Origin of the sequence: Rothia sp. CCM 9419 (genome assembly GCF_048512815.1) — a bacterium.
GTDB lineage: Bacteria > Actinomycetota > Actinomycetes > Actinomycetales > Micrococcaceae > Rothia.
In genome coordinates, this window is sequence record NZ_JBLXXY010000008.1 from 57,672 (window position 1) to 115,342 (window position 57,671).

General features: G+C 46.3%; 52 protein-coding genes (2 of these 52 cut by a window edge). 42 read left to right on the forward strand and 10 right to left on the reverse strand.

What is annotated here, in order from left to right; all coding sequences use genetic code 11:
• On the forward strand, positions 1–898 hold the 3' portion of the coding sequence (gene ruvB, locus ACN08W_RS07455) for a Holliday junction branch migration DNA helicase RuvB (RefSeq protein ID WP_419101636.1). It extends 65 nt beyond the left edge of the window; 898 of the gene's 963 nt are visible here — the last part of the coding sequence; its start codon lies off the left edge, out of view; the stop codon is at positions 896–898.
• A 9-nt stretch (positions 899–907) separates the two neighbouring features.
• Positions 908–1,000 carry a LysM peptidoglycan-binding domain-containing protein gene (locus ACN08W_RS07460; RefSeq protein ID WP_419105888.1) on the forward strand — a complete coding sequence of 31 codons (93 nt, stop codon included), beginning with the start codon at positions 908–910 and terminating at the stop codon, positions 998–1,000.
• Positions 1,001–1,055: 55 nt separating this feature from the next.
• Here the strand turns inward: ACN08W_RS07460 and ACN08W_RS07465 are convergent, their stop codons facing one another.
• Together ACN08W_RS07465 and ACN08W_RS07470 are read right to left on the reverse strand one after the other, a co-directional pair.
• Positions 1,056–1,202, reverse strand: a complete 147-nt coding sequence (locus ACN08W_RS07465) for a hypothetical protein (protein ID WP_419103735.1) — start codon at positions 1,200–1,202, stop codon at positions 1,056–1,058.
• Positions 1,203–1,338: 136 nt separating this feature from the next.
• On the reverse strand, positions 1,339–1,554 hold the full coding sequence (locus tag ACN08W_RS07470) for a hypothetical protein (protein WP_419109161.1): 216 nt from the start codon (positions 1,552–1,554) through the stop codon (positions 1,339–1,341).
• A gap of 456 nt (positions 1,555–2,010) precedes the next feature.
• On the opposite strand from ACN08W_RS07470, the gene secD reads away from it, so the two are divergent.
• The 3 genes from secD (at position 2,011) to ACN08W_RS07485 (ending at position 7,341) form a co-directional block, all read left to right on the forward strand.
• Complete coding sequence (gene secD, locus ACN08W_RS07475) at positions 2,011–3,708, forward strand: protein translocase subunit SecD (protein WP_419107311.1); 1,698 nt, start codon at positions 2,011–2,013, stop codon at positions 3,706–3,708.
• Positions 3,709–3,710: 2 nt separating this feature from the next.
• On the forward strand, positions 3,711–4,787 hold the full coding sequence (secF, locus tag ACN08W_RS07480) for a protein translocase subunit SecF (protein WP_419101311.1): 1,077 nt from the start codon (positions 3,711–3,713) through the stop codon (positions 4,785–4,787).
• A 139-nt stretch (positions 4,788–4,926) separates the two neighbouring features.
• Entirely contained in the window at positions 4,927–7,341 is a 2,415-nt protein-coding gene (locus ACN08W_RS07485; RefSeq protein ID WP_419109162.1) for a RelA/SpoT family protein, read from the forward strand.
• Here the strand turns inward: ACN08W_RS07485 and ACN08W_RS07490 are convergent.
• Complete coding sequence (locus ACN08W_RS07490) at positions 7,338–7,949, reverse strand: hypothetical protein (protein WP_419109163.1); 612 nt, start codon at positions 7,947–7,949, stop codon at positions 7,338–7,340. The two genes, ACN08W_RS07485 and ACN08W_RS07490, sit on opposite strands and share 4 nt — an antisense overlap.
• A 469-nt stretch (positions 7,950–8,418) precedes the next feature.
• A complete protein-coding gene (locus tag ACN08W_RS07495; RefSeq protein ID WP_419107314.1) occupies positions 8,419–9,705 on the reverse strand; it encodes a DUF349 domain-containing protein in 1,287 nt (428 codons plus the stop codon).
• A 305-nt stretch (positions 9,706–10,010) separates the two neighbouring features.
• Here ACN08W_RS07495 and hisS point away from each other — a divergent pair, with 305 nt between their 5' ends.
• The 3 genes from hisS to ACN08W_RS07510 all read left to right on the forward strand — a co-directional run bounded on the left by hisS (position 10,011) and on the right by ACN08W_RS07510 (position 14,241).
• Entirely contained in the window at positions 10,011–11,375 is a 1,365-nt protein-coding gene (gene hisS / locus ACN08W_RS07500; RefSeq protein ID WP_419109164.1) for a histidine--tRNA ligase, read from the forward strand.
• Positions 11,376–11,534: 159 nt separating this feature from the next.
• On the forward strand, positions 11,535–13,304 hold the full coding sequence (gene aspS / locus ACN08W_RS07505) for an aspartate--tRNA ligase (RefSeq protein ID WP_419109186.1): 1,770 nt from the start codon (positions 11,535–11,537) through the stop codon (positions 13,302–13,304).
• 175 nt (positions 13,305–13,479) lie between these two features.
• Positions 13,480–14,241, forward strand: coding sequence for a siderophore-interacting protein (locus ACN08W_RS07510; protein WP_419109165.1), 762 nt, complete (start codon positions 13,480–13,482; stop codon positions 14,239–14,241).
• Positions 14,242–14,258: 17 nt separating this feature from the next.
• Here the strand turns inward: ACN08W_RS07510 and ACN08W_RS07515 are convergent, their stop codons facing one another.
• Positions 14,259–14,366 (reverse strand): DUF4357 domain-containing protein, encoded by a 108-nt coding sequence (locus ACN08W_RS07515; protein WP_419109187.1) that lies wholly within the window; start codon positions 14,364–14,366, stop codon positions 14,259–14,261.
• Positions 14,324–15,121, reverse strand: coding sequence for a GIY-YIG nuclease family protein (locus ACN08W_RS07520; RefSeq protein ID WP_419109166.1), 798 nt, complete (start codon positions 15,119–15,121; stop codon positions 14,324–14,326). The genes ACN08W_RS07515 and ACN08W_RS07520 overlap by 43 nt, the downstream gene beginning before the upstream one ends.
• A 109-nt stretch (positions 15,122–15,230) precedes the next feature.
• Between ACN08W_RS07520 and dtd the strand changes: the two genes are divergently transcribed.
• The 27 genes from dtd (at position 15,231) to ACN08W_RS07655 (ending at position 44,205) form a co-directional block, all read left to right on the forward strand.
• Positions 15,231–15,665, forward strand: coding sequence for a D-aminoacyl-tRNA deacylase (gene dtd, locus ACN08W_RS07525; RefSeq protein WP_419109167.1), 435 nt, complete (start codon positions 15,231–15,233; stop codon positions 15,663–15,665).
• A gap of 39 nt (positions 15,666–15,704) precedes the next feature.
• The gene (locus ACN08W_RS07530; protein ID WP_419109168.1) at positions 15,705–17,150 is read left to right on the forward strand and encodes a replication-associated recombination protein A; all 1,446 of its coding nucleotides are present in this window, start codon (positions 15,705–15,707) and stop codon (positions 17,148–17,150) included.
• 253 nt (positions 17,151–17,403) lie between these two features.
• Entirely contained in the window at positions 17,404–18,036 is a 633-nt protein-coding gene (gene rpsD, locus ACN08W_RS07535) for a 30S ribosomal protein S4 (protein WP_419103744.1), read from the forward strand.
• A gap of 249 nt (positions 18,037–18,285) precedes the next feature.
• Positions 18,286–18,669, forward strand: a complete 384-nt coding sequence (locus ACN08W_RS07540; RefSeq protein ID WP_419103745.1) for a DUF948 domain-containing protein — start codon at positions 18,286–18,288, stop codon at positions 18,667–18,669.
• Positions 18,669–19,130, forward strand: a complete 462-nt coding sequence (locus tag ACN08W_RS07545) for a hypothetical protein (protein WP_419103746.1) — start codon at positions 18,669–18,671, stop codon at positions 19,128–19,130. Before ACN08W_RS07540 ends, ACN08W_RS07545 begins: the two co-directional genes overlap by 1 nt.
• A 75-nt stretch (positions 19,131–19,205) precedes the next feature.
• Positions 19,206–21,890 (forward strand): alanine--tRNA ligase, encoded by a 2,685-nt coding sequence (gene alaS / locus ACN08W_RS07550; protein ID WP_419107319.1) that lies wholly within the window; start codon positions 19,206–19,208, stop codon positions 21,888–21,890.
• A gap of 3 nt (positions 21,891–21,893) precedes the next feature.
• Positions 21,894–22,448: a Holliday junction resolvase RuvX gene (gene ruvX / locus ACN08W_RS07555; RefSeq protein WP_419103748.1), complete on the forward strand. Its 555-nt coding sequence runs from the start codon at positions 21,894–21,896 to the stop codon at positions 22,446–22,448.
• Positions 22,438–23,661, forward strand: coding sequence for an endolytic transglycosylase MltG (mltG, locus tag ACN08W_RS07560; RefSeq protein ID WP_419103749.1), 1,224 nt, complete (start codon positions 22,438–22,440; stop codon positions 23,659–23,661). The genes ruvX and mltG overlap by 11 nt, the downstream gene beginning before the upstream one ends.
• Positions 23,642–24,595 (forward strand): shikimate dehydrogenase family protein, encoded by a 954-nt coding sequence (locus ACN08W_RS07565; RefSeq protein ID WP_419109169.1) that lies wholly within the window; start codon positions 23,642–23,644, stop codon positions 24,593–24,595. Before mltG ends, ACN08W_RS07565 begins: the two co-directional genes overlap by 20 nt.
• 114 nt (positions 24,596–24,709) lie before the next feature.
• Complete coding sequence (gene aroC, locus ACN08W_RS07570; protein ID WP_419107321.1) at positions 24,710–25,924, forward strand: chorismate synthase; 1,215 nt, start codon at positions 24,710–24,712, stop codon at positions 25,922–25,924.
• A gap of 6 nt (positions 25,925–25,930) precedes the next feature.
• Positions 25,931–26,554 carry a shikimate kinase gene (locus ACN08W_RS07575; RefSeq protein WP_419103752.1) on the forward strand — a complete coding sequence of 208 codons (624 nt, stop codon included), beginning with the start codon at positions 25,931–25,933 and terminating at the stop codon, positions 26,552–26,554.
• A complete protein-coding gene (gene aroB, locus ACN08W_RS07580) occupies positions 26,551–27,654 on the forward strand; it encodes a 3-dehydroquinate synthase (RefSeq protein WP_419103753.1) in 1,104 nt (367 codons plus the stop codon). The genes ACN08W_RS07575 and aroB overlap by 4 nt, the downstream gene beginning before the upstream one ends.
• Positions 27,655–27,821: 167 nt before the next feature.
• On the forward strand, positions 27,822–28,385 hold the full coding sequence (gene efp / locus ACN08W_RS07585; protein ID WP_419101667.1) for an elongation factor P: 564 nt from the start codon (positions 27,822–27,824) through the stop codon (positions 28,383–28,385).
• Positions 28,386–28,405: 20 nt separating this feature from the next.
• Positions 28,406–28,816: a transcription antitermination factor NusB gene (gene nusB / locus ACN08W_RS07590; protein WP_419103754.1), complete on the forward strand. Its 411-nt coding sequence runs from the start codon at positions 28,406–28,408 to the stop codon at positions 28,814–28,816.
• A gap of 217 nt (positions 28,817–29,033) precedes the next feature.
• Positions 29,034–29,609 (forward strand): bifunctional pyr operon transcriptional regulator/uracil phosphoribosyltransferase PyrR, encoded by a 576-nt coding sequence (gene pyrR / locus ACN08W_RS07595; protein WP_419103755.1) that lies wholly within the window; start codon positions 29,034–29,036, stop codon positions 29,607–29,609.
• 6 nt (positions 29,610–29,615) lie between these two features.
• Positions 29,616–30,617: an aspartate carbamoyltransferase catalytic subunit gene (locus ACN08W_RS07600; RefSeq protein ID WP_419109170.1), complete on the forward strand. Its 1,002-nt coding sequence runs from the start codon at positions 29,616–29,618 to the stop codon at positions 30,615–30,617.
• A 9-nt stretch (positions 30,618–30,626) separates the two neighbouring features.
• Positions 30,627–31,952: a dihydroorotase gene (locus tag ACN08W_RS07605; protein ID WP_419109171.1), complete on the forward strand. Its 1,326-nt coding sequence runs from the start codon at positions 30,627–30,629 to the stop codon at positions 31,950–31,952.
• A 3-nt stretch (positions 31,953–31,955) separates the two neighbouring features.
• Entirely contained in the window at positions 31,956–32,477 is a 522-nt protein-coding gene (locus tag ACN08W_RS07610) for a hypothetical protein (protein ID WP_419109172.1), read from the forward strand.
• Positions 32,478–32,530: 53 nt separating this feature from the next.
• Entirely contained in the window at positions 32,531–33,691 is a 1,161-nt protein-coding gene (gene carA / locus ACN08W_RS07615) for a glutamine-hydrolyzing carbamoyl-phosphate synthase small subunit (protein ID WP_419109173.1), read from the forward strand.
• 26 nt (positions 33,692–33,717) lie between these two features.
• Positions 33,718–37,050, forward strand: coding sequence for a carbamoyl-phosphate synthase large subunit (carB, locus tag ACN08W_RS07620; protein WP_419109174.1), 3,333 nt, complete (start codon positions 33,718–33,720; stop codon positions 37,048–37,050).
• The gene (gene pyrF, locus ACN08W_RS07625; protein WP_419109175.1) at positions 37,043–37,891 is read left to right on the forward strand and encodes an orotidine-5'-phosphate decarboxylase; all 849 of its coding nucleotides are present in this window, start codon (positions 37,043–37,045) and stop codon (positions 37,889–37,891) included. The genes carB and pyrF overlap by 8 nt, the downstream gene beginning before the upstream one ends.
• A 234-nt stretch (positions 37,892–38,125) precedes the next feature.
• Entirely contained in the window at positions 38,126–38,440 is a 315-nt protein-coding gene (gene mihF, locus ACN08W_RS07630) for an integration host factor, actinobacterial type (protein WP_419103762.1), read from the forward strand.
• A gap of 12 nt (positions 38,441–38,452) precedes the next feature.
• Positions 38,453–39,031, forward strand: a complete 579-nt coding sequence (gmk, locus tag ACN08W_RS07635) for a guanylate kinase (protein ID WP_419109176.1) — start codon at positions 38,453–38,455, stop codon at positions 39,029–39,031.
• A gap of 151 nt (positions 39,032–39,182) precedes the next feature.
• Positions 39,183–39,587, forward strand: a complete 405-nt coding sequence (gene rpoZ / locus ACN08W_RS07640) for a DNA-directed RNA polymerase subunit omega (RefSeq protein WP_419107328.1) — start codon at positions 39,183–39,185, stop codon at positions 39,585–39,587.
• Positions 39,588–39,618: 31 nt separating this feature from the next.
• A complete protein-coding gene (gene coaBC / locus ACN08W_RS07645) occupies positions 39,619–40,857 on the forward strand; it encodes a bifunctional phosphopantothenoylcysteine decarboxylase/phosphopantothenate--cysteine ligase CoaBC (RefSeq protein ID WP_419109177.1) in 1,239 nt (412 codons plus the stop codon).
• Between the two features lie 40 nt (positions 40,858–40,897).
• Positions 40,898–42,100, forward strand: coding sequence for a methionine adenosyltransferase (gene metK, locus ACN08W_RS07650; RefSeq protein ID WP_419103766.1), 1,203 nt, complete (start codon positions 40,898–40,900; stop codon positions 42,098–42,100).
• A 14-nt stretch (positions 42,101–42,114) separates the two neighbouring features.
• Complete coding sequence (locus ACN08W_RS07655; RefSeq protein WP_419109178.1) at positions 42,115–44,205, forward strand: primosomal protein N'; 2,091 nt, start codon at positions 42,115–42,117, stop codon at positions 44,203–44,205.
• Here ACN08W_RS07655 and ACN08W_RS07660 read toward each other — a convergent pair.
• Together ACN08W_RS07660 and ACN08W_RS07665 are read right to left on the reverse strand one after the other, a co-directional pair.
• On the reverse strand, positions 44,202–45,311 hold the full coding sequence (locus ACN08W_RS07660; protein ID WP_419109179.1) for a glycosyltransferase family 4 protein: 1,110 nt from the start codon (positions 45,309–45,311) through the stop codon (positions 44,202–44,204). The two genes, ACN08W_RS07655 and ACN08W_RS07660, sit on opposite strands and share 4 nt — an antisense overlap.
• On the reverse strand, positions 45,308–46,216 hold the full coding sequence (locus ACN08W_RS07665; protein ID WP_419109180.1) for an alpha/beta fold hydrolase: 909 nt from the start codon (positions 46,214–46,216) through the stop codon (positions 45,308–45,310). The genes ACN08W_RS07660 and ACN08W_RS07665 overlap by 4 nt, the downstream gene beginning before the upstream one ends.
• Positions 46,217–46,386: 170 nt before the next feature.
• Here ACN08W_RS07665 and leuS point away from each other — a divergent pair, with 170 nt between their 5' ends.
• From leuS to holA, 5 genes are all read left to right on the forward strand, one after another.
• A complete protein-coding gene (leuS, locus tag ACN08W_RS07670) occupies positions 46,387–48,930 on the forward strand; it encodes a leucine--tRNA ligase (RefSeq protein WP_419109188.1) in 2,544 nt (847 codons plus the stop codon).
• A 78-nt stretch (positions 48,931–49,008) separates the two neighbouring features.
• Positions 49,009–49,914, forward strand: coding sequence for a DegV family protein (locus tag ACN08W_RS07675; protein WP_419109181.1), 906 nt, complete (start codon positions 49,009–49,011; stop codon positions 49,912–49,914).
• 109 nt (positions 49,915–50,023) lie between these two features.
• Entirely contained in the window at positions 50,024–50,839 is an 816-nt protein-coding gene (locus tag ACN08W_RS07680; RefSeq protein WP_419109182.1) for a helix-hairpin-helix domain-containing protein, read from the forward strand.
• 257 nt (positions 50,840–51,096) lie between these two features.
• A complete protein-coding gene (locus ACN08W_RS07685; protein ID WP_419109183.1) occupies positions 51,097–52,338 on the forward strand; it encodes a ComEC/Rec2 family competence protein in 1,242 nt (413 codons plus the stop codon).
• Positions 52,339–52,373: 35 nt separating this feature from the next.
• Entirely contained in the window at positions 52,374–53,375 is a 1,002-nt protein-coding gene (holA, locus tag ACN08W_RS07690) for a DNA polymerase III subunit delta (protein ID WP_419109184.1), read from the forward strand.
• A 109-nt stretch (positions 53,376–53,484) separates the two neighbouring features.
• Here the strand turns inward: holA and rpsT are convergent, their stop codons facing one another.
• The gene (gene rpsT, locus ACN08W_RS07695) at positions 53,485–53,748 is read right to left on the reverse strand and encodes a 30S ribosomal protein S20 (protein ID WP_419101688.1); all 264 of its coding nucleotides are present in this window, start codon (positions 53,746–53,748) and stop codon (positions 53,485–53,487) included.
• Between the two features lie 198 nt (positions 53,749–53,946).
• A complete protein-coding gene (locus tag ACN08W_RS07700) occupies positions 53,947–54,489 on the reverse strand; it encodes a type II toxin-antitoxin system PemK/MazF family toxin (protein ID WP_419103774.1) in 543 nt (180 codons plus the stop codon).
• 170 nt (positions 54,490–54,659) lie between these two features.
• On the opposite strand from ACN08W_RS07700, the gene lepA reads away from it, so the two are divergent.
• Positions 54,660–56,516 carry a translation elongation factor 4 gene (gene lepA, locus ACN08W_RS07705; protein ID WP_419103775.1) on the forward strand — a complete coding sequence of 619 codons (1,857 nt, stop codon included), beginning with the start codon at positions 54,660–54,662 and terminating at the stop codon, positions 56,514–56,516.
• A gap of 44 nt (positions 56,517–56,560) precedes the next feature.
• Positions 56,561–57,671: the 5' portion of a radical SAM family heme chaperone HemW gene (gene hemW / locus ACN08W_RS07710; RefSeq protein WP_419109189.1), read on the forward strand. 89 nt of this gene lie beyond the right edge of the window; 1,111 of the gene's 1,200 nt are visible here — the first part of the coding sequence; it begins with the start codon at positions 56,561–56,563; its stop codon lies beyond the right edge, outside the window.

Genomic DNA, 57,671 nt, shown 5'->3' on the forward strand with positions numbered 1-57,671 from the left:
GCAGCTCTCACTACTTCTCGAAGCATCAAAACTGCGTGGTAAGTCAGCAGACCATGTGCTGTTATCTGGACCTCCCGGTTTAGGAAAGACAACCTTGTCGATGATTATTGCCGCAGAGATGGATGCGCCCTTGCGTATCACCTCAGGGCCAGCCATCCAACATTCCGGAGATTTGGCTGCTATTCTTTCTTCCTTGACTCCCGGTGAAGTTTTATTCTTAGATGAGATACACCGTATGTCTCGTCCAGCAGAAGAAATGCTGTATATGGCGATGGAAGATTTTCGTGTGGATATTGTGGTCGGGAAAGGTGCTGGCGCTACGTCTATTCCTCTGGAACTTCCACCGTTTACGTTAGTGGGGGCAACTACTCGGGCTGGTCTTTTGCCGGGGCCTCTACGAGACAGATTCGGTTTTACCGGACACTTAGAGTATTACTCAACAGAAGAACTGGAAAAAGTGTTGCGCCGTTCGGCAGGGCTGATGGATATGAATATTAGCGCTGAAGGTTTTGCGGAAATTGCAGGACGTTCTCGTGGCACTCCTCGTATTGCTAATCGTCTTCTGCGTCGTGTACGAGACTGGGCATTAGTGCACGACATCCCTCATATCAGCGCCGTAGAAGCTGGACGAGCTCTTGACATGTATGAAGTAGACTCGCGGGGGCTTGACCGCTTAGATCGTTCCGTCCTTGAATCTCTTATTCATAAGTTTGGTGGTGGTCCTGTTGGGCTGTCAACTCTTGCTATTGCCGTAGGCGAAGAAGTTGAAACAGTAGAGACGGTCGCAGAACCTTATCTTGTCCGTGAGGGGATGATTGGTCGTACACCCCGAGGCAGAGTAGCGCTTTCAGCTGCTTGGGAGCATCTGGGGATAGAACCTCCAGAACAACTCTCATAAGATAAATATGTGGTTTTACCCAATTGCCTTACTGAGCTTAACGGTATTGCTAACCCTGATGTAATTGATGTTGGTCAGGTTATTGTTATTCAGCTTGGCTAATATACAAGGCGGGGCTGAGCATCACTTTTGTGTGGTGCTCAGCCCCGCCTCTTTTTTATTTGTTGGTTTTTAGGGCGGTGTAGGCGACCCCTCCCATGACGGCTGATAGGAGGAAATACCAGGGGTGACCTAGTACGGCTGGGATGAGGAATGCTACTGCGCCGATGGTTGCAAATAATGCAATTTTTTGTTTATCTGTCATGATGTTTTTCCTTTGTGATAGAGTCGGGGATAACGCCCTCCCGCCCCTGAGTAGTAGATGTATTCAGGAGCGGGAGGGTTTTGTTACCTACTTTTCTCTTGAGTCTTCTTGATGGTAAAAGGGACAATAAAAAACATTATCGCCGATAGCTCCCACGTTTTGGCTGAGAATCAATCCACTTCTTCGCATTCTCAGGCAAATAAAGTGCTTTACCGTTAGGTAACACGAAATCAGCTTTCAACGGGCGAGCCTTCATATGAACACTCACATTCTTACGAGTAAAACCCGCATAATCAGCAATATCGGACATTTGCCACAGAACTGGTATGTTATCGCCTTCGTGATTTTCCATGATTCCTCCAAAATATCATGAGCTACAGTATGGCTGATTTTCTACGAGTATGGGTGCCTTGATCACTGTCGTGGCGGCTATCATTAGTCATTACTTTACCGTGGTAACTGTTGATATATTGTCAGCCTCGTTGCTACATGTTTGTATTCACCAGTAGTACAAAAGATGAATGAAGCCATATCTTCATAAATATGTCTGATTTTATGCTCTGCAAACTCATCAGCGTATGCGGATTATTCGTTCGTGAACTACGATAGAGCGTGGAAACTTTTCTGCCAAGAAGTATTTTCTGATAAATATTTCTTGGTTTCAGTGATGACATGCACCGTTATCAAACATTGTAGATACTCACCATTAGAAGAAAAGTTCCACTAAATACGAATAAAAATGTTGAGCACATCGTTTACTAAGTATCAAGAAGTTAACGCATGTAGGTCGGGAGAGTAAAGGGGCGGTATGGCTAAGCGAAGCCAACGAGCTAAAGCGAGTAGAGCGCTTATCGCCATGGCTGTGATAGTCGTGGCTTTATGTGCTGGAATCTTTGCTAGCACATCCTATGGAGGGTCATGGCGAGCTAAGTTCGCTTTAGACCTCTCTGGCGGAACACAAATGATTCTTGCGCCTAAAGTCAACGGGGCGCAAGACCAAACAGTTTCTGCCGAACAACTAGAGCAAGCTGTCGAAATTATTCGTCAACGTGTTGACGGTTCAGGTGTGTCCGAAGCAGAAGTGACGACCCAATCAGGGCGTAATGTTGTTGTCTCGGTGCCAGGAACTATCGATCAAAAAACACGTGAGCTGATTCAAGCCTCTGCACAAATGGACTTCCGCGCAGTAATTTACTCAACTTCTCCAGAACCTGTTGCTGATGATAAAAAACTGGCTGATGACCAACTTCCTCACCCCGATGGAGAAGCGACAGACGGTTCCGACGTGCGGTGGGTGACCCCAGAACTCTGGCGTGAATATGAAGCAACTGACTGCACAAGCGGGAAAAGCCCTAACGCAGAGCATCAAGACCCTCACCAAGCTATTGTGGCTTGTGCAGTATCTGGGCATGAAAAATATATCCTAGGACCTGTAGAGCTGAGTGGCTCCGATATATCTAACGCAACCGCCTCACAGGTTGCTAACAGTAATGGTGTCTCAACGGGACAATGGGGTGTAAACATCAATTTTGATGAGAAGGCCCGCGAAAAGTTTAAAGACATCACCACTCGCCTTTACGGAATCTACGGAAAAAACCAGCAAGATCCACGTGCTCGTTTTGCGATTATGCTCGATGGCGCAGTTCTTTCTTCTCCGGTAGCTCAAGCAGTGATTGCCGATGGTAACCCGCAAATTACCGGTAACTTTACGGAAGAAAGTGCACAGTCTCTTGCTCAGCAGCTCAAATACGGTGCTTTGCCCATCAGCTTTACCATTCAATCTGAACAGCAGATTTCTGCAACATTAGGTTCTGACCAGCTCAAGATGGGGCTACTTGCTGGTGTTATCGGTTTGCTATTGGTCTTCGTCTATTCACTTTTCCAATACCGCTTACTAGGGTTCGTGACGATTGCATCGCTGATTGTTGCTGGTGTTATCTCTTATCTGGCAATTATTTTGCTTGGGTGGTCTATTAACTATCGTCTTTCCCTTGCCGGTATTGCTGGTTTAATCGTCGCTGTTGGGCAGACTGCTGACTCCTTCATCGTGTACTTTGAACGTATCCGTGATGAAATTCGTGGGGGTCGCACTATCCCCGCTGCAGTAGATCATGGCTGGCGTCGTGCTCAACACACGATTCTTGCTTCTAAAGCAGTCAACCTCCTTGCAGCAGTAGTGTTGTACATCTTCTCCGTCGGCTCGGTTCGTGGATTTGCTTTCACCTTAGGTTTGACCGCTATCGCCGACCTCATCGTTGTGTTCCTCTTTACACATCCTGTTCTGACGCTTCTTGCTCGTACCCGATACTTTGGTGAGGGTGGACGATTCTCTGGTCTAGACCCTGTTGCCCTTGGTGCTACACCGTTATATCGAGGCGCTGGTCGTTTGCGCACTGCAGAAGAATCTGAGCAAATGAGTATCGCTGAACGTCGTCGAGCTGCTGCTCGCGCCCAAGAAAACGCTCAAGAAGTAGAGGCTTCTCAGAGCACACAGAAGGAGGGGTAATTGTGGCTAACGCACTTGCTCGTTTTGGTAACGACTTACATTCTGGACAGCGTTCATACCAGTTTGTTGGAAAACGTAGATTGTGGTTAAGCATTGCAATGGTTCTCGTTGTTTTGTCCCTTCTCATCCCCGTCGTCAAAGGAGGGTTCAATCTAGGTATTGAGTTCCGAGGCGGTTCAGAGTTTACGATTTCTGATACTTCAAATACCGATATTTCGGTAGGGCAAAAAATTATTGCAGAGCACGCCCCTGAAGCCTCTGACGTTCGAGTGACTCATATCGCTGCGAAAACTATCAGGGCGCAAATGAGCCAGCTTAACGATGAAGAGACTCTTGCGGTAAAAACTGCCCTTCAAGAGGGGTACGGTGTTTCTGCAGACGACGTCACCTCGTCCTTTGTCGGGCCAAGGTGGGGCGCCGATGTGACCAGACAAGCACTCTACGGACTTGTCGCGTTCGTCCTTCTTGCTCTTATCGGCATGGCTTTATACTTCCGTACGTGGAAGATGTCTCTATCTGCTATTGCGGGATTGCTTTTCACCGTAATCGTGACAATCGGAATTTACGCTTTAGTAGGCTTTGAAGTGACACCTAGCGCAATCATCGGTTTCTTAACCATTTTGAGCTATTCACTCTATGACTCTGTGGTAGTTTTCGATAAGATTCGTGAGAATACCGAAGGCATTGAAAAACGCCGTGACCTCACCTATGGTGAACAGATTAACCTTGCAACGAACCAAACTCTTGTTCGTTCCATTAACACTTCTGTTGTGGGCGCATTACCTGTTGGTGCAATTCTTTTCATCGGTGCGTTCATGCTTGGTGCTGGAACTCTACAAGACCTCTCGTTAGCTTTATTCGTCGGCATTATTGTGGGAACGATTGGAACACTCTATGTTTCTGCACCAATGTATGCGGCGTTGCGTCTAGGTGAGAAAGAAATTCGTGAGCATACACAGATGGTAGAAGATATTCGTTCTGGAAAAGTTATTGAACCAGAAGATGCTTCTGAGACTTCTGAGCAGAGCTCTCTCAACGAAATACGCATTGAAGTCAACACGATTTCGTTGGATCGTTAACGTTGATTAGACAATAACTATAGTTTTTGTTAAAAAATCGGTAGCTATGAAAAGAAATAGCTACCGATTTTTTATTTTTGTTATAGTGCGAACAATATAAGGCTAAAATAGCCATACTAGCCTTGGAAGGATGAACACTATGGCGGATTCAGCACACACAGCACAAGATATTGTTTCACAAAAGGTTGTTGGTAACCTTCTTCCTACGACTCTTGGCGGATCGCATCGGGTGATGTCTGCCTCAGAGCGTATTCCCACTCGTCATGTTTTCGGACGTTCCATTCAGACTTCACGAACAAGTCCTACACGTTATTCACCAGTACTTGCCCCAGTGATTCGAACTGTTAAAAAATTTCATCCCGAAGAGGATCTTGACGTAATACAACGGGCCTTTACCGTTGCCGATAAATATCACCAAGGGCAAAAACGTAAAAGCGGTGACCCCTACATTACTCACCCCGTTGCCGTCACCACGATTCTTGCAGAGATGGGAGCCACTGGCCCTGTTCTTGTGGCTGGGCTACTTCACGACACCGTAGAAGATACTCCGTATACGCAAGAACAACTCATCGAAGACTTTGGCGAAGAAGTTGCTTATCTTGTTGATGGCGTCACGAAATTAGATAAAGTAACTTACGGGGAATACGCCTCGATAGAGACGATTCGTAAATTAGTGCTTTCTATGAGCAAAGATATTCGCGTCTTATTGATCAAACTTGCTGATAGGTTGCATAATGCTCGCACGTGGCGTTTTGTTCCCTCTGGCTCTGCAGCTAAAAAAGCTGAAGAGACTCTAAAAATCTATGCTCCTTTAGCACACCGGCTTGGTTTGAGCGCTCTTAAATGGGAGCTAGAAGATCTTTCTTTTGCTGCGATGTCTCCAGAGATTTATCGTGAAATTGTGCGCATGGTGGGGGACCGTACACCTAAGCTTGAAAAATATTTGGATGAAGCCAAAACGACGATTGAACAGCGTCTTGCCAAAGTTGGTATTAAGGCTACTGTCCATGGGCGTCCTAAGCATTATTATTCTATTCATCAGAAAATGAAGTCGAAGAATAAGAGCTTTGACGAAATTCATGACATCTTAGCTGTTCGTATCCTTGTCGATGATGAAGACACTTGTTATGGCGTATTAGGGCACGTAATGTCCTTATGGACCTCGGATCAGGGACGCTTTAAGGACTATATTAAATCTCCTAAAAATAATCATTATCAATCGATACATCTAACATTTGTTGGTCCAGGAAATCTTCCTCTCGAGGTTCAAATACGAACCTATAAGATGCATGAAGAAGCAGAATATGGTGTTGCTGCACACTGGAGATACAAGGCTGCTTCTCGCGGTGAAGATCTTGGAAAAATTGATGCTTCTGGTCGTAAAAAATCAGAGAATAAATCTTCTACTTTTAATGCTGGAATTTTACAAAATATCGCAGAGATATCGAATTCAACACCAGAGCCTGTAGCGTTCTTTGAAGAGTTAGCTTATCACTTAGAGACTGACGAGATTGTGGTGATGACCCCCAATGGTGACGGCATCATCTTACCTGTTGGAGCCACACCGGTAGATTTCGCCTATGCTATCCATTCTGAGGTCGGCGAGAAAACTGTTGGAGCTATCGTGAATGGAAAGATAGCTTCCTTATATACGGGATTAAACTCTGGCGATGTTGTCGAGATTCGTACGTCAAAGAGCCCTCAGCAAGAACCTAGTGAAGACTGGCTAAAATTTGTGCGTTCTTCTAAAGCTCGCCAAAAGATTCGTCAGTATTTTGCTAAAGGTCGCCGATTAGAAGCTATTGATAAAGGCCGTGACGCACTAACTAAGGCAATGCGTCAGCATGAGTTGCCTCTGCAAAAGATGCTGACTGCAGATTTATTGATGCAAGTAGCCCATACTTTCCATCAAAATGATGGTGCTTCTTTGTACCATGCCATCGGCGAAGGAAATATCAAAGCTCAAGATGTCATCTCAAACCTTGTAAATATCTACTATGGCGATGAGGACGATAACCTTGACGTGTTGCCATCCGATTTTGATGAAGATATGTTCTCTTCTCGTCGCACAGTTAGCGATAACGGAATCGTTGTTCCCGGCGCAGATGGTATTTTGACGAAAATTTCTAAGTGCTGTAACCCTGTTCCACCGGATGAAATTCTTGGTGTCGTCACGCGTACTAGCGGAATATCGGTTCACCGAACAGACTGCCCTAATATGCGCAATATGGGGGACGAACCACGATTAACTGAGGTTCAATGGGCGTCAAGTTCTCAGGCTGTCTATCGAGTCAATATTCAGGTTGAATCAATAGACCGTAAATCTTTATTGATGGATCTGACCAGAGCCATCGGTGAGAACCATATTAATATTTGTCATGCTCGAGTACTGACTAGCGAAGATCGCTTCGCGATTAACCGTTTTTCGGTGGAAGTACGTGACCGGTATATGTTGGATCATGTTCTTAATGTTCTTAAGAATGTTGAAGGAGTCTATAAGGCGTATCGTCTCACAGGAGCAAAGCCCGTACACGAAAAATCTTCTACCAGTTAAACTTTCATAGGGTGTGAGGTCGGGATGTTCTGGGATATTTGTTGAAGGACCTGTTGAGCTTTTTGACGGTGGGGTACATACTTCTTGTGTTCAAGGTATGTGTGCATAGTGTCGACAGAACATCCTGAAAAGTTTGGAGTGTTGAGGAATCGTTCGACACTTTGACGAGCGATAGTTTCATCGTGGTGATAGATGAGCAAGTCTAAAGCGGTTCGTAGCGGAGTCGTAACGTGTACCTTGCCTAGGGCTAGGTAATCAGTAGAAGAAAACTGGTTTTGATGCGTAATGATGTTCTCTTGCCTAGTTTTACGAGTGTTAATTCTTGAATAGCGGTCAAAATCTATATAGAAATTCTCAAAGGCAGATGGAGTGCAACCCCATATCCATGCTGCACTATAACGAGAGATTCTACCTCTGGCAAAATATCGAGGAGGGAGGATAAGGCTTAAGGCGCTAGTTCTTAATAAAGGAGTGATACGTAAGGCTGAAGGAGCATAAATATGGGGGAGTACCTCCTGATATTGATACTCTTGGGCGAGAACACGTAGCTCTTGAAGAGTGCCGTTAAAAGTCTCTTTGCTCAGAAGCTGAGAACAATATAATTTCATTTGTTGCTCAGAACTTAGTGAAGAACACACTATAGGTGTTGTTGGAGGTCTAAGACTTTGTTGAGTCCTGACACCTAAAACATGTTGAGGATGGCTCTCGACGAACAAGGGGCAAGGTAGTGTCTGAAGAAGAGAGCTAGGGTGCTGAGAATAAGCTGGTGGTGTACTCATACGCCCATTATGCGGTAGTTCTGAGTGAAACTATGTGTAGTAAAAATATTTGTGGATATCTTCTTGTCTGCCTATATTAATCTGAATTCTTTCTACCCTCGGATTGCGGCTCGATCGATACACGGACTACGGTTCACTAAATTATTAATTTTGGTAGCTAAGCAACCAATACGTCCGAAACTTCGCACAGAAAAGGCTCCCCAGTAAAAACATCAGGGGAGCCTTTTCCGTGAGGGGTTTCAGTATAGGTTTTTTGAGCGTGCCAGTTGCTCATGATCTCCTTACCGAAAACAATTTTTTAGGCGTTAAAATCTGCAGAAGACGCCTGAAGCGTGCTCAACCATGTACGACGTGCATCGAGAGCTTCTTGAGCTTTTTTAATCTTCTGAGCATTGCCTGTTGCTTCCGCCTTCTTGAGGTCTTCTTCAAGGCCTGCTATGGAGTCCTCTAGCTGAGCAAGCATGGAGTTTGCGCGGGCTTTCTTCTCAGGGTCGCTCTTAGACCACTTAGCATGTTCTGCATTGTAGATAGCGTCCTGAACCTTCTTAAGTTCGCCTTCAACGCGACGTACTGCATGACGAGGTACACGACCGGCTGCATCCCAACGGTCTGCAATAGCTTCGAACTGAGCTTTTGCAGCTTTCACATCAGTGACTGGCAAAATGGCTCGTGCTTCTTCTAGAAGTTTTTCTTTGACTTCAAGGTTAGCTTCAAACTCTTTATCTAGCTCTGCATGAGCTACTTTACGAGCTTCAAAGAAACGATCTTGTGCGGCACGGAAACGAGTCCAAAGAGCGTCATCTTCACGACGTGAAGCACGAGGAGCGCTCTTCCAACGGTCCATGAGGTCACGGTATTTTGTTGCTGTTGCTGCCCAATCGGTAGAAGTAGAAAGTTCTTCTGCCTCTGCGATGAGCGCTTCTTTAATCCGTTTAGCTTTGGCATTCGCCTCATCGAGAGAGGAAAAATGTGCGCGACGGTGCTTATCAAAAGTTGTGCGAGCAGAACGGAAACGAGTCCACAAACTATCTTCTACACTCTTAGGTAGGTGGTGAGTGCGCTGAGTGGTTTTCCACGCGTCAAATAGTTCGTTCATTCGAGCATGAGAGTTTTTCCAGTGGGTTTTCTCAATGTCTTGAGAAGCAATGGACTCTGCTTCGCTCACGATTTCTTCACGAGCTTTAAGGGCTGCTTCGCGTGCTGCTGCTTGTTCTTCTTTTTCAATAACTGCACGTTCAGCAATTTTTCCGGTAATAGCAATAAGGCGCTGCTGTAGGTCTGCGTAATCGCCAACCATGTTGCGAATAGCAACCTGAGCACCGAGCTGTTCTACAGATTTCTGTAAATCAGCAACAGCCGCACCATGCTCAACGCGTGCTTCAAGAAGTGAAATCTGAGCTTGGATATTTTCAAACTTACGAGCAAAATATGCGAGAGCTTCGTCGGGGGTAGCTTCTGGAAGCTGGCCGACAGCGTATTCTTCTCCCTCGACAATGACAAAAACGTGTCCGTCGTCGGATACTCTGCCAAACTGGCGTGCTTTATCGAGGTCTACTGGGGTGTTGTCGTCGGATTGTGTGGTCACCGCTATAACTCTTTCACATGAGGCGCACAAGCGCGTTAAACAAACAAAAGCCGCATTCTTCGGCTAGTTCCTCTGCGTATCAGAGGCTCAATTCGCCGTGAATGCGTACATCTTTAGAATACCTTTAGCTTTAAAAACTAGCAACGCAACACGTGAGAAAACCTCTATGAGAATGAGTTTCAAACTACATTTTATGTAGATGACTCCTGTTGATGTTGGGTGATAGCAAAACAACCGAGTACCCTAGAGTAAAGAACTAATAAACACCATCCGGCTTCATCTAGTCGTATATATAGGAGTAACACATGGCTCGTAAGGCTTCGCTATCTGGTTTTCCCGAATTTCTTCCCGAGGAACGCCTGGTAGAGAATCACGTATTGGATACTCTCCGTACCACCTTCGAGCTTCATGGATTCTCACCTATTGAGACTCGTTCGGTGGAGACAGTAGAGCAGCTACTGCGTAAAGGCGAAATCGATAAAGAAGTTTATGGTATCTCTCGACTACTTGACGAAGACGCCGCACACAACAGCACCAAAAAAGACAAAGAAAAACTAGCTCTTCACTTTGATCTCACCGTACCTTTTGCACGATACGTTGTAGAGAACGCCGGATACCTCAACTTTCCTTTTATGCGCTACCAAATGCAGAAAGTATGGCGAGGAGAGCGACCTCAAGATGGTCGTTTCCGTGAATTTACCCAAGCTGACGTAGACGTTGTAGGCGATGGAACATTGCCTTTCCGCTACGACGTAGAACTTGCTCTAGTCGTCGTAGACGCACTTTCACAACTGAACATTGGTGACTTTAAGCTACGCGTCAATAATCGAAAACTCTCTGAAGGTTTCTACCGTGGAATTGGGCTCGACGACACGGCAGGGGTGCTCCGCTCCATCGATAAACTCGAAAAAATTGGGGCAGAGGCAGTAGCGCAACTTCTCAAAGATGAGCTCGGAGCCAGTGACGAACAAGCACAAGCAGCTCTATCATTAGCTCAAATCAGCGCCGAAGATACCTCGTTTGTTAAACAAGTACGCGCTTTAGGTGTTGAACATGAACTTCTTGAAGAAGGCCTTGCCGAACTAGAACAAGTTGTTGGTGAAGCAACTAAACGTGCCCCTGGGCGTGTTATTGCAGACCTGTCAATTGCTCGCGGTTTAGATTACTACACTGGAACCGTCTATGAGACAGTTCTTGTTGGACACGAAAAACTTGGTTCAATCTGCTCTGGAGGTCGCTACGAATCACTAGCTTCTAACGGTAAGAGAACCTTCCCCGGTGTGGGTCTTTCTATCGGGGTAACCCGCCTTGTCTCACGTATCATTGCAGAGCGCATGGCAGAACCAACTCGTAAAGTTCCTTCTGCCGTATTGATTGCTCTAACACATGAAGACATGTGGTCTGAAGCGCAAGACGTTGCCGTGGCATTACGCTCAAGAGGTATCGCTTGCGAAGTTTCTGCACAAGCAACCAAATTTGGTAAACAAATTAAATATGCAGAAAAACGTGGCATTCCTTTTGTCTGGTTTACATATGAGACAGAAGACGGTGGCTTGACTCATGAGGTAAAAGACATTCGTTCCGGAGAACAACTCCCAGTGAATCCTGCACAATGGGTGCCATCAGCCGAAGACCTCACTGTACGTGTAGTAGCCACAGAGAACTCCTAAAAGATGAAGAACCTCATATGAGTTCTTGAGTGAAACAACTCTTTGAATATTTTTCAGTTCTTCATTCGCTGAGGAATATTAAGATTATGATTAGAATGACTATCACATTTTCGTGAACATACCACCTGAAGATAGGTGGTACCCGTGGAAAGGAATCGAGTGCTACGCACACACACCCTCGGCGAACTAACCGCCGAACACATTGGACAGACTGTCACATTAACCGGATGGGTAGCCCGCCGTCGCGACCACGGCGGTGTCGCGTTCGTTGATTTACGTGACCGTGAGGGCGTCACACAGTGCGTTTTCCACGATGAACAAGACTTTGAGCACCTTCGCAATGAGTACGTTCTTAAAGTTGTTGGTGAAGTGACCCGCCGTCCAGAAGGTAACGAAAATCCCCAGCTAACAACCGGTGAGATTGAAGTTGAGGTTAAAGAAACTGAGGTGCTCAATACTGCTGCACCGCTACCATTCCAAATCGACGAACACGTAGAAGTCGGTGAAGAAGCTCGCCTCAAGTACCGTTACCTTGACTTGCGTCGTCCAGAACCAGCACGCCTAATGCGGCTACGTTCTGAAGCAAACCGTGTTGCACGTAATGTTCTTGCAGAAGATGGGTTCACTGAAGTTGAGACGCCTACTCTAACTCGCTCCACCCCCGAAGGTGCACGAGACTTCCTTGTTCCAGCTCGTCTAGCACCTGGCTCTTGGTATGCACTTCCTCAGTCTCCTCAGCTTTTCAAACAGCTCCTACAGGTAGGTGGCATTGAAAAGTATTACCAGATTGCTCGTTGCTACCGTGACGAGGACTTCCGTGCAGACCGTCAACCCGAGTTTACTCAGCTTGATATTGAAGCCTCTTTCGTTGATCAAGAAGATATTATCAATCTTGGTGAACGCATTGTTGAGGCGGTATGGAACCTTATCGACGTCAAAGTTCCACGCCCTATTGAACGTATTACGTTCAAAGACGCTATGGAAAAATACGGTTCAGATAAACCTGATTTACGTTTCGGTTTGGAGCTAACAGAACTAACAGACTACTTTAAAGACACAACTTTCCGGGTCTTTAAGGCTCCTTATGTTGGCGCTGTTGTTATGCCTGGTGGTGCTTCCCAGCCCCGCCGCACTCTTGACGCATGGCAAGAGTGGGCTAAACAGCGCGGTGCAAAAGGTCTAGCTTATGTCCTGATTCAAGAAGACGGTGAGCTTACTGGCCCTGTTGCAAAGAACATCACCGAAGCTGAACGTGCTGGTCTGGCAGAAGCTACCGGCGCTAATCCTGGCGATTGTATCTTCTTCGCTGCAGGTGAAGCTAAAGCTTCTCGCGCGTTGCTTGGTGCTGCGCGTGTTGAAATTGGGCATCGAACTGGTCTGATTAAAGATGGTGAATGGTCCTTTGTTTGGGTTGTTGATGCACCCATGTTCGAACCAGCCGCAGACGCTACAGCATCTGGCGATGTGGCATTGGGCAACTCTTCGTGGACTGCAGTGCACCACGCCTTTACCTCACCTAAACCTGAGTTCTTAGAAAACTTTGATCAGAATCCCGGTGAAGCTCTTGCCTACGCATACGACATCGTATGTAACGGTAACGAAATTGGTGGTGGATCTATCCGTATTCACCAGCGTGATGTTCAAGAACGCGTCTTTGCCGTGATGGGTATCGGGGAAGAAGAAGCCCGAGAAAAGTTTGGGTTCCTTCTTGATGCGTTCTCCTTCGGTGCCCCTCCGATGGGTGGTATCGCTTTTGGCTGGGATCGTGTGCTGCAGCTTTTGGGTGGTACCGATTCTATTCGTGATGTTATTGCGTTCCCGAAGACTGGCAATGGTTTTGACCCGCTAACGGCCGCGCCTGCACCAATTACTGCACAACAGCGTAAAGAAGCTGGTGTTGATGCAAAACCTAAAAAAGACGAAAAATAATCTTTGAGTCTTTACCTCTGAGATAAAAGGTTTGGGGTGCAACATATGTTGCACCCCAAACCTTTTTCGTATCTGATACCCATAGATAAAAATAAGGTTTACCTAACTTTTAGTCTTCTTCTCTGGCATACTGGACTCATTAGCTTTCGTTGATGATGAGAAGAAGGGGTATCTCATGGGACGCGGTATATGCGGTGCGCTTCTAAAAGTTTTGCGTGCAGGAGATTATTCATGTACGGTACGTCGCATCTGGCAGCACAGCCCAAGTATGCTCGCATTACGAGTTAGCTCCCCAGAATTTGTTCAAGAAGTTCACCCCGTACAGGGAGAGTATCTTCGGTGTTGGTTTCCCTCTTTAGAGAACCCGAATAGAGAGGAAATGCGAGGATATACCATTACTGAGGTGGATGAACAGACAGGGGAGTTTACCTTATTCGTTCTTCTCCACACACCATATGGTCCGGGTAGTTATTGGGCTACTCATGCCGAAGTTGGTGACACCTTTGAGTTTTCCTATTATGGGTCACACCCTTTTGAAGTGCCGTCTAAGATACCTCAAGGTTTTGTCTTTATTGGTGACGCTGCAGGTATTCCTTATATTAATTCGGTGATTGAGGTTTTAGAGGGACGTTTTCCAATACAGATTTGGTTATCTCGGTGGCATGAAAGCGATGAAAGCATCCCGTTATGCTCTGGAGAAAATATTACGGTACATTGGATTGAACCTACCCCAGAAGCAATGCTGGAGAAAACAAAAAGCTGGGATTGGGAAGGGTGGTTCCCTCATCTTGTCTGTGAGGCTAAAGTTCTTTTGCCCACCCGAAGATATCTTCTTAAAGAGACTTCAGTTTCTAAAACTTTTATGCATTCTCACGCCTATTGGGTCAAAGGTCGTGCGATGGGAACTACGCGAGATATTCGAGAAGTAGAAAATTAGCCTTTTTTATCTCGCCTTTACAGGTCTTTGAGAGGTGTGCCATCAACAGTTTTCCAAGCTCGGTTTCCACTGATGGACGCGCCTACGACAAATTCAGCAGCACCTGATGGGCTGGAGAAAAGAATATCTTCAGTAAGTTTTCCTTCACAGATATGTGCGCGGTGACGTTCACGTTGCTGAAAAACTCTTGGTGGGCAAGTTCGGGTAGTTTCAGAGCGAATTTGTGAATTACAAAGACTACAAAACCTTCAGACGTTTGCTGTCCGGTAGCAACAGCACCCCTTTCCTTCAGCTCAAGGACAGGTGCTTTCTGTTTTTGTGTCTCTTCTTGTGGAGTATCTCTCGGGCGAACAAGTGGTTCAAAAACAAAGAATCCTAAAGAGCCCATTACCAATTCTGCGTAACTAATGAATTCCTCCAGCTCAGCTTGCTTTTCTTCAGTGATGTTCCCTCGACTAGGAAGATTTCCGTTCTTTACATGGTATCGACGAGCGTCCTTTGCTATCTGTGTAAAACGATGTTCTAAATATGATATTTCCGTTGGTCCGAAAGAATTATTGGAAGTTGTCATCACAACAGCCTGATTAAAGTAGTCCTTATTAGCATCATGGCAGTGTTCTTCTATACGACCTAAAACACCTCTACCGTTTTGACGAGTTCCAGCCTGTCCTACGTATACAGAACCTTGCCCGTCCGATTCATCTATACCAAAAAGAAAATAAACACCAGTTTGTTCAAGTGCCGGAATATCTTGTGCACCGCGGATAAAAGTACGAGGTATTTTATAAACTAACCCTGTCCAATTTGCGAGGGTGCTTTTAACACGACCGTCAACGACCCCATCCATGAGGAATAGCTGGATTGTTTTCGGTGACGGCATATTGTTCATCCTTAGAATTTGAGTACGAAAGAATGCTTTAACGATAGTCTAAAAAGGTTTAAAATAACATGTAACAATTCAATACTCTCACAAGAGAGGATAAATCTTTATGAAAGTCGTGATTCAACGTGTACAGCAGGCTGAGGTCTGTGTAGGTGGACAACAAGTTGGTGCTATCGACCGTGCGGGGTTACTAGTTTTAGTTGGTATCACTCACACTGATACCCCTGAGATTGTCAAAAAACTTGCGGAGAAAACATGGAAATTGCGTCTTCTCGAGGGTGAAAAAAGCTGTTCAGATATTGGGGCACCCATTTTAGCTGTGTCGCAGTTTACCTTATATGCAGATTCTCGCCGTGGACGCCGTCCTTCGTGGTCAGCTGCTGCTAGACAAGAAGTGGCAGAGCCTCTATTTAATAGTTACGTTCAGTATCTTGAAGAATTAGGTGCAGAAGTCTCTCAAGGAATATTCGGTGCTGAGATGCAAGTTAGCCTCATCAATGATGGTCCTGTAACTATTATTCTTGATAGTGATGAGCTATAAAAGTCCTTCCGCAATGGTGGGGAAGGGTAGGATAGCAACGTGACAGATTCTCTTTTTACCCTTGATGATGGCAACGAAAAACCTGCTCCTGAAGCGAGTCGATCTTTTACTCAGGCACCTTTGGCAGTGCGGATGCGCCCACGTACCTTAGATGAGGTGATTGGACAGAAGCAACTTCTTCATCAGGGCGCACCTTTGAGGATTTTAGCGGGAGAGTCAGCTGGACCAGCTGGGCCCCAGTCTGTCATTTTATGGGGCCCTCCAGGTACGGGAAAAACTACTCTAGCGCATGTTATTGCTAGGGGTAGTGGTGGGCGAAAATTTGTTGAACTTTCTGCAATAACAGCTGGTGTTAAAGACGTTCGTCAGGTCATGGAACAAGCTCTATTAGATCGTGACATGTATGGAACAACTACCGTATTATTCTTAGACGAGATTCATCGGTTCTCTAAGGCCCAGCAAGATGCTTTACTTCCTGGCGTTGAGAACCGTTGGGTTGTTCTCGTTGCTGCAACTACGGAGAATCCGTCCTTTTCTATTATTTCTCCGCTGGTGTCACGGTCTTTAGTGCTCACTTTAGAATCTTTACAAGACGATGATATTCGTCAACTATTACTTCGAGCAGTTGAAGATTCTCGCGGTTTCGCTGGAAACGTCCAGATATCAGAACATGCACTTGAACATTTTGTCGCTTTGTCAAAAGGTGACGCTCGTAAAGCGTTAACTGCCTTAGAAGCAGCTGTAGCTACCGCTTATGGGCAAGAAAAACTATCTCTTAAAGAAGTGATAGAAGAATCTGAAAGTTCACGCCCTATCGTGGTTTCTTTAGAACATGCTGAAGAGGCGTTGAACCAAGCATCTATTCGATATGACCGTAACGGTGATCAACATTATGACGTCATTAGTGCCTTCATTAAGTCTATTCGTGGTTCAGATGTTGATGCCGCATTGCATTATCTTGCAAGGATGATTACGGCGGGGGAAGATCCTCGTTTTATTGCCCGTCGTTTAGTCGTACACGCTAGTGAAGATATTGGCATGGCAGATCCTACCGCTTTAACTACTGCAGTGAATGCCGCACAGGCTGTGCAACTAGTTGGTATGCCAGAGGCTCGTCTTAATCTTGCTCAAGCAACTATTCACCTTGCGACAGCACCTAAATCTAATGCTGTGATTGCTAGTATCTCTCAGGCACTAGGGGACGTGAAAGCCGGTAAAGGTGGAGCCGTTCCTGTGCACCTTCGTGACAGCCATTATCCTGGGGCAGCTGAAATGGGTCATGGGCGTGATTATATTTACCCTCATAGTGTTCCTTTTGCTGTAGCTGAACAACAATATCTGCCAGATGATTTAGTAGGTCGGAAATATTACCACCCCACTGAGTATGGTGAGGAAAAGAATATTGCTCGTCGTTTGAGAGCTATTGTAAAAATTTTACGAGGGTCTTCATCTGGTGAAACCACACGGAAAAATCATGAAAAATAGGTGTGAAAAAATACACCTAAGATGTGTAGGTGTTTATGCACATGTGAGGTAAGGTAGAACCGTGGTTGGCAAGCCTATCTAAAACGCACATTTCGATGTGATCACCAAATAGGTTGCAGTGTCTGAAGTGCGGCTGCTTCACACTCTCCACCGCATGAAATCGTGTGCGGATATTTTGGAGGCCAATCCATCAGAACAAATGGTCAGCACACTAGCTGTTTTGTGTGCTACCAACCGCTATGAAAGGTAAATTGTGGCTAAAAATAACCGCACCCGCCGTACCGTGCGTCATTCTCGTGCTCTTGGTATTGCGCTGACTCCTAAGGCAGAAAAGTACTTCGAACGTCGTCCTTACAGCCCCGGTCAGCATGGTCGTAACCGTCGTAAGGCTGATTCCAACTACGCAACCCACCTTCGCGAGAAGCAGCGTCTACGCGCTCAGTACAACATTCGTGAAGCTCAGATGCGTCGCGTATACCTCGAAGCTAAGCGCGTTGAAGGCCAGACCGGTAAGAACATGGTCGAGATTCTTGAAACTCGCCTTGACGCACTCGTTTTGCGTTCCGGTTTTGCACGCACCATTGCTCAGGCACGTCAGCTTGTAGTTCACCGCCACATTATGGTTGATGGTGTTCGTGTTGACCGTCCTTCCTTCCGTGTGAAGCCAGGTCAGCTCATCCACGTTCACCCTAAATCTGAAAAGATGGCTCCTTTCCAGGTAGCTGCTACCGGTGCACACAAAGATGTTTTGCCTGATACTCCGGCATACCTCAACGTTGAGATTGAGAAGCTCCACGCTAAGCTCGATCGTCTACCTAAGCGTGAAGAGATTCCGGTCATCTGCGAAGAGCAGCTTGTCGTTGAATACTACTCACGTTTGGCATAAGCATACGTTCGTACAGCCCGTGCTCTTTCCATCACTGGAAGAGGGCACGGGTTGTCCGTTTTAATGCGTCAGTTTTTGATTCAACCGTCGTTTTCTGCGGTTAATGTGTGCTCCGAAAAAGATGAGAAAATACGATAACCCGAAAATAAATCGTCTGTATCTTATTCCATGCAGTAGTATTGTTATCAATTCGTGTTCTTAATTTCTGATATTGAGGCGCACATCGTACACACGAGGAAAGAAGGATCTATGAGCGGTGGAGACATTGCCGGGCTTATCGCTGCGGCAGTATTTGCAATACTTGTAGCGCTTCTAGCCTTACCCATCATTAAATTAGGGAAAGTTTTTGACGAACTAGTAGTAACGATTCGTTCTCTCAACGGAGAAACCACTCCTTTAATTAGGGAAGTGACGAAAACTGTTACAACCACCAATACCCAATTAGAAAAAGTAGACGACATTACCAATAACGTTTCTGACGCTTCAGCTAACGTGTCTGCTCTTTCCTCGTTGGTGACATCAACGGTTGGGCAACCTCTTATTAAGGTTGCGTCATTCTCTTATGGTGTACGTAAAGCTATGCGTTCAGATAAACAAAACACACCACCTGCAACACCGAAGGAGCGTCCATAATGGGGTTCTGGAAAAGTGCGGCATTATTAGCTGGTGGGGCAGTAGCTGGTTATCTGGCGCAGCGCATCAACCAAACAACAGACGTGAGCCAAGCATTGGCACAACGAACTTCATCAGAGTTATCTTCAGCTTCTGGACGGAAGGCTCAAGTGGCACGCTTCTTTGATTCTCCGTGGGGGCAACCTCTTCAAAAGGTTGTACTAAAAGCAACTCAATTTGCTGCTCAAGTAAAAAGCGGGATGCAAGAACACGAAGCTCAGCTACAACAAAGATTTCAAGAACAAAAGAATGAGGCTCGCCCCGGTTCTTTAGACACATGGGCAGTACCTGAGAACTCTGACAGTGCTGAACTAACACCGCATAATACGCCTTCGCCACTGGCCGGCACGGAACGTAGAGTTCAACGTGACCGTCAGCTAGGTGAAGACTTTTTTGAAGGTCATACTTCTAGCGGGTCTTAAACGTTATCGGTTCTAGTAGCCTTTTATACATTTTTAGAACATTTATTCATCATCATAGGTTAGGAATATAGCTTCATGCTTTCACAGGAAATATCAAAGCGATGGCTTGAATTCTTTAAAGAACGCGGTCACACAGTCGTTCCCTCCGCCTCGCTTGTTTCCAACGAGCCAGGTGCAATGTTTACCATCGCCGGTATGGTTCCTTTTATTCCTTATTTCTTGGGTCGTGAAGTTCCTCCTTATCGTCGAGCAACTTCCGTACAGAAATGTATCCGCACCCTCGATATTGAAGAAGTAGGTAAAACAGCTCGCCACGGAACGTTCTTCCAGATGGCTGGCAACTTTTCTTTCGGCGACTACTTCAAAAAAGAGGTTATCCCTTGGGCGTGGGAACTTCTTACTACCTCTGTTGAAAAAGGCGGGTTTGGTCTTGACCCAGACCGTCTTTGGGTGACCGTCTATGAAGGCGATGATGAGGCCTACGAGCTATGGACGAAGACCGTCGGGCTACCTGCCGAACGCGTACAGCGTATGGGTATGAAAGAAAATTATTGGTCTACTGGACAGCCTGGCCCTGCTGGTCCTGACTCTGAAATCTTCTATGACCGTGGGCCTGCCTATGGTAAAGATGGTGGCCCTGCTGTTGACGATGATCGCTACATTGAAATCTGGAACCTTGTGTTCATGCAATACCAGCGTGGTGAAGGTACTGGAAAAGATAGCTTTGAAATTCTTGGGGATCTACCTGAGAAGAATATTGATACGGGTCTAGGCGTTGAACGTCTTGCAATGCTATTACAAGGCGTTGAAAACTTCTACGAAACCGATCAGGTTCGTCCGGTACTTGATGCTGCAGCAAAACTATCAGGCAAGACATACCACGGTTCTGAAACAGCTCAAGATGAAGGATATGAAGATGACGTTCGGATGCGTGTTGTTGCAGACCATATCCGTTCTTCACTGATGCTCATTGCTGATGGCGTGACCCCCTCTAACGAAGGTCGTGGATATATTCTCCGCCGCCTGATGCGTCGCGCTATTCGAGCTATGCGACTTTTAGGTGTTACTGAGCCATGCTTGCCAGTGTTATTCCCAGCTTCTCGCGATGCAATGGGTGGCGCATTCCCCGTCGTGCTTGAAGACTTTGAGCGTATTTCACGTATTGCGTATGCGGAAGAAAAAGCATTCTTAAGAACTATTGAGTCAGGTACTGAACGTCTCGAAGAAGCTGTTAAAGAAGCTAAAAAGGGAAGCTCTATTGTTTCTGGAACTGAAGCTTTCACTTTGCATGACACCTATGGTTTCCCCATCGACTTGACGCTAGAAATGGCTGAAGAAGCTGGAGTAAAAGTCGACGAAAAAGCTTTCCGTGAGCTCATGGAAGAGCAACGTACTCGCGCACAAAAAGATGCTAAAGCCAAAAAGGGTGCTTTCGCAGATCTTTCTGCATTACGTGAACTTGCTAATGAACGCGGCTCCGTATTTACCGGTTATGAAGAGCTCAAAACACAGACTGTCTTACGCGCTATTTTGGTTAATGGTGTTACTGTTCCTGTTGCTCAGGCAGGGGACCGCATTGAAATCGTTTTGGATGAGACTCCTTTCTACGCTGAAGCAGGTGGTCAGGCAGCTGATACCGGAGTGATTAGTGGTAACGGTTTTGTGATTGATATCGATGATGTGCAGCAACCTGTTAAAGGTTTGAGCGTGCATCGTGGTGTTGTTCGTGAAGGCGAAGCTCTAGCTGGTGCTGAAGTTGTTGCACAGGTGAACGAACGTCGCCGTCGCGATGGTGAAAAAGCTCACTCTGGTACACATATTGTGCACGCAGCATTGCACCAAGTGCTTGGAAATGAAGCAACGCAGCGTGGCTCTTTCAATAAAGAAGACTACCTACGTTTCGACTTTGCATGGGGTGAAGGATTATCTGAGTCTGTTCAGCGTGAAGTTGAAGAAGTTGCTAACACCGCAATTCGTGACAACCTACAGACTGTGACACGAGAGATGCCGTTAGATGAGGCGAAGAAACTCGGCGCAATGAGTCTCTTCGGTGAAAAATACGGTGATACCGTACGTGTCGTCGAAATTGGTGGAGATTTCTCTCGTGAACTTTGTGGAGGAACCCACGTGTCATCCTCTGCAGAGATTGGTTCTTTGACATTGCTTTCAGAACAATCTGTTGGTTCTGGTAACCGTCGTGTTGAAGCGCTTGTCGGATATAGCTCCTTTAACCATTTGGCAACAGAACGTACTCTTGTTAACCAGCTGACAGGCATGATGAAAGTACAATCTTCTGCTGAACTTCCAGAACGTCTTTCTCAGACTCTGACAAAACTGAAGAGTGTTGAAAAAGAGCTGGAGAAACTTCGTACTGAAAAACTTCAGGCTGAAGCTGGAAAACTAGTAGAATCAGCAGAACTCATCGGACAAATCCGAGCTCTCGTTCATAATGCTGGTGAACTATCAGTGAATGAGTTACGTAATCTTGCAATGGATTTGCGTCAACGTCTAGGCTCAGAGCCTGCTGTTGTTGCAGTAACAGCTGTTAATAATGGTCGCCCGGTTGTTCTCGTGGCAACTAATGAAGGTGCTCGTGAACACGGCGTTAAAGCTGGAGCTTTGGTTCGTGTTGCTGCAGGCATCCTTGGTGGCGGCGGTGGCGGCAAGGACGATATGGCTCAAGGTGGCGGACAAGACCCAACAAAGGTTGAGGATGCGCTCACCGCTATTCGTTCTGAACTTGCGAAAGTCAGTGCTTAACCTATGACTTTTACACCAGGAGTGCGCATGGGAGTCGACGTGGGTAACGCTCGCGTCGGTCTCTCCCTCTGCGATAGAGATGGAATTCTAGCGACGCCGCTCAAGACTTTACGTCGAGACCTTAAAAAGAACTCTGATCGTAGAGTCTTGCGTACCCTGGTGAAAGTCCACGAAGTTACCGAAATTTTCGTGGGCTTACCTAAGACCATGCGCGGTGGAGAATCATCATCAACGCTTATGGCTCGTTCTTATGCACAAGATCTCGTTACTGAACTTGTAGCAGAAGGATATTCCATTCCTGTATGGTTAGTAGACGAGCGTTTAACGACGGTCAGTGCTCATCGCACTTTGCATGAGGCTGGGGTATCGTCACGAGATTTTAAGACAATGGTGGATCAGGTAGCTGCAGTTAATATCTTGCAGTATTGCCTAGACACACTGAAAGCAGGCAATCATGTTGCTGGATTTTTAGTGGAGCCTCAGACAATAGAATGCGCTGAGGAGATTTCCTCAGCACCACAGACGAAAAACGATATGGAGAACTTGAGTGAGCAATAAAACGAACTCGAGCCGATCGCCGAAACGTTCAGTTCACCGTGATGAGCCAGAGAACCTCAAAATGATTTTGAGCCCCTCTGAAGAAGATGAACGTGAGGGTATCCTCGGATTAGTTGTTGAGCATGATCTGCTCACTCCTGAACAACGGCGTAAAATTCGTCTTCGCAGGCGCAATACCATGCTCAGTGCAGGACTTGTTTTTGCCATTGCCGTGGTCATGATTATCGCAATTATTAGCCCTCAGCTAGGGTGGTTCAAGCGCAAAGATTTTAGTGGTTCCGGTAATGGGACAAGCGTGAGCTTCACGGTTGCCCCTGGTGCTTCTACTATTGGTGTAGCAAACCAGCTAGAGAAAATGGGTGTTATTGCTGACGCTGACCGTTTCCTCTCTGTCTACAGTGATATGGGAGAGAAGAAGTATATTCAGCCTGGTGAGTATAACCTTCAAGAAGAGATGAGCAGCCAATCAGCACTTGATGTTCTTCTCCGTTTGAACGAAGCTAATCAAGTGTATATTGCTTTGGCTCAGACTCTTCGTATCGAAGAATCTCTAGATATTATTGCTCAAGCTACTGGTGTTTCACGAGATGAACTCAATAAGTTTAATCAGAACCCTCAGAGTCTTGGAGTTCCTGCTAATTTCCCTTCTCTAGAAGGTTGGATGCATCCTGGTGAATATCGTTTTGACCAGGGAACAGACATCAAAGATATTATGCAAAGCATTGTCGATGAGACGAAGAAAGCATTATCTGATGCTGGTGTAAAGGGCGATGAGCAAGCATTTTATGTTCTAACGGTAGCTTCCATCGTGGAATTTGAAGGTATTACGCCTGACTATAAGGCTATTGCAGGGGCTATCGAAAACCGTATTAATAACCCTGATGGGGAAACTAGCGGGTACATTCAGTCCGATGCTACGGTTGCTTATGGTCTAGGGAAGAAGACCGTTCACATTACAAATGAGCAAAAGCAAGACCCGTCAAATAAGTACAACACTTTCTATTACAAAGGCCTTCCTGCTGGCCCTATTGGTTCACCGGGTACTAACGCTATTGATGCCGCAGCAAACCCCGATAAGAATGACTACTATTTCTGGGTGACTGTCAATCTTGATACTGGCGAAACAAAGTTTGCTAAGACCTATCGTCAGCATCTGAAGAACGTTGAAGAATACGATAGATGGTGTCGTGAACATGATGGCAAGTGCACCTAAAATAGATGATTCGATGAATACTCGGAAGAAAGCTTTTGTTCTAGGTGACCCTATTGAGCATTCGCTTTCTCCGAGCCTTCATCAGGTTGCCTATGAGCATCTTGGGTATGAGATTGATTATGGTCGTTGGAAAACCTCTATTGAGGAACTTCCAGAACGGTTTTTACCTGCTCTAACCGAAAATGTGGTTGGCTATTCTGTAACGATGCCGCTGAAAAACGCCGTGATTGAGAATCTTCATGAACTGACTGATTTTGCGAAGGTTCTTGATGTTGTCAATACGGTGTATTGGCGAGGTGAAGGTTCTTCTCGACGAGCTATAGGGCATAATACTGATGTTTCGGGCATCGTCAATGCCTTGCACCATGCTGGTGTTCGTGTATCTACAGACGACTCGCCACGGGCTATTCTTGGTGGTGGCGGAACTGCTACCTCTGCATTGATGGCACTGTCCTTTTTGGGTTCTACTGAGGTCGATCTTTATGTGCGTTCTGTAGAGCGCGCGGCAACTGTTCTTCGGCTAGCCGAGAAACTGGAGATACGTCTTAACATCTGTCGTTTTGAAGATTTTGCTTCACAATATTCGGTTTATGAAGCCGTTATCTCAACTTTGCCGGCAGGAGTGGCTGATCAATTTGCCCCAACGCTGGGGTCTTCTTTGAACGGTGTACTTTTCGATGTGAGTTATGACCCGTGGCCTTCTACCATTGCCTCGCGTTGGGAAGATGCTGGGGGAGTTATTGTCTCTGGTTTAGATATGCTGCTGTATCAGGCTATCGACCAGATTAAGCTTTTTACAGGTCATGCGTTAGAAGAGACGTTACCTGAACAGCTTCAGATGATGAATGCGATGTGTTCAGCTATTGGGTTGTTACCACGAAATAAGCTACCGCTTAATGTTTATTCGATGGAACATTTTGGTTCTTGTGGTTAATACAGTTTTCATGTGAAGACATCAAAAATTTTATTCAGTTTATTTTCTGGGTACTCTAGTGCTTAGGGAAGAACCTTTTGGTTATCACACTACATATGTAAAGGAAGTCAGACCATGTTGCGTTGGCTCACAGCCGGTGAATCTCACGGTGAAGCTCTTGTCGGTATTATTGAGGGCGTCCCAGCAGGTGTAGAACTGACCTCGCAGATGGTGCGTGACGCTTTGGCTCGACGTCGTCTCGGTTACGGGCGTGGAGCACGTATGAAGTTTGAAGAGGATCAGGTTCGTATTTTAGGTGGGGTGCGTCATGGTAAAACACTGGGTGGACCTGTTGCTTTAGAGATTGCGAATACGGAATGGCCAAAATGGGTTGATGTGATGAGCGCTGACCCTGTAGATCCTGCACTACTCGAAGGACGCGCACGGAACGCGCCATTGACTCGTCCTCGACCTGGGCACGCTGATTTTACGGGAATGCAGAAATATGATTTTGATGAAGCACGACCTGTTCTAGAAAGAGCTTCCGCACGAGAGACGGCAACTCGTGTAGCTCTCGGTGTTGTTGCTTCTCAGCTTCTCAAAGCTCTAGGAGTGCAGTTGGTAAGTCATACAACAGCTATTGCTGATGTATGCACTCCAGAAGATGCTCCTCGTCCATGCCCTTCTGATGTTGGGGCACTTGATGCTGACCCATTACGTTGTTTTGATTCTGCCACTTCTGCTGCGATGGTTCAGGCTGTAGATATGGCTCATAAAGATGGTGAGACTCTTGGTGGGGTTGTTGAAGTCCTTGCCTACGGTCTTCCTCCTGGGCTTGGTTCTTACGTTCATTGGGACCGTCGTCTTGATGCACGTCTTGCTGCTGCATTAATGGGGATTCAAGCCATTAAGGGTGTCGAAGTTGGAGATGGGTTTTTGACAGCTTCTCGTCCGGGAACTCGTGCGCACGACGAGATAAGCGTGAATGAGCACGGTGTTACTCGTGATTCAAATCGTGCCGGAGGTATCGAAGGTGGTATGAGTATCGGAGACCTCTTGCGAGTTCGTGCTGCGATGAAGCCTATTGCTACAGTCCCTAAAGCGTTGAAAACTATTGATACTTCTACTGGTGAGGTTGCAAAAGCTCACCATCAGCGTTCAGATGTATGCGCGGTACCTGCTGCTGGTGTTGTTGCTGAAGCGATGGTTGCACTGGTTCTTGCTGAAGCTGCTTTAGAGAAGTTTGGTGGGGACTCTGTGACTGAGACTCGACGGAATATGGATGCTTATCTTGCTGCTATTCCGCAGTCTTTGAGCTGGGAGTCGAACGTTGCCGGTTGGGACCGTTAGACGCCTATGTCGAAGCAGCGTCTTTCTCCAGAGCGTGTTAGTGTCTCATCACCGGACCCTCAGCATGTTCGTGAAGTTCAAGAAGAGTTCTTAGATCGCCGTCGGCCAGTAGTTTTTATTGGTCCGATGGCTGCTGGAAAGTCTTATATAGGGATGCACTGTGCCCGTTTTTATGGGTATCAGTTTTTAGACGCAGATCAGCTCATTACCGAACAATATGGATCGATACCAGAAATGTTCGATACTTTAGGAGAAGAATATTTTCGTAAAGTTGAGAGCGAAACTATTTTTCAAGTTCTTGAGTCTCCACAGTATCGCAATAGTATTTTTTCGTTGGGTGGTGGTGCACCCATGAGTGAGCAGGTTGCACAGAAACTCAAAAATGAGTGTGTTATTTATCTGAAGGTGGATGCTGATACTGTTCGCCCACGAATTTTAGGTAATAAGACGCGTCCACTTTTGCAAGGGGATCCTATCCAGCGTTGGAATGATATTTTTCAACTACGCAAAGAACGCTATGAACAGTTAGCAAGCTACACGTTGGATGTTCGGGGGTCTCGTCCTATTTCAGAGATTGCTGCAGAAGTTCAACAATTTATTTTACGTACTCGTGGGGGAGTAACAGCATGAGCAATAATATGGAGCCAACCGTTATTTCGGTTACGGGAGATACCCCGCAAGAAAATTATGATGTTTTTGTTGGACATCATCTTTTAGCTCAGTTACCTGAGATTCTGGGTGCTCAAACTCGCCGTGTGTTGATGATTTATCCGAGGGCTTTGCGTTCTACCGGTGAACTGGTCATGGAAGATTTACGTTCGGCCGGTTATGACTCTTTCAGCGCAGAGATACCTGACGCAGAAGAAGGAAAACATCTTCAAGTAGCAGGTTTTTGCTGGCAGGTGTTAGGGAAGAATGATTTTACTCGTTCTGATGCAATTATCTCTATTGGTGGCGGAGCAGTCAGCGATGTGGCAGGTTTTGTGGCCTCCACCTGGTTGCGCGGTGTGAAGGTTGTTCATATCCCGACAACTTTACTTGGCATGGTCGATGCTGCAATCGGTGGAAAAACAGCGATTAATACTGCTGAGGGAAAGAATTTGGTAGGGACGTTCTACCCTCCGGCAGCTGTTTTATGCGAGTTAGGAACGTTACGGACTTTGCCCGTTCATGAATTATTGACGGGGCTGGCAGAGGTCATTAAATGTGGGTTTATTGCTGATCCTGAGATTCTCGATATTATTGAAGGCAATCCTGATGCTTTACGTGATTCTCAGTCTGCAGTAATTCGTGATTTAATTGAGCGCTCTATCCGTGTTAAAGCTCGTATTGTTTCTGAGGATTTAAAGGAATCTGGCCTTCGAGAATTCCTGAATTATGGCCACACTTTTGGTCATGCTATTGAGCGAGTTGAGCGTTATCAGTGGCGTCATGGTGCGGCAGTTGCGGTAGGCATGGTTTTTGCTGCTGAGTTATCTTTGGCTGCAGGGTATGTTGATGAGTCAGTGGTAGAGCGTACTCGTCGTATCTGTCAGTCGGTGGGTCTTCCGGTGAGTTATCGTGGGGACCGTTGGCAGCAGCTCATTGAGTCGATGCGCCGAGATAAAAAGGCTCGTGGAAATTTGCTTCGTTTCGTCCTTCTTGAGGGGTATGGTTCACCTCGTATTTATGAAGTTCCTGATGATTCTTTGTTGTTTGCAACGTATCAGGAAGTTTCTTCTACCTCGTAGGCTTTATAGACCCTCATCTATATGATGAAGGCTGTGTGTTCTGGCACAGGGGAGCATCTATTTTATGTTTCTTCGTCCAATACAGCTGTCTTTATCTCGTTGAAGCGTTACAATGGCTAAGAATCATTTGATTATTGATAATTCCCATATATTTGAAGGAGAGTCGGTTGGCTACTACCGCTGACATTAAGAACGGCGTTGTACTTAAGATTGATGGTAACCTCTGGTCGGTTATCGAATTCCAGCACGTCAAGCCAGGAAAAGGTGGAGCGTTCGTTCGTACCAAGTTGCGTAATGTAACCTCCGGCAAAGTTGTCGATCGTACGTTTAACGCTGGCGCAAAGGTCGATACTGCTACTGTTGATCGTTCTGATTATCAGTATCTCTATCAAGATGGTGATGATTACGTTTTCATGGACGTAAAAACTTACGATCAGATTAACGTTCCTCAGGTTGTTGTTGGTGACGCAGCAAATTATCTTCTTGAGTCTCAGGTTGCTACTATCGCGATGCATGAGGGTGAGCCACTATACATTGAGCTTCCTGCATCTGTTGTTCTTGAGATTACGTACACTGAGCCTGGCCTTCAGGGTGACCGCTCTACCGGTGGCACAAAGCCTGCAACAGTTGAGACTGGTGCTCAGATTCAGGTTCCACTCTTCTTGGAGACTGGCACTAAAGTTAAGGTTGATACTCGTACCGGTGAGTATCTTGGTCGTGTAAACGACTAGAAGAACAGGGCATAAAATACGTGAATTCACGAACTAAAGCTCGATTGAGAGCAGTTGAAGTTCTTTTTGAAGCTGAGCAACGAGATGATGAGATTCTAGACGTATTGACTCGTCGTCGTTTACATACTTCCGCGCAGATTTCTACGTACTCTGAGCAGATTGTGCGCGGTGTACAAGAACATGACGAAGAGATTCGTGAGTATATCGAAACGTACTCTCAGGACTGGACCATGGACCGTATGCCTAGCGTAGATCGTATTCTTTTGCGTATCGGAGCATGGGAACTTCTCTATAATGATGAGGTTCCAGATCTTGTTGCTATTTCAGAAGCAACGGGACTAGCTCGGGTGCTTTCGACTAACGATTCACCTAAGTTCATCAATGGTCTTTTGGAGCGGTTGCGTCAAGTTAAACCTACGCTTCTTGCATAAAAGTATCTTTCAACGGTGGGGTGGCTACACTATGTGGCCACCCCACCGTTTTATGCGTGGTGACGTGCTGATTTACCGGATAACTTCATCGTTTTTCTCAAAAACTTTTCTCAAAACATCTCTTCTTGCAGGTTTGCCAAGATAAAACATGATAGATTGCTCCATAAAGCAAGCAACCTTTAAGTCCGTCCCGTGAGGCGGGGAAGGAGGCCGGCAGATGAGTGAACTCTACCCAGTGATGGGTCGCACCATTCTTAACGAAGCCGATATTAACCGTGCCTTGACACGTATTGCTCACGAAATCCTTGAAGGAAATCGTGGTGCAGAAAATCTTGTCCTTGTGGGGATTCAGCGCAAGGGCGCACCATTAGCGCAACGTTTAGCAGAAAAGATTGCGCGCACTGATTCGTCTTTTAATCCTCAGCTATGCCTCGGTCAATTAGATATTACAAAATACCGAGATGATCTCAATTCAAAACCTGAGAAGACTCCTTTACCAACAGTTCTACCAGCATCCGGTATTAACGGTAAAAATCTCGTGCTCGTCGATGATGTTTTATATTCCGGAAGAACGATTCGAGCAGGTTTAGACGCTCTCAAAGACTACGGGCGTCCGGCATGTGTGCGTCTAGCTGTTCTCGTTGATAGGGGACATCGCGAATTACCTATTCGTGCAGACCACGTTGGTAAAAACCTTCCCACCTCATCTGAAGAACTTGTTCGTGTATATCTCGAAGAAATTGACGGTTGCACCGATCGCGTTGAGATTTTGCACCCTAATAGCGGAGAATAAAAGACCATGCGTCATTTACTAGACACTAAAGAATTAACTCGCGAAGAAGCGATAAGTATTCTCGATACCGCCGATTATATGGCAGAAGTGGGCCGGCAGGAGGTGAAAAAACTTCCTGTCTTACAGGGCCGTACCGTGGTAAATCTCTTCTTTGAAGACTCTACTCGTACTCGACTTTCTTTCGAAACAGCCGAAAAACGCCTCGGCGCCGACATCATTAATTTTGCTGCTAAAGGTTCTTCTGTTTCTAAAGGGGAATCTCTCAAAGACACTGCTCAGACCTTAGCTGCAATTAATGCTGACGCGTTTGTGATTCGTCATAGCGCATCAGGGGCACCTCAGCGTTTAGCAGAAGCTGGATGGACCAATATTCCAGTTCTTAATGCTGGCGACGGTACACACGCTCACCCTACTCAGGCACTTTTAGATGCTATGACACTTCGACAGTTCCAGCATCAGCTATCAGGTATTCCGACTCAAGGTGCTGCACTTGAGGGAATGCGTGTCGCTATTGTTGGCGATATCCTTCACTCTCGTGTTGCTCGTTCAAACCTCTGGCTTCTACACACATTAGGAGCAGAGGTTATTTTTATAGCACCGCCTACTCTTTTACCTCATGATATTGATCATTGGCCAGTTCAGGTGTACTACAACTTTGATCAGGCCTTAGCGCATGGTGTTGATGCGGTAATGCTACTTCGTATTCAAAAAGAACGTATGAATGCTGCGTTCTTCCCTAGCGTTGAAGAATACGCCCGACTATGGGGGCTTACCCCTGAACGTTTCAAAGCTTTAGAACGTTCGGGAGAACAGACAGCCGTTCTACATCCGGGCCCAATGAACCGCGGGCTTGAGATTAGTTCTCTTGCAGCAGATTCTTCACAATCGTGGGTTCTTCGTCAGGTCAATAACGGAGTCTCTGTGCGCATGGCGGTGCTCTATATGCTAATGACTGGCCAAGACGGCAGCGAACTTTACTCTTCAAATAACACACAGATTCACCCATAGCGAGAGAACATGACAGAAAAATATCTCATTAAAAATGTTTCTATTCTTGGTCAAGATACAGCAGATATCCTTATTGAGGCCGGAAAGATTGTGCAGATAGGTACAGCATTGACAGCTGATGATGCTCACACCATTGAAGCACAGGGGCTCATTGCTTTACCTGGTCTTGTCGATTTGCACACCCATTTGAGAGAACCGGGCCAAGAAGATGCTGAAACGGTTGAATCTGGAACTCAAGCAGCTGCTTTAGGTGGCTATACAGCGGTTTTTGCGATGGCGAATTCTCAGCCTGTGGCAGACACTGCAGGAGTTGTTGAGCAGGTATATGATCTTGGAAAAAAAGCAGGCTGGGCGCAAGTCTATCCTGTTGGCGCAGTAACCGTAGGTCTCAAAGGAGAACGTCTTTCAGCAATCGGTGCGATGGCAGATTCTCGTGCTCAAGTACGGGTTTTCTCTGATGATGGTATGTGCGTATGGGATCCGGCACTGATGCGTAGAGCCCTAGAATACGTCAAGACTTTTGACGGAGTCATTGCTCAACATGCGCAAGAACCTCGGTTAACCGAAGGTGCTCAGATGAATGAAGGAAAAGTTTCAGCAGAACTTGGTTTAGCAGGATGGCCTGCTGTAGCTGAAGAATCCATTATCGCTAGGGACGTTCTTTTAGCTGAACATGTTAATTCTCGTGTGCATATCTGCCATCTTTCAACACGTGGGGCAGTAGATATTGTGCGCTGGGCTAAGTCTCGTGGTGTTCAGGTGACGGCTGAAGCAACACCTCATCATTTACTTTTGACCGAAGAACTTGTCCGAAGCTACGACCCTGTATATAAGGTGAATCCTCCTTTGCGAACCGAAGAAGACGTTATGGCTCTCCGTCAGGCGGTTGCAGATGGAACGATCGATATTATTGGCACAGATCATGCTCCGCACCCAGTAGAGTCTAAAGATTGCGAATGGGCTTGCGCGGCAAATGGTATGACCGGTTTGGAACAGGCATTATCAATTATTCAGAAAACGCTTGTTGATACTGGTCTTATTGGTTGGGAGCGTGTTGCAGAAATTATGAGTTTCCGTCCTGCTCGTATTGGCAGTGCAACAGGTCAAGGACGTCCCATTGCACCAGGCGAGCCAGCACATATCGTACTTTATGATCCTCAAGCAACACGCGTTATCAACTCAGCTGAACAGGCGACACGAGGTAAGAATAATCCGTACCAGGGGTTAGAAGTTCCAGGCGCCGTTCGTGCAACCTTCTTTGCCGGTCATCCTACTGTTTTAGAGGGGTCTTTAGCGACGCCGCGCCGACAACCAGCAGAGGGGAACAGCCTCTAAACCATGTCAAAATATTTTTTCCCCGCGCTTGTATGTATCGGTGTTGTTGTCTTAGCTTGCCTTTTGATGTGGCGTGGCTGGTCGGCACGTAAAAGACGTCAAAGTGAGCTAGGCCCTTTAGCGCCGGTACCAGAACGTTACGATGAGTTACCGCCTGATGTTGTTGTAGCTGGAACGTATGTTGTGACAACTCTACTAGGGGATTGGTTGGCTCGTGTTGCAGTGCATACTTTAGGTGTTAAATCTCGGGCTGAGTTATTCATTTTTGATGAAGGACTTGTTTTAGCCAGAGAAGGTGCACAACACCTATGGATTCCTTATCGCGATGTTATTGCAGTACGCCAAGAATCAGGTATTAACGGAAAGTTTGTTGAGAAGGATGGTCTTCTCATCATCTCGTGGATGTTCAATAGCACTGCCGTTGATACAGGGTTTAGGCTATTGCACCCGCAGGAGCAAGAAAATATTCAGAAAGAAATTCTTCGAAGAGCACCTCAGGCGAAGGATTCTCTTCCAGCTCTTTAGTCCTCAATGATTGATGCGAATTATCGCAAAACACTATATAAGGAAGTTAGTTGATGTCTAATCTAACTCAGCACCAGCCCGCTCTTCTCGTATTAGAAGATGGCACGGTTTACCGTGGACAGGCTTATGGAACAGTAGGAAAGACTCTCGGTGAGGCCGTCTTTTCTACCGGTATGACCGGTTATCAAGAAACTCTCACTGACCCTTCTTACGCTGGTCAAATTGTGGTGCAGACTGCTCCTCATATTGGAAATACTGGTGTTAACGCTGTGGATGCGGAATCACGTCAAGTGTGGGTTGCCGGATACGTTGTACGAGATGCTGCCCGACGTCCTTCAAATTGGCGTAGTGAAGGTTCTCTCGATGATTATCTTTCAGCGCAGGGAATTGTAGGTATTGAGGGGATTGATACTCGTGCCCTTACCCGTCATTTACGTTCTGCTGGCGCTATGCGTGCTGGTATCTTTTCGGGCGAGTACGCGCAACGTCCGGTATCTGAACTGTTGACGATGGTGCAAGAGTCTGAGCCGATGCAGGGACGACAGTTAGCGGAGAGTGTTTCTTCTGAACAAGCATATACCGTTGAGCCACAAGACTTCGGGTGGGAGGGTCCCGTTCAAGGAGTTTTGGCGGCTTTGGACTTAGGCATTAAATCTATGACGCCCGAACAGTTCGCACGTCGTGGTGTTCGTGTTCATGTTTTGCCTGCTTCATCAGACTTTGAGGCTATTCAGGCGGTCAAACCTGACGGCGTGTTCTTCTCAAATGGCCCAGGAGACCCCGCTACTGCCAACCAGCAGGTTGAACTTCTACAACAGGTTCTTCGTTCTTCTATTCCGTTCTTTGGTATTTGCTTTGGTAACCAATTGTTAGGTCGTGCCTTAGGTTTTGGTACATATAAGTTGCCTTTCGGGCATCGTGGGATTAACCAACCTGTTCTTGATAAGACAACAGGCAAAGTAGAGATTACAGCCCAAAACCATGGCTTTGCAGTGGACGCACCTCTCGATGAGGTGGTGACGGCTCCATGTGAGGAATTTGGTCGTGTTGAGGTTTCTCATATCGGCCTCAACGACCGTGTTGTTGAAGGATTACGTTGCTTAGATATTCCAGCCTTCTCAGTGCAGTATCATCCTGAAGCTGCGGCTGGGCCACATGATGCAGCGTATCTTTTTGACCGCTTTATCGATTTGATGAAACAACACCAGAACTAAGAAACTCACAAAGGATTTTGTAAACAATGCCACGTAGAAAAGACCTCAACTCTGTGCTCGTTATCGGTTCTGGCCCTATTGTGATCGGGCAGGCAGCCGAGTTCGATTATTCCGGCACTCAGGCGCTTCGAGTTCTCAAGGAAGAAGGAATCCGAGTGATTCTTGTGAACTCAAACCCTGCGACGATTATGACTGACCCAGAGTTTGCTGATGCAACATACATTGAACCAATCAGCGCAGAAGTTATTGAAAAAATTATTGAAAAAGAACGTCCTGACGCGATCTTGCCAACTCTTGGCGGGCAGACAGCCCTCAACGCCGCAATTGACCTTGACCGCCAAGGTGTTTTGGCAAAGTATCAGGTAGAGCTGATTGGTGCGAATATTGAAGCTATCAATCTTGGTGAAGACCGAGAAAAGTTCAAGGGTGTCGTAGAACGTGCTGGTGGTGAGTCTGCTCGCTCGGTCATCGTTCATAGCATGCCAGAAGCTTTGGCGGCAGCTGAAGAACTAGGTTACCCGATGGTGGTGCGCCCTTCCTTTACGATGGGCGGTTTAGGTTCTGGTATGGCCTATAACGAAGAAGACTTATACCGTATTGCCGGTGCTGGTATTCAGTACAGCCCTACAAGTGAGGTTCTTCTAGAAGAATCTATTCTTGGGTGGAAAGAATACGAGCTAGAAATGATGCGTGATAAGAACGATAACGTTGTTGTTATTTGTTCTATCGAGAATTTTGACCCAGTAGGCGTACACACTGGAGATTCCATTACTGTTGCACCAGCCTTAACCCTTACTGACCGTGAGTTCCAAAAACTCCGTGATATTTCTATTAACGTTATTCGTGAGGTGGGTGTTGATACGGGTGGATGTAATATCCAGTTTGCGGTGGATCCTCACAGCGGACGTATTATCGTCATTGAGATGAACCCTCGTGTGTCTCGTTCTTCTGCGTTGGCATCTAAAGCGACAGGGTTCCCTATCGCAAAGATTGCGACGAAGCTTTCATTGGGATACACCTTAGATGAAATCCCTAATGATATTACGCAGAAGACTCCGGCATCTTTTGAGCCAACCTTAGATTATGTTGTTGTTAAAGTTCCACGTTTTGCATTTGAGAAGTTTCCCGCAGCTGACCCCACGCTAACAACAACGATGAAATCGGTCGGTGAGGCGATGGCATTAGGCCGTAACTTTACGGAGGCTCTGCAAAAAGCAATGCGTTCTTTGGAGCAGAAGGGGGCAGAATTCAGTTTTGATATTTCTTCTGCAACCGAGGAAGACCTCGATCAGTTACGTCAGCTTTGTGCCCGTCCGACGGCAGAGCGTATCCACTATGTTCAACAAGCGTTAGCTCTTGGTCTTGGGGTTGAGGAGCTCTACCAGCTTACTGGTATTGACCCATGGTTCTTAGACCAGTTGGTGTTGCTCAATGAAGTAGCAGAGAATATTCGTGAGCATAAAAACCTTGATGAGCAGACTCTACGTCTGGCGAAGAGACATGGTTTTTCTGATGCGCAGATTGCACATATCGTGGGTTCCTCAGAGGAAGTTGTTCGAGGTATCCGTTATGCTTTGGGCATTCGTCCTGTTTTCAAAACGGTTGATACTTGTGCTGCAGAGTTTGAGGCTTTTACTCCGTATCATTATTCTTCTTACGATATGGAAGATGAGATTGCTCCTCATGAAAAGCCGTCTGTGATGATTTTGGGTTCTGGTCCTAACCGTATCGGTCAGGGTATTGAATTTGATTATTCGTGTGTTCATGCTTCATTGGTGTTGCGTGAAGCTGGGTATGAGACGGTGATGGTGAATTGCAATCCTGAGACTGTTTCAACCGATTACGATATTTCAACCCGTCTGTATTTTGAGCCTCTCACTCTTGAAAATGTTTTAGAGATTATTGATGCAGAACGTCGTACTGGTGGTCTTCTTGGGGTGTTCGTTCAGTTGGGTGGGCAGACTCCGTTGAAACTCGCTCAGGCGTTGAAAGAAGCCGGTGTGCCGATTCTTGGCACTTCACCTGAATCTATTGATTTAGCAGAAGACCGTGGTGAGTTCTCTCGAGTTCTTGAAGAAGCTGAACTGATTTCACCAAAGAATGGTACCGCTTTTACGTTTGAGAATGCTCGTCGTATTGCTGATGAGATTGGTTATCCGGTGTTGGTTCGTCCTTCCTATGTTTTGGGCGGTCGTGGCATGGAGATTGTGTATGAGCCTAAGCAATTGGCTCGTTATCTTGAGAACGCCACCGAGGTTTCGCCTTCACAACCTGCCTTGATTGATAAGTTCCTTGAAGACGCTATCGAAATTGATGTGGATGCCTTATACGATGGTGAGCAGCTTTATCTTGGCGGTGTGATGGAGCACATTGAAGAAGCTGGTATTCACTCTGGCGATTCAGCATGTACTTTACCTCCTATTACTTTGAGCCCTGACACTATTGCTCAAGTGAAGGAAGCGACGCTTAAGATTGCTCGTGGTGTCAACGTTCGTGGACTGATTAATATTCAGTTTGCGGTGCAATCTGATGTTTTGTATGTGATTGAGGCTAATCCTCGTGCTTCGCGTACGGTTCCTTTCGTGTCAAAGGCTACAGGCGTTCAGTTAGCTAAGGCAGCAGCGTTAATTGGTATGGGCAAGAGTATTGCTCAGCTACAGTCTGAAGGTGTTTTGCCGGTCACCATGGATGGAGCTTCTTTGCCTTCAGATACTGCTATTGCGGTTAAAGAAGCAGTGCTTCCTTTTAGTCGTTTCCGTACCCCTGAAGGCGTGGTCGTGGACTCGTTGCTAAGCCCTGAGATGCGCTCTACTGGTGAGGTGATGGGCTTACATCGACATTTTGATACGGCTTTTGCGAAGGCAGAGAGTGCTGCTGGAGGGGCGTTACCTGTTGAAGGCAAGGTTTTTGTTTCTATTGCTAATAGGGATAAGCGTCATGCGATTATTTATGTTCGTATGTTGCAAAGTCTTGGCTTTGAAATTATTTCTACTGGTGGTACGGCACAGGTGTTACGTCGTAATGGTGTTGATTCTGTGGTTGTTCCAAAGATTGCTGAAACTACAGCAGATGAGAAATCCATTGTTCAGATGATTATTGAGGGTGAAATTTCGTTGATTCTTAATACGCCTTCCGGTGGTGAGAATGCCCGTGGTGATGGGTATGAGATTCGTGCCGCAGCAACCTCTGTTGGTTGCCCTGTGATGACGACGGTATCGGAGTTTGGGGCGACAGTACAGGCTATTCAGGCGATGCGTGAGCACAGCTGGGATGTGATGACTTTACAAGAACATAGTGCTTCGTTAAAGGCTGAGCAGATGCGTCGTCTCAGTGAGTCTGAGGAGTTGGCTGATGCGTAATTCGTGTGTAGGTTTTGGCGATGTGCTGTTTCAGAAGATGGAGCAGTATGGGCCGTTATGTGTGGGTATTGATCCTCATCCTCAGCTTTTGCAGCAGTGGGGGTTGTCTGTTAGCGCTGATGGTGTAGAGCGTTTTTCGCAGTTAGTTCTTCAGGCATGTGCTGGAAAAGTTGCTGCCGTCAAACCACAGGTTGCTTTTTTTGAGAGCTATGGTTCAGCTGGTTTCTTGGCTTTAGAGCGTTGTATCAAACAGGCGCAGAGCCTGGGGCTGTTGGTGATATCTGATGCAAAGCGTGGAGATATTGGTTCTACGATGAGTGCTTATGCTCATACGTGGTTGGATGATTCTTCGTCTCTTGCAAGTGATGCGCTGACTCTTAGTCCATATCTTGGGTTTGGAAGTTTATCTCCGGCCTTGGAACTTTCTGAGTCTCAAGGACGTGGGGTTTTTGTTCTGGCGTTGACGTCTAATCCTGAGGGTAAGAGTGTCCAGCATCGTGGGGGAGAGCGTTCTGTTGCTGCTGAGGTGATTCGTTCTGCTCAGGAGAGAAATGCTGAGCAGTCGTGGCAACGGATGGGTTCTTGTGGTCTCGTTGTTGGTGCGACAGTGGCTGATGCTTTAGATGTACTATCGATTGATTTGTCTGGTTTTAACGGTCCGATTTTAGCTCCAGGGTATGGTGCTCAGGGTGCTACGGCTGAACAATTGTATGAGGTTTTTTCTGGTTGCCAATCGCAGGTTTTGGTGAATTCTAGCCGTGGGGTTTTGTCTCGGGGTCCGTCTGTTGAGGGGCTTATTGATGCGATTGAAAGTTCGCAAGAAAATCTCAAAATAATTTAAATGACAGAATATAATAATTCGTCGTTTATTAGGAGTGATTGGTCTAAATAATCTGACTTAATCTGAGTATCATCTAGTAGAAATATCCAGTAACGTCCCCTAAAGTGTTAGATTAATACACGTCAAAGGTGGTTTGTTCAGCACCTTGCATACCTTCGTATCGGGTGCTGAACAACCCACCAAAAGACAGGTTCGCAAATATAACACGTCACATTTACGCTAAGGGGAATTAGCATGGCACTCCGCCCACTCACCGAAGAAGAACGCGCAGCAGCTCGCGAAAAAGCTAAAGTTTCTCGCACCATTCGCGCTGAGGTCAAAGAATCTCTCAAAAAACGTGAAACAACTATCGCAGAAGTTCTCAAACGTGCTGATAATGAAGAAGCTGTGAGTAGACTAAAAGTAACAGATTTGCTAATGGCCCTTCCAAGCATTGGTGAGATTCGCGCTAACGCAATTCTTAAAGAACTCAATATCGCGCCGTCCCGCCGTTTACGCGGATTAGGTGTACACCAGCGACGCGCATTAATCGACTTCCTCGAACGCTAAAGGCGGTTTTCAATGACTGAGAGCACTACACCTCGACTCACTGTTTTAGCAGGACCTACCGCCGTAGGTAAAGGTACTGTTTCGCAGTATATTCGTGAGAATTATCCAGATGTATGGTTCTCAGTTTCAGCTACAACACGAGATCCGCGCCCTGGTGAAGAAGAAGGCGTACACTACTATTTCGTGTCCGATGAAGAATTCGATTCGATGGTAGAGAACCGCCAAATGCTTGAGTGGGCACAGGTTCATAATAAATATCGTTATGGAACCATGAAGAATATGGTCACTCGTGCTCTTGAGTCGGGAAAACACATCTTATTGGAGATTGATTTACAAGGTGCTCGTCAAGTGCGTAACAGTATGCCAGAAGCTCGACTTATTTTCCTCGCTCCACCAAGCTGGGAAGAACTTGTTCGACGCTTAGTTGGACGCGGTACAGAGTCTGCTGAAGAGCAACAACAACGTCTAGATACCGCAAAAATTGAGTTGGCTGCTGAACCCGAGTTTGATCATACGGTAGTTAACGACACCGTTGCACAAGCTGCTCAAGAGATTATTGAGCTTATGGGTCTGGAAAAAACCTCAGCATAAAACTTCTACGAGGGGTGAGAATCTTTGCACTGAAGATTCTCGCCCCTCATAATATTTTTTATCGTAGAGTGCAATTTATCGGGCTTTTAGATATACTTATTTTTTGTCTTAGGCAAGTTTCTCTCTACGAAGCTTGCTGGTTGTCAATCTTATGGGAGTATTCGTGGCTAACGCACACAATGAAGAAGGAATCATCAACCCTAGCGCAGATGAGCTACTTGAAAAAGCAGAGTCTAAGTATGGTCTGGTGATTTTTGGCGCTCGTCGTGCCCGCCAGATTAACGCATACTACTCTCAGATGCACGAAAACCTTTTCGACCACGTAGGTCCTCTCGTCGATAGTGAACCTAACGAGAAGTCACTTTCTGTTGCAATGCGCGAAATTAACGAAGGCCTAATTGAAGCTCGTCACGTTAACGAGGGAACCTTCGATGAAAACGGTGATCTCATCCCTGAGGAAGCTCCTTCAGCTTTCTTGACCGGAGGGTTCTACAGCGAAGAATACTCTGAATCAGCACCTATCGTAGAATACGTAGACGCCGAAGACTCCGAATAAGGTTTTCGGCTTCTGTCAAGAAGAGCGCACTATGCGTATAGTTATCGGCATCGGAGGAGGCATCGCGGCGTATAAAGCCACGTCCCTCCTTCGTCTTTTTTCAAAAGCAGGGCATGAAGTCATCGCTATGCCCACAGAAACTGCCCTAAACTTTGTGGGTAAAGCAACTTTTGAAGCTCTCAGCGGCAACCCTGTAGCAACTTCTGTTTTTGAGCGAGTACCTGAAGTAAACCATGTCAAGCAAGCAGAAGATGCTGACGGTATTGTGATTGCACCTGCTACAGCAGATCTTCTCTCACGGTTAGCTTCTGGTCGCGCTGATGATCTTCTTAGCGCAACAGTACTTACCACCCACGCCCCAGTGATTCTTGCTCCAGCAATGCATACCCAGATGTGGGAACATCCTGCAACCGTGCACAACGTCCGTAAACTTCGAGAATACGGTTACCACGTTATTGAACCAGCAATTGGACAGCTCACGGGAAAAGACTCAGGTATTGGCAGAATGCCAGAACCTGAAGATATTTTTGAACAAGCCCTCAATGTTCTCAACCGAAATGTTCCAGACGGTACAGGCAACCAACCCTTTACCGGAAAACACATTGTGATTACTGCAGGTGGAACTCGAGAGCCTTTAGACCCGGTACGTTTCTTAGGTAATCGCTCTTCTGGTAAACAAGGCGTAGCCTTGGCACGAGTAGCTCATTCTCTCGGTGCACGGGTTACTCTTATTGGTGCCCATCTACAAGTGCCCGTTCCCTCTACTGTAGAGCGCGTTGACGTTTCAACAACTGAAGAACTACGCCAAGCAGTTCATCACCATAGTGAGGGAGCGTATGCTCTCATCATGGCGGCTGCAGTTGCTGATTTTCGTCCAGCGCATTATGCAGAATACAAAATTAAGAAAACGGCGAATGACGACGAAGCCCCGACGATAGAGCTTGTCAGAAATCCTGATATTCTGCGTGAGATGGTTCAACGAAAAGAGCACTCTGATCCTCAAGCGCCGAAGATTATTGTTGGTTTTGCCGCCGAAACGGGTAGCCAAGAAAAGACTGTACTAGAGCTCGGTCGTGAAAAGCTACAAAGAAAAGGGTGCGACTATCTTGCAATCAATCAGGTAGGAAAGACACTTGGCTTTGGTACCGACACCAATACGGTGACGCTACTCTCACAAGATTTAGCTACTGCCGTTGAGGTGAGTGGCTCAAAAGAAGACGTTGCTCAAGCCTTATTACTCCATATAGCACAACATGTGCACAAAAATTAATATTTTTCTTTTATCCCGTCTAACTAAGTAGAGTAAATACGTGAATTCTCATCCTTCTCATCTTCGTTTATTTACCAGCGAGTCTGTTACTGAAGGTCACCCTGATAAAATTTGTGACCAGATTTCAGACGCAATTCTTGACGCTCTTCTCACCGAAGACCCTCATGCAAACGTGGCTGTTGAAACCATGGTAACCACCGGTCAAGTGCATGTTGCCGGCGAGGTCACAACCACGGGGTACGTCGATATTCCCTCTATCGTACGTAAGACCATCCTTGATATCGGATATAACTCTTCCACCCACGGTTTTGATGGTGAGTTCTGCGGTGTGTCGGTATCTATTGGTGAACAGTCTCCTGATATCAATGCTGGTGTTTATCATTCTCTAGAAACCCGTACCGGTTCTGAAGATGAACTAGACCGTCAAGGTGCTGGAGACCAAGGCATCATGTTTGGGTACGCATCAAACGAAACTGAAGTCCTCATGCCCGCGCCAATTTGGGTTGCACATCGATTGTCTGAACAGCTTACGGCTGTACGTAAAAATGGAACTCTTGAACGTTTACGCCCTGATGGAAAAACTCAAGTTACTCTCGGATATGACGGAAATACTCCCGTTTCAGTAGATACTGTTGTTGTGTCTACACAGCACACTAAAGACTATGATTTAGCTGAGCTTGAAGCTGATATCCGTCAACACGTCATTTCGCCGGTACTGCAAGATCTTGATTTTGACAGTTCTCAGGCCAAAATTATTATCAACCCTGCTGGACAGTTCGTTCAGGGCGGCCCAGTTGGCGACGCGGGACTTACCGGACGAAAAATTATTGTTGACACCTATGGGGGATTTGCCCGACATGGTGGAGGGGCGTTCTCCGGTAAGGATCCGTCAAAAGTTGATCGTTCTGCCGCATACGCTATGCGTTGGGTAGCAAAGAATGTTGTTGCTGCCGGGCTTGCTGATCGTGCAGAGGTTCAGGTTGCTTATGCAATTGGTAAAGCTTCTCCTGTCGGACTGTATGTTGAGACTTTTGGAACTGAAAAAGTGAATCCCGTCATCATTGAACAGGCTATTCGCGAAGTCTTTGATTTACGTCCTTTAGCTATTATTCGTGATTTGGAGCTTCGCCGCCCAATTTATGCGAAGACGGCAGCTCACGGGCATTTCGGCCGTGAAGAAGAAACTTTTACGTGGGAGAGAACAAACCGCGTAGAAGAACTACGCGCCGCAGCAAATCTCTAAATATACTAGGTTCTATGACGAACGTTTCTTCTGCAGGGTCCTTGCAAACAGATTTGTTTGCGGGGACCCTCAATATCACCAATATGCTGAGGCAAGAACATCCTCTTGCTCAGCAGTTCCCTGTTGCGCAGGTGATACTAGAAACAGACGTCCCGCATCTTGACCGCGCATTTGACTATTTAGTTCCTGAATCTTTAGCTGATAGCGCTCAACCGGGAGTAAAAGTCAAAGTTCAGTTCAACGGGCAGAACATGATGGGATACATTAAATCTCGTCAAGATAGCAGTGAATACGACGGCAGCATGCGATATATCGATCAGATTATTTCGCCTGTTTCTTTAGTATCGCCAGAGATTTTTCAACTGGCAGAAACTCTTGCTGATCGTTATGCAAATATTCTTCCACATGTTTTACGTTTAGCAATTCCAACACGAGTAGTTGGTGTGGAAGAGAAATTTCTTGCACAATCTCCAGAGTTCTTTCGTTCTCAAGCACCTTCTATCCATCTTAAAAAAGAACTCAACACTGCTCTTTTTGAGCCTTATGACGGGGGACTAGAATTCCTCGATGATACCAGTTCTGCTGTACCTACACGGGCAGTGATGAATACGTTGCCCACCGCCTCAGCAGCTTGGGAAGACATTCTTGCTGTTGCTCTAGTTAATACTATTGCATCGGGGCAAGGCGCTTTAGCTGTTGTCCCTGATAAAAAATCTTTAGAACGTTTGACCCACGCACTTTTAGAGTATGTAGATGAAGAGAGCTTTGTCCGTCTTACGGCGCACGATAAACCGTCAGAGCGGTATCGCTCTTTTCTTAAAGTACGTTCTGGTGAAGTTTCTTTAGTCATTGGCACACGTTCGGCAGCTTATGCTCCCGTTCATCGGCTCGGACTAGTTGTGTGTTGGGACGATGGCGATGCTAACCATATAGAACAACGTGCCCCATATTGTCATGTGCGTGATGTTTTGACGTTGAGAGCAATTCAAGAACAGTGTGCAGCTCTTTTTGCTAGTTATTGTCTCAGTAGTGAGTCTGCTCGATTAGTTCGCACACGATGGGCTAGTTTCTTGGGTGCCCATCGTGAGATAGTGCGTGCTCATGCTCCGCGGGTTGTACCGGTAGGAGATGACTATCAGCTAGCACGTGATCCTTTAGCGGCTAAGGCTCGTATTCCTCATCTTGCTTTTGAAACTGCTCGTGCAGCATTGAAAAGAGGCCCCGTATTAGTTCAAGTTGCGCGTTCTGGATATATTCCGTCGTTATCATGTCAGCGTTGTAGAATGCCAGTTCGGTGCCCAGAATGCCGTGGCAGTGTTTCAGTAACGTCTTCTGAATCTATACCAAATTGTACTTGGTGTGGGCGCCTTATCCAGCAATGGTGTTGCCCTGAATGTGGCTCTCAGTCGTGGCGAAGCAGCGCTAAAGGGGTTTTACGTACGGCAGAAGAACTAGGAAGGGCTTTCCCCGGCGTTCCGATTATTTCTTCAGGCGGAGATCATGTCCGCAGTTCGGTAGGTTCTTCTGCTGCACTTGTGATTGCAACATCTGGTGCAGAGCCTGTGGCAGAAGGTGGTTATAGTGCCGCTTTATTGCTTGATGCAGATTCGATGTTACACCGAGATTCTTTGCGTGCTCCAGAAGTTGCTTTGCGTTCTTGGTTCAACGCGTCTGCGTTGGTTCGGTCTGCTGCGGAGGGGGGCACCGTGATTTGTACGGCTTCTCAGTCGTGGGCTTTAGAATCTTTAGTTCGTTGGGATTCACCGGCTTTTGCGCTTCGAGAACTTTCAGAGCGTCAAGAGCTTTCTTTACCGCCTGCTGTCCGTACAGCAGCTATTACAGGTACTCAACGAGCGGTAGAGTCTTTTGTTTCTTCACTATCTTTACCGGATGAAGTAATTGTTCGTGGGCCTTTGGAAGTCTGCGACCATAGTCTTTACTGGTCTGAGGAAGATGAAGAGTCCAACCAGTATCGAACCATTCTTTTCTTTAGTTTTGGTATTGCTCCAGAAGTTACTCATCATCTACGAACGACGCGTGCTTCGCAGTCCATACGTCAAGCTGAGCCGGTACAGATTCGTTGCGATGGTCTTGATATTTTCTAGGTATTAGCTCGTGTCATATTGGTGGCGACGTTAAGAAGTTGTAGCGCTGATTCTTTCCAAGAAAATCGTTGTGCATCGCGTAGTCCTTCGCGAACCACCTGCTGATAGTGTGCGGTATTTTCTAAAGTTCTAATAGCTTGTACAAATGCTTGGGGGTCTTCTGGGTTGCAGTGTAATCCGTGAGGGGCAATTTCGTGGAATATATCGATATCGCTGATGACGACGGGGCATCCTTGTGCTTGAGCTTCAACAACAGGTAGTCCGTATCCTTCTGCTCGAGAGGCTGTGAGTAATGCGGTGCTTGTAGCTAAGAGTTGTTGATATTCTTCGTCACCGACTCCATGGCAAAACTCGATGTTATCGGTCACGTATTGGTGTAGTTCTTGCTGACGTTGTTCGCTGATACGAGAAAGCAACAATAGCCGGTACTCTGGTAAGTCTTTCATGGCTATCATGAGAGTTTCAACATTTTTATATTCCATAAAAGAGCCCATATAGAGGAGAGTTTTTTGACGGTGCGCGATACGGTCTTGGGCTTGTTCTTCGCTGACAATACTGCCGGTAGCAGCAGCATTAGGAATAATGTGTAAGGGTTTTTTGGTGAGGTGGTGTTGTCGAATCAGCTGGGCACTTGTCTGAGAAACGGTTGCCACAGCGTCGGCACGGTTGAGGAGCAAACGTTGTGGTGTGTAAGAGCGGTGGAAAAGTCTCCATCCCCATTGGATAGGACGCGGTAAAAAGCTTGGGGGAGTTGGGTGTTCGTAGTAGATGAGGTCGTGCAAGGTGAGGATTAGATGAAATTTTTTGCCCCAACTTCCAATAGTTTGCATGGGTGAGAAAACAACGTCTGGATGATATTTATTAAGTGTTCTTGCGATAAATGGCTCACGAATATTGGTGGGAGATGAGACGAGGATATAGTCCATATCAGGGAGCATTTTAAGCTGCCTGATGTCACTAATAGCCATGATAATCTCAAGGTCAGCGCAGAGGGGGTGCTGTTCATCGTGAAGTTTTTTGAGCGCTTCCAGTAACGATGCAGTGTAGCGACTAATACCATCGTGAAAGCCGTATCGGGTATAGCGGGCGTCAATAATGAGTCTCATGCGCTCTCTTCCATGATAAAACTCCGAATGAGTTGTGCAGCGTATCGGGGTGTCTCGTAATGAATCAGGTGACCAACTTCGGGGATAATGTCCATTTTCCCTCGACGTATTTTCTGGTACATCTCTTGTTGTGTTTCGAGTGTACCTAGGTCATCTTTTTCTGCAACTACCATGTGTACGGGAATGGGTACCTGAGCAATATATTCTGTGGCAGTGTGCTGTGTTGAGATTTGGTAGGCTTCATAGACACTTTGGGCGGATGCAAAAGAACCAAAATAGAGACGATGTTGAGTATTGATAAAAGATCGTAGGAGTGGATTCTTTGTTTTCATCATGATTTCGCTCATGACGCGTGTGATACTTTTTGAACGTAATAAAGGCAAGCCAAAGATTGGAGGAAGGTGCGCACCTAGCCAGTAATATCCTTGAACCGCGAGGGTGAGCAATTGAGCAGAGCTTTTGAGCGGATATTGGCTGATGGGGTTAATGAGCGATAGCTTTTTGATGTGTTGTGGGTAGGTGGATGCTGTATAGCTACAAATAATGGAACCGAAACTATGACCGACAAGGTAGATAGAGCGATGTTCATTGCTGAGTGTAAGTATTAGAGCATGTAGCCATTGTCCGTAAGCGTCTATGTTGTGTTGGTCAGAAGGGAAGGGTTCTGTTATGCCGAATCCTGGTAGGTCAGGGATAATAATGCGGTATTCAGACAGATATGAGCCGATAAGTTCTAGTCCGTGGTGGTCGCCTCTAAAACCGTGGATTAACAGTAGAGGTTCCCCTTCGGGGTTTCCGTATTCCCAGTACCAGGTAGATAGTCCATTGATGGTGAGGTGTTGGGCTGTCCCATGGGGGTAGGAGGTGGGAGGAACTTCAAAAATATTCTGTTCGGTTACACCCATGAGTACGATGTCGCTTTCTGGTTAGTATGCTCTTAAAATTCTTGTACCTTTAAGACTATGGCAACATTAACTGATGGGCTGGTCATCTATAAGGTGTTTTCACGATAGACTAAAGATAAATAAGTCTAAGAGCATTTAAAGTTTTGTCGCATGTGCATAACACACAGCACATTGAAGCTCATCGTACCGACGTTCAACAACCAAAGGAAATCGCTGTGTCAGCTGAGGTGAAAGCTACTAAAAACACGGAAAAGTCGTATGACTTCCGCGCTATTGAGCAAAAATGGCAGCCCTATTGGGAAGAAACTAAGATTTTTAACCTAACGGGTGATGAAAACCGAGAAAAACGGTATGTCCTCGATATGTTCCCCTATCCTTCTGGTGACCTTCATATGGGTCACGCAGAAGCTTTTGCTGTTGGCGATGTCACTTCTCGTTATTGGAAACAGAAGGGGTTTGAAGTATTTCACCCTATTGGTTGGGACTCTTTTGGTCTGCCAGCAGAAAATGCTGCTATCAAGAACAATACCCACCCACGTGAATGGACATATAAGAACATTGAGACTCAGGCTGAGTCTTTTAAACGCTACGGTATTATGGTGGACTGGAGCCGACGCATCCACACCTCAGACCCCGAATACTACCGTTGGACTCAATGGCTGTTCCAACAGTTTTATCGTAAAGGACTTGCCTATCGTAAGTTCTCACAGGTGAATTGGTGCCCCAAAGACCAGACTGTTCTCGCAAATGAGCAGGTCGTTGATGGCGCATGCGAACGTTGTAAATCTGAAGTCACCAAGAAGTCTCTAAATCAGTGGTATTTCAAGATTACTGATTATGCTCAAGAGCTTCTGGACGATATGGAACAAATCAGAGGTCATTGGCCAGATCGTGTTTTGGCAATGCAAAAAAACTGGATTGGGCGTTCTGAAGGTGCAGAGATTCGTTTTGATGTTGAAGCAGGCGGAGGAAAAGATAAAACCTCCATTACTGTTTTCAGCACTCGTCCAGATACTCTATACGGTGCGACCTTCTTCGTCGTTGCTGCAGATTCAGAGCTTGCTCTAGAAATCATTGCAGAAGACCAGAAAGAAGCCCTCGAAGAATACCGTGAAAAGATTAAAGCTTTTTCTGATATTGATCGTCAGTCTACAGAGAACGAGAAGAGTGGTATCTTTACCGGACGATACGCGTTTAACCCGCTAACCGGAGAGAAACTTCCTATTTGGGCTTCCGATTATGTTCTTGCAGATTATGGAACCGGCGCAATTATGGCTGTTCCAGCTCACGATCAGCGTGACCTCGAATTCGCGAAGGCCTTTGATCTTCCTATCGTAACGGTGGTAGATACTGGGGAAGAAGACCCAGCTATTTCAGGTGTTGCTACCACCGGCAACGGGAAACTTATCAATTCTGGTGAACTCACGGGACTTGATAAAACCGAAGCCATCAAGAAAGCTATCGAGATGATTGAGGCTGCTGGAACAGGTGAAGGTAAAGTTATTTACCGTCTACGTGACTGGTTGCTATCTCGTCAACGTTTCTGGGGCACTCCTATTCCTATTATTCATTGCGATGATTGTGGAGAAGTTCTTGTCCCTGAGGATCAGCTTCCTGTTCGTCTACCAGAAGACCTCAAGGGTGATGAACTCGCGCCTAAAGGTCAATCTCCTCTAGCAGCAGCCGAACAATGGAATACTGTAGACTGCCCACAATGTGGCAAGAGCGCTAAACGTGACTCTGACACGATGGATACCTTCGTGGATTCTTCGTGGTATTTCCTCCGTTACCTCTCACCAGATGAAGACCAAGCACCGTTCAACAAAGAAGCTGTCCAGCAGTGGGGCTCAGTTGATATGTATATCGGCGGTGTGGAGCACGCAATTTTACATCTACTATATGCTCGTTTCTTCACCAAGGTCATTCGCGATCTGGGCATGATTGATTTTGATGAGCCTTTTGCCTCTTTGATGAATCAAGGACAGGTCCTCAACCGTGGTAAAGCTATGTCTAAGTCTTTGGGTAATGGTGTGAACCTCGGTGAACAGCTCGATACTTTCGGTGTTGACGCTATTCGCACAACTATGGTTTTTGCCTCTCCACCAGAAGATGATATTGACTGGTCTGATGTATCTCCCGGTGGTGCACAGAAGTTCTTGGCTCGTGCATGGCGTATTGCCGCAGACGTTACTTCAGAACCTGGCGTCGATTATCAGAATGGAGATAAGAATCTGCGGTACTTTGTACACCGCACAGTTCGTGATGCTACCGAAAATATCGAAAGCGGTAAATTTAACGTCATGGTCGCAAAAACCATGGAATTGGTGAATGCGACACGTAAGGTCATTGACTCTGGTACGGGACCGGCTGATCCTGCAGTTCGCGAAGCAGCTGAAGTTATTGCTATTTTGCTTTCTTTGTATGCACCATATACCGCAGAAGATATGTGGCATATTCTAGGTCATGACGCTCCTGTACTGACTGCCGGTTGGCCACAGGTCGATGAGTCATTATTTGCTGATGAGATGGTGACTGCTATCGTACAGATTAAAGGTAAGGTCAAAGACCGTTTTGAGGTTTCTCCACAAATTAGTGAAGAAGAGCTAGAGCAAAAAGCCTTGAACTCGGAGACGATTCAACGTCTTATCGGCGATTCTCAGGTTGTTAAAGTGATTGTTCGAGCACCTAAACTCGTCAACATCGTAACCGCCTAGTAGAGTTATGTATGTGGGTGTGGAAGTATGACTTTCACACCCACATATGTTTTTAAGTTCTAGGGAGGTAGGAGAAGAATGGTGCGCCGTATTGCTGTTGTGACGGATTCCTCAGCTGCTTTAGATAAAAGTACTCTTCGTCATCTCGTAGATTCTGGCGGTTTTGCGATGATTCCCTTAGACGTCTTTATCGATGATCAGTTAGTTTCTGAGAAGTTTGTAAAGTCAGCTGAACCTTCTTTAGAAGAACAAGAAGCCGTAGTTCTTGCTCATGTTTTAGGGCAAAAAGTACATACCTCAGCTCCTTCTCCAGAACGTTTCCGGAGTGTCTATGAGAGTTTCGCAGCTCAAGGTTACGAGGCTATTCTTTCCCTACATCTGTCTCGACATCTTTCGAGCGCTTATTCTTTTGCTTGTACAGCTGCTACACATAGTCCAATCCCTGTGTATGTCGTTGATTCTCAGACTGTGGGTATGGCTCTAGGCCATGTTGTCTCATATCTGCACACGATGATTTCGCAAGGTTTCGATGCTGCTGAGTTATCTCAAGTAGCGGTGGAAATGCTTGAAAATACGGATATCTTTTTCTACGTGCCAACTCTTGACGCGTTACGCCGCGGTGGAAGAGTTCATCCAGCGCTTGCACGAGTAGGACAAATGTTGCAGATTCGTCCAGTAGGAACTATTCGTGAGGGGAAGCTGATGTATCTTCATCGTCCTCGTTCGTTGGAGCGAGCGCAGTCCCTGCTAGCAGAGGTGGTGTCTGAGCGTTCTGTCTGTAAAGGGGCTGAACAGTATCAGCTGGAGCAAGTAGCAACACCTTCTCCTCGTGGTCGTATTGTTGCTGTTCATTATTGTGCGCAGGAGTTGGAGGCCCGACGTTGGGCTTCTTCTTATCGTATTCATCCTGATTTTTTTACTCCGTTGCCGACGGTTCTTGCTGCTCATGCAGGGCTTGGGGCGTTGGCGGTTGTGGTGTATTAGTGATTCTCAGGGTGCACCATACCCTGTGCACGAGTAGATTAGAGTAGAGATTTATCCACATTTTTTCGTGAGATTGATGTTTTTTTGTGCGCTTTTTAGACTCAGGTCTATGAAAAGTTTTTCTGATGTGTCCTCTCAATATTTATCTTCTGATACGGATCAGTGTTCGTCAGATGATGCCCCTGCGTATCGTCTTTATCGTGCTCGTCATATTGATGGTAGGGAACGATCTGCGAGCTTATATGAGGATATAGGTGAGCCTGAGGTTGATAGTCAAGAGCGGTATAGGCATCGGGTGATACGCTGGAAGATACCATGGGCCGTTGCCATTTTTTTATGCATTGTTTTAGCGGTATGTAGTGTACTGGCGTTCTTTTCCTCTTCACCTCATGAGTCATCTATTGATGAAAAAGAAGTTTCTTCTTCTGAGGTGTATTCTTCTGTGGAGGAACCTTTAGCTAGTGTTCACTCTTCGGGGTCTGCTCCTTCTGTGTGGGTTCATGTTGTGGGTGCGGTGAAGTCTCCGGGACTTTATGAGCTTCCTGATCAAAGTCGTGTTGCTGATGCTATTTCAGCAGCGCAAGGACTGGTAGATGATGCCAATCCAGATTCTATTAATTTGGCGTCAAAGATAACGGATGGTCAGCAGGTACGTGTTCTTTTTCAGGGACAGGCCGTTGATGCTGTTCAAGGGGTTTCTCCGCAGAATCATCAAACAGGTGATGTTGTTGGTTCATTGGTTAATATTAATACTGCTTCTGCTCAGGAGTTAGAAACTCTTCCTCGGGTAGGTCCCGCGACGGCACAAAAAATTATTGAGTTTCGTCAGGCTCATGGAGGTTTTCGTGATGTTGATGAGTTAGAGAGTGTTTCGGGTATTGGTCCAGCACTTCTTGAACGTCTTCGGCCTTTAGTGCGAGTTTAATGATGGCGTCGACTGAACGTATTGTTTCTTCATATCATGATGTTCGTTTAGTTTTGGTTGCACTGTGTATCTGGGTTTATACGTTAATCAGCTATGCAGGTTTTGGGTTATCAGGTGATGTTCTTGTTGTATGCGGGGGCGTGGCATGTTGTGTTGTATGCGGGCTATTTCTTGTATCACCATATTTGAGGGTACTTTTCCCAGTATGTTTGACGCTGTGTAGTGTGTTTTTAGCGGTTTGCTGTCAGGGATTGAATTTGTCTGCCAGGGATATTACAAGTTCTGTTCATGTTCTTGAGCAAGTTGAGGGTGGTTCTACACGTTTTTGGGGGAGTGTCCAACGTTCTTCGCAGGTATCTTCTCATCGTTATGCTGTGTATTTTCATGCTGAAAAGGTTTTTGCCCCTTCTTTAAAGCAGCCTCAGGTGTTGAATCTTCCCCTGATGTTTTTCTCCTCAGAGCGCCTTGAGGAGGGGACTTTTGTGAAGGTTATTGGTGTTCCAGAAAGCTCTATATTTCAGTTTCGGTTAAATTCAGCTAAGGTGTATCCGTTATCGGAGCCTGTGTCTTCTCCTGTTAAAAGGGTTAAAGAACAGGTGGCACAGTATGCCTCAGGTACGGTAGGTGCTGCGGAGAGCGCATTGATTTTAGGGTTAGGGTATGGTGATGATAGCCAGCTTCCGTCTCAGAACCGGCAGGAGTTTCGAGTTTCGGGGTTAACACATCTAACCGCTGTATCTGGTGCAAATATTGCTTTTATTTTTGTATTGTTTTATCGATTTTTAACGTATTTTAGGGTTAGCCGTTCTTATGGTATTTTCTGCGCCTCTATGGTGACGTTCTTTTATGCTGGCGTTGTTGGTTGGGAAGATTCGGTACTGAGAGCGTGGGTGATGGGTACTCTCGGCGCTTATACCGTGTTACGGGGTAGCATAAAATACCCGTTGCATCTCTTGTCGTTGAGTGTCATTGTTCTATTAGTGTATTCTCCTGAGTTGGCGATGAGCGTAGGGTTTTCTCTTTCTGTCATCTCTTCAGGGGCGCTCATAGTATTTGCACCAGTTTTGGTAGATATTTTTTCGTCGTATTTTCCGTTATGGTTGTCGGAGCTTTTAGCGATTCCTTTAGCAGCTTCGTTATGGTGTGCACCAGTGCTTGTTCTTATGACGCAGACGATTACTCCGTATACGGTTCTTGCAAATATGCTTGCTAGTGTTTGTGTTCTTCCGCTAAGTGTTGTGGGGTTGTGTGTCTTATGTTGTTCGTGGTGTCAATGGTTTTGGATGGTTGATGTTTTGCTACAGGTAGGTTGGTATCCTGCCCATATATTAGTGTTGATTGCACGAGGTATTACACGTTTGCCGTTCAGTTCAATAGCGGTTCCTTCTGGTAGTCTGAGCGTGATAGTTGTGGCCGGTGTTGTTATGGTGCTAACTGGTATTTCATTTTGCGTGATGTTGTCCAAAGAAAAGTTCTTTAGGGTTTCTATGAGAAAATAGGGTTTATCTCTTGGTCGCGTTGAAAGGCACATCTTATGGCGAGGAAGTCTCGTTCGTCTTCTACTAGTTCTGCATTGTCGTGGCGTTCAGTTCAGTTGGCGCCAGTTACGTTGTTATGGGGTAGTGAAGAATATTTTATTTCGCGTGCAAAGACACGGATTCGTGCACAGTTTATGGAACGCTATCCAGAAGCTGATCGTGTAGAGATTTCTGCCAAGGATTATCGAAGAGGGGAACTTGCTGCGGCCTCTAGCCCATCGTTATTTAGTACCTCAAAGATTATTGAAGTAGATCAGCTTTCTTCGATGAGTGAGGATTTTCTTCATGATGTGATGGCTTATCTTCAACGTCCTGAGCAGCATATAGCTATGGTGTTGTCTCATAATGCTTCGAACAGCAGGGGGAAGAAGTTGGTTGATTTTTTCCGTTCCTCAGAGTCTTTTCCCTTCGTTGAGTGTAAACCGCTTAAGACAGATCGTGAGAAGTTAGAGTTTGTCTCTCAGGAGTTTAAAGATCATCGAAAAACTATCGATGCTAAAGCTATTCAGCTACTGGTGGCTGCTACTGGTGCTGATACCGCAGAGTTAGCTTCTGCGTGTTCTCAGCTGATGAGTGATGCGCCTGATGTTGTGACAGAAGAACTAGTCCATCAATATTATGGGGGAAGAACAGAGGTCACAGCGTTTAAAGTCTCTGATGCAGTGGTTTCTGGTAATAGTAGGTTAGCATTGACTCTTTTACGTCATGCTTTAGCAACAGGTGTTGACCCTATTCCTCTTGTTGGTGCTTTAGCTGCTCGTATGCGTCATATTGCTAAAGTTTATGGGAGCCGCGGGAATACTACCGTTCTAGCTTCAGAGTTGAAAATGGCGCCATGGCAGGTTGAACAAGCTCAACGCGATTCACGGCGTTTTTCGGAGCAAGATTTAGCGGAGATTTTTCGTGTTTTAGCAGAAGTTGATGCTCAGCTTAAAGGGGAGGGTACAGACCCCTTATTTGCTCTTGAAAAAGCGATTCTTACGATGAGTCGTTCATAGTGGTTCCAAAGGGACATAGATATGGGTAGTCCCCGGTAAGTTAACTTACCGGGGACTACCCATCACTTCGCTAATAGACAGTTACCGCCCCAAGGGACGATAAGTGAAATTAGGAAAGCTTATTTACTCGTACAGCAAGACCTGATTTCTTGTTAGCAGCGGTCTTCTTGTGAAGAACGCCCTTAGAAACAGCCTTGTCCAGTTTGCGACTTGCAAAACGAAGTGCAGCAGTTGCTTCTTCTACGTTCTGCGCCTCAACAGCTTCGTTAACCTTGCGGATAGCGGTCTTAAGCTCGGACTTGTAAGCGTTGTTACGAAGGCGAGCCTTCTCGTTGGTGAGGATGCGCTTTTTCTGGGACTTGATATTAGCCACGATTAAAACTTTCTTTTTGTCTAATTGGTCGGTGAGGGCTACGCTGATCGATCATCGACTGAGCGGCGTGGGGATGCCTATGGCAACCGATCAGCAGTGCCCGATGACCATCGGACACACATAGAAAACTCTAGCAGAAACTTACAGCAGAGTCAGCAGAGTTATTCCCCACAATTACCGTGTTGTTTGAGAATCCTCTCACGCACCACGGCGAGCTAGTGCCTGATGAATACGGTCAAAAGTCGCTTTATCCATCACGGCTCCCTCTCGACGCATATCTGCAGGACTTACCCGAATGATTCGATCGAGTTTCACTTCAGATGGGCGGCCACTTTTATCCCAAGACCCTGCCCCAATATCCATATAATTTCGGTCTCGGTGAGTTGAGTTTGTATGATCTTTACTCGTCAGCATCAAGGCCAGTAAATATTGTCCGTCTCGTCCAATAAGAAGAACAGGGCGGTCTTTTCCTTGAGTATGGTCTTCTTCATAGGGCACCCACGTCCACACCACTTCACCGGGGTCTGGCTCTCCGTCAAGGTGGGGAGAATATTCAAAATGTACAGGGCCACGATAATCACCAGGGTAGCGAGCTGCAAAATCTTCACGACGGGTTGTACCGCTATCGGAGCTTCTGCGGGGTGCAGAGTCCGCTGATCCTTGCTGAATTTTTTGGAACTCTCGGTATGCTCTTTGAGCAAGACTGATAATACGGCGCACCGTTGAAATATTAAACTTCATTCCCTTAACATAACTGTTTTGAGCATTATTGTCTGCTTGTTATCGAGATTACCGCCATTATCTTCACTGTTTACCACGTCTTAGACAGCAGAAAAACAGAAAACATGGGAAACTAGATACTTGATGATCACATTATTCGCAGGTTTCTGCGGCTGAAAGGAATGCCCTACGTGTCACCTCTAGCTGCCAACGCTCCCGTTCCCGCGGCAACGTCACCAGAAATTATCCGCAATTTCTGTATTATCGCTCATATTGATCACGGGAAATCTACGTTGGCTGACCGCATGCTTCAAGCGACCGGCGTTGTTACACCGCGCGACATGAAAGCGCAGTACCTTGACCGCATGGACATTGAACGCGAACGTGGAATCACCATTAAATCGCAGGCTGTGCGCATGCCGTGGGAGGTTGATGGTACAGCCTATGCTTTGAATATGATTGACACTCCTGGTCACGTTGACTTTACATATGAGGTCTCTCGTTCCTTAGCAGCATGCGAAGGCGCATTACTACTTGTTGATGCGGCTCAAGGAATTGAAGCTCAGACTCTCGCTAATCTATATTTAGCGATGGAAAATGAGCTAACCATTATTCCAGTCCTCAATAAAATTGATTTACCGGCGGCAATGCCTGACAAGTATGCTGAGGAGCTGGCAAATCTTATTGGTGTTGAACCAGAAGATGTCTTAAGAGTCTCTGGTAAAACCGGTGAAGGTGTGGAAGAACTCCTTGACCGCATTGTTGAGCTGATTCCTGCCCCTCAAGGCTCTGCTGAGGCACCGGCACGCGCCATGATTTTTGATTCGGTTTACGATTCTTACCGCGGCGTCGTCACCTATGTTCGTGTTGTGGACGGACAGCTAAGCCCTCGTCAAAAAATCAAGATGATGTCTACCGGCGCGGAACACGACTTATTAGAAATTGGTGTTATCTCTCCCGAACCTATTCCGTCGAAAGGTCTTGGAGTCGGGGAAGTTGGGTATCTTATTACCGGTGTGAAAGATGTACGCCAGTCTCGCGTTGGTGATACCGTTACGTCTTCTCATCATCCAGCAGAGGAATCTCTTGGAGGGTATGAAGATCCTAAACCGATGGTCTTTTCAGGGTTATTCCCTATCGACGGCTCTGACTATCCTGCCCTTCGAGACGCTCTCGACAAGCTGAAGCTCAATGACGCAGCATTAGTATATGAACCAGAGACCTCAGCTGCATTAGGTTTTGGTTTCCGTTGCGGATTCTTAGGTCTTCTGCACCTTGAAATTGTGCGTGAACGTCTAGAACGAGAATTTAACTTAGATCTCATCTCTACCGCACCTAACGTTATCTACGATGTGGTTGATGAGTCAGGAACTTCTCGACGAGTCACGAACCCTAGTGAGTTCCCTGAAGGAAAAGTCGCCCTCATCAAAGAGCCGATGGTTGCTTGTACTATCATTGCACCCAGTGAATTTATCGGCGCGATTATGGAACTTTGCCAGTCACGACGTGGCATTATGGGTGGAATGGATTATCTATCTCAAGATCGTGTTGAGCTACGATACCGTATCCCTCTTGCAGAAATTGTTTTTGACTTCTTCGACCAGCTCAAATCACGTACCCGTGGTTATGCTTCCCTTGACTGGAAATTTGATGGTGAAGAAGAAGCTGACTTGGTTAAGGTAGACATTCTCTTACAGGGCGAAAAAGTAGATGCTTTCTCTGCTATCACTCACCGTGATAAGGCATATTCTTATGGTGTGATGATGACAGGAAAACTACGTACTCTCATCCCTCGTCAACAATTCGAGGTGCCGATTCAAGCGGCTATTGGCTCTCGCATTATTGCTCGCGAGAATATTCGTGCTATCCGTAAGGATGTTCTCTCCAAATGCTATGGTGGCGATATTTCTCGTAAGCGTAAACTTTTGGAGAAACAAAAAGAGGGTAAGAAACGTATGAAGATGGTCGGTCGAGTAGAAGTTCCTCAAGAGGCTTTCATTGCGGCTCTATCATCAACTGAAGAAGCTAAGGACAAGTCTAAGAAGTGACCCCTCCGGCGCAGCCTTTAGGTATTCCTGCTCCTAGCGATGGGATGATACCCGCTGATTCTGCCGCAGCTAGTCAAGAACAAGAGTTTAGTCTGTACGTTCACGTACCTTTCTGCTCTATCCGATGTGGCTATTGTGACTTTAACACCTACGCTACTGAAGATTTTGGGCAAGGTGTCGGTTTAGCTACGTATGCAAACGACGCTATAGCAGAGTTAGACTTTGCTCAGCAGGTCTTGAAACGTTCTGGTGTTCCTGAACGAACTATGAATACGGTATTTTTTGGGGGAGGAACACCCACGAAATTACCCTCAGCAGATCTCGTCAGAATACTACATCATGCCATCGAACTTTTTGGGTTATCCCCAGATGCAGAGGTCACTACTGAAGCTAACCCTGACTCTGTATTAGAAAAAGATTTAAGCGTGCTTGCAGCTGGTGGATTCACACGCGTTTCGATTGGTATGCAGTCAGTTGTCCCTGAAGTTCTTTCAGTACTTGAACGAACCCATACTCCAGAGAATGTACCGAAAGTTGTTTCGTGGGCTTCTCAGGAGGAGTTACAGACTTCTGTTGATTTAATTTATGGTTCACCGGGGGAGACACTTGAACAGTGGAGACGTTCTGTAGAAGCTGCGATTAGTTACGAACCTGACCATATTTCTGCGTATTCGCTCATTGTTGAAGATGGCACAAAACTTGCTGCTCAGATTCGTCGCGGAAAGTATCATATGCCAGATGAAGATCTCATGGCAGATATGTATCTGTTAGCAGAAGAACTGCTTACAGAAGCGGGATACCATTGGTATGAAGTGTCAAACTATGCTAAGGCTCCACAGTATCGGAGTACTCATAACTATTCGTATTGGCGTAACCAAGATTGGTGGGGAATCGGTCCTGGAGCGCATTCTCATATTGCTGGTACACGCTGGTGGAATGTTAAACATCCCGTAACCTATGCGCATCGTCTTCGGCAAGGAGATTCACCGGCAGCAGCTCGTGAAATTCTTGATCACAAGACACAGTTTTTTGAAAAGGTGATGTTGGAGCTCCGTACTGTCGATGGTATCCCTTATGAGGTCTTAGCGAATATACACGGTACTGAAACTCTCGACCGGAAGCTTCGGTGGCTACAAAATCAGGGACTTATTGATG

Excerpts from the sequence above, each read along its gene's own strand:
- ACN08W_RS07465 (WP_419103735.1), bottom strand. The coding sequence starts at position 1,202 with ATGACAGATAAACAAAAAATTGCATTATTTGCAACCATCGGCGCAGTA.
- ACN08W_RS07470 (WP_419109161.1), bottom strand. The coding sequence starts at position 1,554 with ATGGAAAATCACGAAGGCGATAACATACCAGTTCTGTGGCAAATGTCC.
- secD (WP_419107311.1), top strand. The coding sequence starts at position 2,011 with ATGGCTAAGCGAAGCCAACGAGCTAAAGCGAGTAGAGCGCTTATCGCC.
- ACN08W_RS07485 (WP_419109162.1), top strand. The coding sequence starts at position 4,927 with ATGGCGGATTCAGCACACACAGCACAAGATATTGTTTCACAAAAGGTT.
- ACN08W_RS07490 (WP_419109163.1), bottom strand. The coding sequence starts at position 7,949 with ATGAAATTATATTGTTCTCAGCTTCTGAGCAAAGAGACTTTTAACGGC.
- hisS (WP_419109164.1), top strand. The coding sequence starts at position 10,011 with ATGGCTCGTAAGGCTTCGCTATCTGGTTTTCCCGAATTTCTTCCCGAG.
- ACN08W_RS07510 (WP_419109165.1), top strand. The coding sequence starts at position 13,480 with ATGGGACGCGGTATATGCGGTGCGCTTCTAAAAGTTTTGCGTGCAGGA.
- ACN08W_RS07520 (WP_419109166.1), bottom strand. The coding sequence starts at position 15,121 with ATGCCGTCACCGAAAACAATCCAGCTATTCCTCATGGATGGGGTCGTT.
- dtd (WP_419109167.1), top strand. The coding sequence starts at position 15,231 with ATGAAAGTCGTGATTCAACGTGTACAGCAGGCTGAGGTCTGTGTAGGT.
- ACN08W_RS07540 (WP_419103745.1), top strand. The coding sequence starts at position 18,286 with ATGAGCGGTGGAGACATTGCCGGGCTTATCGCTGCGGCAGTATTTGCA.
- ACN08W_RS07545 (WP_419103746.1), top strand. The coding sequence starts at position 18,669 with ATGGGGTTCTGGAAAAGTGCGGCATTATTAGCTGGTGGGGCAGTAGCT.
- alaS (WP_419107319.1), top strand. The coding sequence starts at position 19,206 with ATGCTTTCACAGGAAATATCAAAGCGATGGCTTGAATTCTTTAAAGAA.
- ruvX (WP_419103748.1), top strand. The coding sequence starts at position 21,894 with ATGACTTTTACACCAGGAGTGCGCATGGGAGTCGACGTGGGTAACGCT.
- ACN08W_RS07565 (WP_419109169.1), top strand. The coding sequence starts at position 23,642 with ATGATGGCAAGTGCACCTAAAATAGATGATTCGATGAATACTCGGAAG.
- aroC (WP_419107321.1), top strand. The coding sequence starts at position 24,710 with ATGTTGCGTTGGCTCACAGCCGGTGAATCTCACGGTGAAGCTCTTGTC.
- ACN08W_RS07575 (WP_419103752.1), top strand. The coding sequence starts at position 25,931 with ATGTCGAAGCAGCGTCTTTCTCCAGAGCGTGTTAGTGTCTCATCACCG.
- aroB (WP_419103753.1), top strand. The coding sequence starts at position 26,551 with ATGAGCAATAATATGGAGCCAACCGTTATTTCGGTTACGGGAGATACC.
- pyrR (WP_419103755.1), top strand. The coding sequence starts at position 29,034 with ATGAGTGAACTCTACCCAGTGATGGGTCGCACCATTCTTAACGAAGCC.
- ACN08W_RS07600 (WP_419109170.1), top strand. The coding sequence starts at position 29,616 with ATGCGTCATTTACTAGACACTAAAGAATTAACTCGCGAAGAAGCGATA.
- ACN08W_RS07605 (WP_419109171.1), top strand. The coding sequence starts at position 30,627 with ATGACAGAAAAATATCTCATTAAAAATGTTTCTATTCTTGGTCAAGAT.
- ACN08W_RS07610 (WP_419109172.1), top strand. The coding sequence starts at position 31,956 with ATGTCAAAATATTTTTTCCCCGCGCTTGTATGTATCGGTGTTGTTGTC.
- carA (WP_419109173.1), top strand. The coding sequence starts at position 32,531 with ATGTCTAATCTAACTCAGCACCAGCCCGCTCTTCTCGTATTAGAAGAT.
- carB (WP_419109174.1), top strand. The coding sequence starts at position 33,718 with ATGCCACGTAGAAAAGACCTCAACTCTGTGCTCGTTATCGGTTCTGGC.
- pyrF (WP_419109175.1), top strand. The coding sequence starts at position 37,043 with ATGCGTAATTCGTGTGTAGGTTTTGGCGATGTGCTGTTTCAGAAGATG.
- mihF (WP_419103762.1), top strand. The coding sequence starts at position 38,126 with ATGGCACTCCGCCCACTCACCGAAGAAGAACGCGCAGCAGCTCGCGAA.
- gmk (WP_419109176.1), top strand. The coding sequence starts at position 38,453 with ATGACTGAGAGCACTACACCTCGACTCACTGTTTTAGCAGGACCTACC.
- rpoZ (WP_419107328.1), top strand. The coding sequence starts at position 39,183 with ATGGGAGTATTCGTGGCTAACGCACACAATGAAGAAGGAATCATCAAC.
- coaBC (WP_419109177.1), top strand. The coding sequence starts at position 39,619 with ATGCGTATAGTTATCGGCATCGGAGGAGGCATCGCGGCGTATAAAGCC.
- ACN08W_RS07655 (WP_419109178.1), top strand. The coding sequence starts at position 42,115 with ATGACGAACGTTTCTTCTGCAGGGTCCTTGCAAACAGATTTGTTTGCG.
- ACN08W_RS07660 (WP_419109179.1), bottom strand. The coding sequence starts at position 45,311 with ATGAGACTCATTATTGACGCCCGCTATACCCGATACGGCTTTCACGAT.
- ACN08W_RS07665 (WP_419109180.1), bottom strand. The coding sequence starts at position 46,216 with ATGGGTGTAACCGAACAGAATATTTTTGAAGTTCCTCCCACCTCCTAC.
- ACN08W_RS07675 (WP_419109181.1), top strand. The coding sequence starts at position 49,009 with ATGGTGCGCCGTATTGCTGTTGTGACGGATTCCTCAGCTGCTTTAGAT.
- ACN08W_RS07680 (WP_419109182.1), top strand. The coding sequence starts at position 50,024 with ATGAAAAGTTTTTCTGATGTGTCCTCTCAATATTTATCTTCTGATACG.
- holA (WP_419109184.1), top strand. The coding sequence starts at position 52,374 with ATGGCGAGGAAGTCTCGTTCGTCTTCTACTAGTTCTGCATTGTCGTGG.
- ACN08W_RS07700 (WP_419103774.1), bottom strand. The coding sequence starts at position 54,489 with ATGAAGTTTAATATTTCAACGGTGCGCCGTATTATCAGTCTTGCTCAA.